General features: G+C 44.2%; 46 protein-coding genes and 2 pseudogenes (1 of these 48 running past the window's edge). 10 read left to right on the top strand and 38 right to left on the bottom strand.

Annotation, left to right across the window (positions count from 1 at the left end):
• The 5 genes from QZZ41_RS09635 to QZZ41_RS09615 form a co-directional block, all read left to right on the top strand.
• Window positions 1–224, top strand: partial view of a hypothetical protein gene (locus tag QZZ41_RS09635; protein ID WP_295071051.1) — the 3' portion only. Its footprint begins 139 nt before the window's first position; only the last 224 of its 363 coding nucleotides appear in the window; its start codon lies beyond the left edge, outside the window; the stop codon is at window positions 222–224.
• Window positions 225–341: 117 nt separating this feature from the next.
• Window positions 342–1,403 (top strand): hypothetical protein, encoded by a 1,062-nt coding sequence (locus QZZ41_RS09630; RefSeq protein ID WP_295071048.1) that lies wholly within the window; start codon window positions 342–344, stop codon window positions 1,401–1,403.
• An 11-nt stretch (window positions 1,404–1,414) separates the two neighbouring features.
• On the top strand, window positions 1,415–2,791 hold the full coding sequence (gene radA / locus QZZ41_RS09625) for a DNA repair protein RadA (RefSeq protein ID WP_295071045.1): 1,377 nt from the start codon (window positions 1,415–1,417) through the stop codon (window positions 2,789–2,791).
• A gap of 4 nt (window positions 2,792–2,795) precedes the next feature.
• Entirely contained in the window at window positions 2,796–3,269 is a 474-nt protein-coding gene (locus QZZ41_RS09620; protein WP_295071043.1) for a hypothetical protein, read from the top strand.
• A 9-nt stretch (window positions 3,270–3,278) separates the two neighbouring features.
• The gene (locus QZZ41_RS09615; RefSeq protein ID WP_295071040.1) at window positions 3,279–3,680 is read left to right on the top strand and encodes a VOC family protein; all 402 of its coding nucleotides are present in this window, start codon (window positions 3,279–3,281) and stop codon (window positions 3,678–3,680) included.
• A gap of 42 nt (window positions 3,681–3,722) precedes the next feature.
• Here QZZ41_RS09615 and QZZ41_RS09610 read toward each other — a convergent pair whose 3' ends face one another.
• Window positions 3,723–5,840, bottom strand: coding sequence for a glycosyl hydrolase (locus tag QZZ41_RS09610; protein ID WP_295071037.1), 2,118 nt, complete (start codon window positions 5,838–5,840; stop codon window positions 3,723–3,725).
• Between the two features lie 205 nt (window positions 5,841–6,045).
• The gene (locus QZZ41_RS09605) at window positions 6,046–9,453 is read right to left on the bottom strand and encodes a right-handed parallel beta-helix repeat-containing protein (RefSeq protein ID WP_295071035.1); all 3,408 of its coding nucleotides are present in this window, start codon (window positions 9,451–9,453) and stop codon (window positions 6,046–6,048) included.
• Between the two features lie 340 nt (window positions 9,454–9,793).
• Between QZZ41_RS09605 and QZZ41_RS09600 the strand changes: the two genes are divergently transcribed.
• Window positions 9,794–13,243 carry a hypothetical protein gene (locus tag QZZ41_RS09600; RefSeq protein ID WP_295071033.1) on the top strand — a complete coding sequence of 1,150 codons (3,450 nt, stop codon included), beginning with the start codon at window positions 9,794–9,796 and terminating at the stop codon, window positions 13,241–13,243.
• Between the two features lie 138 nt (window positions 13,244–13,381).
• Here QZZ41_RS09600 and QZZ41_RS09595 read toward each other — a convergent pair whose 3' ends face one another.
• The 35 genes and pseudogenes from QZZ41_RS09595 to QZZ41_RS09430 form a co-directional block, all read right to left on the bottom strand.
• Complete coding sequence (locus tag QZZ41_RS09595; RefSeq protein WP_295071030.1) at window positions 13,382–13,801, bottom strand: DUF6465 family protein; 420 nt, start codon at window positions 13,799–13,801, stop codon at window positions 13,382–13,384.
• 19 nt (window positions 13,802–13,820) lie between these two features.
• Complete coding sequence (locus tag QZZ41_RS09590; protein WP_028518446.1) at window positions 13,821–14,096, bottom strand: HU family DNA-binding protein; 276 nt, start codon at window positions 14,094–14,096, stop codon at window positions 13,821–13,823.
• Window positions 14,097–14,513: 417 nt separating this feature from the next.
• Window positions 14,514–17,111 carry an ATP-dependent chaperone ClpB gene (gene clpB / locus QZZ41_RS09585; protein WP_295071026.1) on the bottom strand — a complete coding sequence of 866 codons (2,598 nt, stop codon included), beginning with the start codon at window positions 17,109–17,111 and terminating at the stop codon, window positions 14,514–14,516.
• 51 nt (window positions 17,112–17,162) lie between these two features.
• Window positions 17,163–17,807 carry a hypothetical protein gene (locus QZZ41_RS09580; protein WP_295071024.1) on the bottom strand — a complete coding sequence of 215 codons (645 nt, stop codon included), beginning with the start codon at window positions 17,805–17,807 and terminating at the stop codon, window positions 17,163–17,165.
• A 496-nt stretch (window positions 17,808–18,303) separates the two neighbouring features.
• Complete coding sequence (locus QZZ41_RS09575) at window positions 18,304–19,812, bottom strand: carbohydrate-binding domain-containing protein (protein WP_295071021.1); 1,509 nt, start codon at window positions 19,810–19,812, stop codon at window positions 18,304–18,306.
• A 93-nt stretch (window positions 19,813–19,905) separates the two neighbouring features.
• Window positions 19,906–20,649 carry a DUF4956 domain-containing protein gene (locus QZZ41_RS09570; protein ID WP_295071018.1) on the bottom strand — a complete coding sequence of 248 codons (744 nt, stop codon included), beginning with the start codon at window positions 20,647–20,649 and terminating at the stop codon, window positions 19,906–19,908.
• Between the two features lie 3 nt (window positions 20,650–20,652).
• Window positions 20,653–21,459, bottom strand: coding sequence for a polyphosphate polymerase domain-containing protein (locus tag QZZ41_RS09565; RefSeq protein WP_295071015.1), 807 nt, complete (start codon window positions 21,457–21,459; stop codon window positions 20,653–20,655).
• A 439-nt stretch (window positions 21,460–21,898) separates the two neighbouring features.
• A complete protein-coding gene (locus QZZ41_RS09560; RefSeq protein ID WP_295071013.1) occupies window positions 21,899–22,711 on the bottom strand; it encodes an AraC family transcriptional regulator in 813 nt (270 codons plus the stop codon).
• Window positions 22,680–23,198, bottom strand: coding sequence for a DNA-3-methyladenine glycosylase (locus tag QZZ41_RS09555; protein ID WP_295071010.1), 519 nt, complete (start codon window positions 23,196–23,198; stop codon window positions 22,680–22,682). The genes QZZ41_RS09560 and QZZ41_RS09555 overlap by 32 nt, the downstream gene beginning before the upstream one ends.
• A gap of 2 nt (window positions 23,199–23,200) precedes the next feature.
• Window positions 23,201–24,952, bottom strand: coding sequence for an NFACT RNA binding domain-containing protein (locus QZZ41_RS09550; protein WP_295071007.1), 1,752 nt, complete (start codon window positions 24,950–24,952; stop codon window positions 23,201–23,203).
• Window positions 24,953–25,067: 115 nt separating this feature from the next.
• Window positions 25,068–25,886: a putative RNA methyltransferase gene (locus QZZ41_RS09545; RefSeq protein WP_295071004.1), complete on the bottom strand. Its 819-nt coding sequence runs from the start codon at window positions 25,884–25,886 to the stop codon at window positions 25,068–25,070.
• A 9-nt stretch (window positions 25,887–25,895) separates the two neighbouring features.
• Window positions 25,896–27,353: a Nif3-like dinuclear metal center hexameric protein gene (locus QZZ41_RS09540; RefSeq protein ID WP_295071001.1), complete on the bottom strand. Its 1,458-nt coding sequence runs from the start codon at window positions 27,351–27,353 to the stop codon at window positions 25,896–25,898.
• Window positions 27,354–27,451: 98 nt separating this feature from the next.
• Window positions 27,452–27,727, bottom strand: coding sequence for a zinc-ribbon domain containing protein (locus QZZ41_RS09535; protein WP_028518435.1), 276 nt, complete (start codon window positions 27,725–27,727; stop codon window positions 27,452–27,454).
• Between the two features lie 97 nt (window positions 27,728–27,824).
• Window positions 27,825–28,406: a sigma-70 family RNA polymerase sigma factor gene (locus QZZ41_RS09530; protein WP_295070997.1), complete on the bottom strand. Its 582-nt coding sequence runs from the start codon at window positions 28,404–28,406 to the stop codon at window positions 27,825–27,827.
• 100 nt (window positions 28,407–28,506) lie between these two features.
• Window positions 28,507–29,994, bottom strand: a complete 1,488-nt coding sequence (locus tag QZZ41_RS09525; protein WP_295070994.1) for a hypothetical protein — start codon at window positions 29,992–29,994, stop codon at window positions 28,507–28,509.
• A gap of 424 nt (window positions 29,995–30,418) precedes the next feature.
• Window positions 30,419–31,012: a helix-turn-helix domain-containing protein gene (locus tag QZZ41_RS09520; RefSeq protein WP_295070991.1), complete on the bottom strand. Its 594-nt coding sequence runs from the start codon at window positions 31,010–31,012 to the stop codon at window positions 30,419–30,421.
• 206 nt (window positions 31,013–31,218) lie between these two features.
• A complete protein-coding gene (gene ftsZ / locus QZZ41_RS09515; RefSeq protein ID WP_295070988.1) occupies window positions 31,219–32,352 on the bottom strand; it encodes a cell division protein FtsZ in 1,134 nt (377 codons plus the stop codon).
• A gap of 183 nt (window positions 32,353–32,535) precedes the next feature.
• The gene (locus QZZ41_RS09510; protein ID WP_295070986.1) at window positions 32,536–33,642 is read right to left on the bottom strand and encodes an FtsQ-type POTRA domain-containing protein; all 1,107 of its coding nucleotides are present in this window, start codon (window positions 33,640–33,642) and stop codon (window positions 32,536–32,538) included.
• Window positions 33,643–33,663: 21 nt separating this feature from the next.
• Window positions 33,664–34,923 carry a UDP-N-acetylglucosamine 1-carboxyvinyltransferase gene (murA, locus tag QZZ41_RS09505; RefSeq protein ID WP_295070983.1) on the bottom strand — a complete coding sequence of 420 codons (1,260 nt, stop codon included), beginning with the start codon at window positions 34,921–34,923 and terminating at the stop codon, window positions 33,664–33,666.
• 166 nt (window positions 34,924–35,089) lie between these two features.
• Window positions 35,090–35,962 carry an alpha/beta hydrolase gene (locus QZZ41_RS09500; RefSeq protein ID WP_295070980.1) on the bottom strand — a complete coding sequence of 291 codons (873 nt, stop codon included), beginning with the start codon at window positions 35,960–35,962 and terminating at the stop codon, window positions 35,090–35,092.
• Window positions 35,959–37,092, bottom strand: coding sequence for an undecaprenyldiphospho-muramoylpentapeptide beta-N-acetylglucosaminyltransferase (gene murG / locus QZZ41_RS09495; RefSeq protein ID WP_295070978.1), 1,134 nt, complete (start codon window positions 37,090–37,092; stop codon window positions 35,959–35,961). The genes QZZ41_RS09500 and murG overlap by 4 nt, the downstream gene beginning before the upstream one ends.
• A gap of 2 nt (window positions 37,093–37,094) precedes the next feature.
• On the bottom strand, window positions 37,095–38,372 hold the full coding sequence (locus QZZ41_RS09490; RefSeq protein ID WP_295070975.1) for an FtsW/RodA/SpoVE family cell cycle protein: 1,278 nt from the start codon (window positions 38,370–38,372) through the stop codon (window positions 37,095–37,097).
• A 33-nt stretch (window positions 38,373–38,405) separates the two neighbouring features.
• Window positions 38,406–39,446, bottom strand: a complete 1,041-nt coding sequence (mraY, locus tag QZZ41_RS09485; protein WP_295070972.1) for a phospho-N-acetylmuramoyl-pentapeptide-transferase — start codon at window positions 39,444–39,446, stop codon at window positions 38,406–38,408.
• A 23-nt stretch (window positions 39,447–39,469) separates the two neighbouring features.
• Window positions 39,470–40,909, bottom strand: coding sequence for a UDP-N-acetylmuramoyl-L-alanyl-D-glutamate--2,6-diaminopimelate ligase (locus QZZ41_RS09480; protein ID WP_295070968.1), 1,440 nt, complete (start codon window positions 40,907–40,909; stop codon window positions 39,470–39,472).
• A 34-nt stretch (window positions 40,910–40,943) separates the two neighbouring features.
• On the bottom strand, window positions 40,944–43,367 hold the full coding sequence (locus QZZ41_RS09475; RefSeq protein WP_295070964.1) for a penicillin-binding transpeptidase domain-containing protein: 2,424 nt from the start codon (window positions 43,365–43,367) through the stop codon (window positions 40,944–40,946).
• A 319-nt stretch (window positions 43,368–43,686) separates the two neighbouring features.
• The gene (locus tag QZZ41_RS09470; RefSeq protein ID WP_074714288.1) at window positions 43,687–44,190 is read right to left on the bottom strand and encodes a cell division protein FtsL; all 504 of its coding nucleotides are present in this window, start codon (window positions 44,188–44,190) and stop codon (window positions 43,687–43,689) included.
• A complete protein-coding gene (gene rsmH / locus QZZ41_RS09465) occupies window positions 44,183–45,124 on the bottom strand; it encodes a 16S rRNA (cytosine(1402)-N(4))-methyltransferase RsmH (RefSeq protein ID WP_295070957.1) in 942 nt (313 codons plus the stop codon). Before rsmH ends, QZZ41_RS09470 begins: the two co-directional genes overlap by 8 nt.
• Before the next feature lie 58 nt (window positions 45,125–45,182).
• Window positions 45,183–45,614, bottom strand: a complete 432-nt coding sequence (locus QZZ41_RS09460) for a division/cell wall cluster transcriptional repressor MraZ (protein ID WP_074714290.1) — start codon at window positions 45,612–45,614, stop codon at window positions 45,183–45,185.
• A 431-nt stretch (window positions 45,615–46,045) separates the two neighbouring features.
• Window positions 46,046–46,663 carry a SpoIID/LytB domain-containing protein gene (locus tag QZZ41_RS15435; RefSeq protein WP_367267475.1) on the bottom strand — a complete coding sequence of 206 codons (618 nt, stop codon included), beginning with the start codon at window positions 46,661–46,663 and terminating at the stop codon, window positions 46,046–46,048.
• Window positions 46,664–46,681: 18 nt separating this feature from the next.
• Window positions 46,682–46,786: pseudogene (locus QZZ41_RS15430) on the bottom strand (stage II sporulation protein D); the annotation flags it as partial.
• A 584-nt stretch (window positions 46,787–47,370) separates the two neighbouring features.
• Window positions 47,371–48,351, bottom strand: a complete 981-nt coding sequence (locus tag QZZ41_RS09450) for a class B sortase (protein ID WP_295070948.1) — start codon at window positions 48,349–48,351, stop codon at window positions 47,371–47,373.
• Between the two features lie 6 nt (window positions 48,352–48,357).
• Entirely contained in the window at window positions 48,358–50,121 is a 1,764-nt protein-coding gene (locus tag QZZ41_RS09445) for a class B sortase (protein WP_295070946.1), read from the bottom strand.
• Complete coding sequence (locus QZZ41_RS09440; RefSeq protein WP_295070944.1) at window positions 50,121–50,666, bottom strand: CinA family protein; 546 nt, start codon at window positions 50,664–50,666, stop codon at window positions 50,121–50,123. Before QZZ41_RS09440 ends, QZZ41_RS09445 begins: the two co-directional genes overlap by 1 nt.
• A 62-nt stretch (window positions 50,667–50,728) precedes the next feature.
• The gene (gene thiI, locus QZZ41_RS09435) at window positions 50,729–51,907 is read right to left on the bottom strand and encodes a tRNA uracil 4-sulfurtransferase ThiI (protein WP_295070941.1); all 1,179 of its coding nucleotides are present in this window, start codon (window positions 51,905–51,907) and stop codon (window positions 50,729–50,731) included.
• 237 nt (window positions 51,908–52,144) lie between these two features.
• A complete protein-coding gene (locus QZZ41_RS09430) occupies window positions 52,145–53,275 on the bottom strand; it encodes a cysteine desulfurase family protein (RefSeq protein ID WP_295070938.1) in 1,131 nt (376 codons plus the stop codon).
• 260 nt (window positions 53,276–53,535) lie between these two features.
• On the opposite strand from QZZ41_RS09430, the gene QZZ41_RS09425 reads away from it, so the two are divergent.
• Entirely contained in the window at window positions 53,536–54,714 is a 1,179-nt protein-coding gene (locus QZZ41_RS09425) for an RICIN domain-containing protein (protein WP_295070935.1), read from the top strand.
• A 133-nt stretch (window positions 54,715–54,847) separates the two neighbouring features.
• Window positions 54,848–55,384: an NUDIX domain-containing protein gene (locus QZZ41_RS09420; RefSeq protein WP_295070932.1), complete on the top strand. Its 537-nt coding sequence runs from the start codon at window positions 54,848–54,850 to the stop codon at window positions 55,382–55,384.
• Between the two features lie 41 nt (window positions 55,385–55,425).
• On the opposite strand, the gene spoVG is transcribed toward QZZ41_RS09420, so the two are convergent.
• On the bottom strand, window positions 55,426–55,734 hold the full coding sequence (gene spoVG / locus QZZ41_RS09415; RefSeq protein WP_295070930.1) for a septation regulator SpoVG: 309 nt from the start codon (window positions 55,732–55,734) through the stop codon (window positions 55,426–55,428).
• Between the two features lie 371 nt (window positions 55,735–56,105).
• Here spoVG and murC point away from each other — a divergent pair, with 371 nt between their 5' ends.
• Together murC and QZZ41_RS09405 are read left to right on the top strand one after the other, a co-directional pair.
• Window positions 56,106–57,524 (top strand): UDP-N-acetylmuramate--L-alanine ligase, encoded by a 1,419-nt coding sequence (murC, locus tag QZZ41_RS09410; RefSeq protein WP_295070927.1) that lies wholly within the window; start codon window positions 56,106–56,108, stop codon window positions 57,522–57,524.
• Between the two features lies 1 nt (window position 57,525).
• Window positions 57,526–57,671: pseudogene (locus tag QZZ41_RS09405) on the top strand (transcriptional repressor LexA); the annotation flags it as partial.

Genomic DNA, 57,671 nt, shown 5'->3' with positions numbered 1-57,671 from the left:
GCACCTTCCGCGATCACGACGTTTATATATCCGATGAACGTAAACAGGCTGAGGATAAGTCTCAGCTGCCGTCTCTTTGTCTGCTGAGCCTTGAAACTCCACGCTGCTGGCACTGGTCACTGTACTGCGAGGGTACTTTCTACGATCCCGAGCATGGTGTCCTTGATGATTTCCCCGAATGTAAACGGAAGTACTTCTGGGAGCTGAGGTATGACAGCTTTTAACATCGTAAAACCGTTGTTTTTCATAAAAAAATGCATTTTCAGCCTGTAATAATATTTATTGACAGAGTTCGTCAAAAGTGGTACAATAATTGTATATAAAATCAGGAGGCAACAACAGTGAATATAAAGAAAAACACTACTTTACTCATAATGGCAGCTGCACTTTCGGCTTTTACAGGCTGTAGTGAAACAAAAAAGGCAGTTGAACCGCCGCCGAGTCTGCTTGAAGTGAATTCTGCTCCGTCTGATGTGACCTTTGACTGGCAGCAGCCTTTCAAGGCAGTTATCGGCAGTTTCAAGAACTCGGACAGATGTTCCGACGACTCAATGTTCGATCTTTGCGACCTTACAGGCGATGATATCCCCGAGCTTGTGATCTCACCTTCTTCGGAAGCTGCTTCACAGTGCGATGTATATATGCTCATCGGCAGCAACGCCGATCTTATCGCCACTACAGGATCTTACGGCACTTTCCAGTACATACCGTCGCAGGCTGCTATCGGCTTCTCTTATGACGGAGAAAGCTTCTCAACAGGTGAATATCAGACCTTCAAGGAAGGCAGTTTCAGTAAGGAATTCGATTTCTTCAATAATTCGGGCAGTGCTTCTTCGGGCACTACCATACGCTATGAAATAAACGGCAATGAGGTAACTCTTGCAAAGTATGAGGAGTATCTCCACCTTTACCGCGATTTCGTAACAGCCGAGGTTGGCAGAAAATACACTATGGGCGACAATGCCGTTGACTACGCTCTGAATAATACCGAGTGCTGGAACACTGTTATGAAGGACGACCAGAAGGCAGTGTATAAGGAAAAGCTGTCATCGATACTTGCAGATCAGGATATAAAGGACGCTGCATTTGAGATCGTTGATCTTGATATAAACGGAGTCCCTGAGGTCGTTGTTTCAACAGGTATCCTTACCGACTCAAAGGTATGTGTATTCTATCTTGAAGAGGACGGTATAAAGGAACTTGATACCACCTGTGATACAGACGGCGGCATACATTTTGATATGACTTCAAAGATATTCTATGCTACTGATTTTGACGGAAAGGTACAGTGCTGGTCACTTGCAGGCTCTGATGTTTCAAACTTCAAGCCGTCTGACAGCACTATGCTCTGCGGAAGAAAATATCCGCTTACAGCTGAAAATATCGACAAAGCCTTTGCTTAATGAGGTAAAAAATGGCTAAATCAAAATATATATACACCTGTAATCAGTGCGGCTACGAAAGCACAAAATGGAACGGAAAATGTCCCTCCTGCGGAGCTTGGAACAGCTTCGAGGAGGACATCGCCGATACAGCTCCTGCGGGCATGCGTTCATCGGCATCAAGCGGAGCTGCTCCCGATCTTTCCGACAATATCCTCGAACTTGAGGATATCGGTGCAGACAGTGATGTGCGCTACGATACAGGTATCGGAGAGCTTAACAGAGTCCTCGGCGGAGGTCTTGTAAAAGGCTCTCTTGTTCTTCTCGGCGGTGAACCGGGTATCGGTAAGAGTACCATACTCCTGCAAATATGCCAGTTTCTCGGAGAGGAACATTCCGTACTCTACGTTTCGGGAGAAGAGTCCGCAAGGCAGATAAAGCTCCGCGCGCAGAGGCTCGGAGTCGATACGGAAAATCTTTACATACTCACAGCAACAGATGCTGAGGCAATATCTCAGACCATAGCTTCAAGTGCTCCCGATATCGCTATTATAGACTCCATACAGACTATGAGCATAAGCCATATCACATCAAGTCCAGGAAGTCTCACACAGGTAAGGGAATGTACCAACTTGTTCATGCATACTGCAAAAAATCAGGAGATACCTATAATCATCGTTGGTCACGTAAACAAGGACGGTGCTATTGCAGGTCCTAAGGTAATGGAGCATATCGTTGATGCTGTGCTGTATTTCGAGGGCGAAAGACATCAGAGCTACCGTATACTCCGCGCAGTTAAGAACCGTTTCGGCTCTACTAACGAGATAGGTGTATTCGAGATGCTTGACAAGGGACTGCGAGAGGTATCAAATCCGTCCCAGATGCTCCTTGAAGGTCGTCCACACAACGTATCGGGTACGTGTGTAGCCTGTGTTATGGAGGGCAGCCGCCCTATACTTGCAGAGGTGCAGGCACTTGCCGCAAAGACAAGCTATTCAGCTCCGCGCCGTATGGTAACGGGATTTGACTTCAACAGACTTAATATAATAATCGCCGTACTCGAAAAACGTCTCGGCATATTCATGGGCGGACTTGACGTTTACCTCAATATCGTCGGCGGCTTCAAGCTTGACGAGCCTGCAGGCGACCTGCCTGTAGCAATGGCTCTTTATTCGGGAGTCATGGATAAGCAGATAGACGAGCAGCTCATAGCCTTCGGTGAGATAGGTCTGGGCGGTGAGATACGCTCGGTATCACATATAGTCCAGCGTATACGCGAGGCTGAGCGAATGGGCTTTACCACCTGTGTAGTGCCGAAGCAGTCTATGTCGGCTATAGACCCAAAGGACTATAATATAAATATTATCCCTGCCAGTACGCTGAAACAGGCTTTTGCCGTTATAAAATAAGGCTATGAACGGAAATGATATCGTTTTTTCAGACAGCACCATTTTAGGATATTGCATAACTGCATTTATATATCTTGCTCTTCCTGTGGCTTCATTCTTTATTATGAGGAAATATAATTCCGCGAAGCTTCTGCCAATGATAGCAGGCATAATCACTTATTTCCTTGCCACAAGACTCGCTGACGGTGCTGCATATCTCATGCTTCCTGCTGCTCCCTTAGCGCAGAAAGCCGCCATATCCACCGAGATAGTATGTATCACCGAAAAGGTTGGACGCTGGCTGCTCAGAGCCGTACTGCTCCACTATCTTCTGAACGGAAGCGTATGGCTCGCTTCATTCAGCGGAATACCTGTTCTGTCAAAGCTCACAGGCATTATCGTTGGTACAGGCATTATCATCTATGTATTCAGACTCATAGACGGACGTTCATTCATTGATGATATAATTTATCCACAACTACAAAGCGATACTTTTTAGGAGGTTCTTATGAGACTTGACGGCTTCGGATTATTCGTTGAAGATATGGGTAAAATGATACGTTTTTACCGCGATGTACTTGGCTTTGAGATAAAAGAAGCTGAAGATACCTCAAACGTATATCTCATTAAGGACGGAACTCTTTTCCTGCTCTACGGACGAAGTGATTTTGAAAAAATGACCAGCCGCAAGTACGAATACATCAAAGGCATGAATGGTCATTCCGAAATAGCTCTGTACGTGGATACATTTGAGGAAGTGGATATGGAGTACAAAAAGGCTGTTGAAAAAGGTGCAGTGTCAGTATTAGAACCTACCACCGAGCCATGGGGACAGCGCACCTGCTATATTGCAGACCCCGAGGGCAATTTGATCGAAATTGGTTCATTCAACAGACCATTTGAACGATGAACATATAAAAAAACCGAAAGCAATGCTTTCGGTTTTTTATTATCACTTGTTTGACGGTGCAAGGTCTTTTACCTTGCCGAGAAGGAATTCCTGTATACGGAGTGCATCGTTGGAAGTGATGCCCTTGCTGCTCTTGTCAACATCGCCGTTTGCTTCACCCTGTGCTGTGATGTGGTTCTTGTCAGTACCCTTTATGCCGAACTTGTCAGGATTTGCAAGAGACTGCATGATGAGTACAACATCGGACATATCTATCTCGCCGTCACAGTTTACATCGCCGTACTTCTTAGCTGCTACAGCAGGTGTGGAAGAAGTTGTTACAGTAGTCGTAGTTGTTACAGGCTTTGCAGTAGTAGTTGTTGTGCTTGTTGAAGGCTCTGAACTGCCCTTGTAGAGGTCCTTTGGCAGCTCTGAAAGTGTGATACAGAAATCGCTCTTGTAAAGCTCCTTGAATGTATCGGGATCCTGATACTCCTTACCGCAGAGGAAGTGTGCCTGCTCAGAATCGTACCACGGGCAGAAGTACAGCCAGTAAGCGTGTTCTACCTGCATATTGTTAAGGCTCGGGCATGAATCGTTCTCAGGCATTGATACCATTTTATTGCCCTTGACGAATTTATTCAGAGTGTAGAATATACCAGCCTCAGCGTCCTCGTTAGGAGTTCCCTGCTGCTTGCCGTCGTGGCGGTTGTACTGGCAGTTGTACTTATCAAAGCCTACGATATCTACCTTGTCATCTCCTGAGTACCACTTTGCAGAGTTATCAGACCATGCATAGAGGTTCTGCTCCCAGATAAGGTTGTGGAGCCCGTACTCGTTTGTGAGAGTATCCTGCAAGAAGTTCCAGAGCTTGTTGTATACAACTGCTCCTTCCTTGGACCACCAGAACCACGCTCCCGAACCGTCGATAGGATCATCGGTATGGCTTGGGTTTCCCTCAGCTTCGTGGAAAGGACGGAATATTACAGGTACGCCTTCGTCCTGAAGCTTTTTAAGCTCAGCTGCAAGATTTTTCATACAGAGCTGGAAATAATCATACTCCATAGTGCCCTTTACCATGCAGTTTGCAGTTACAAAGTCAGTATTCTGAGTATAAGTCGTCTTTGCGAAATCAAGAGGCTCACCGAGAGTATAGTCAGCCTTTGTAGTAGGAACATTTACGTGCCATGAAGCTGTGCATATTCCGTTCTTCTTTGTAGCCCAGTCGATCATACGCTGTGCAACACCGTCGTCCCATGCATAACAAGGACAGTAGCTTCCGAAATCAAATCCGCGTATAGCAGGCTCTTCGCCTGTAAGCTCCTTGATGTATCTTACTTCATAGTTATAATCGTTATATGTGTAATTGCGGTTCTGAGTGCTGTAGGTATAGACCTGTCCGTCTGGACCTGTACAATGCCACGGGAACTTCTCTCCCTGCTCTGTCTTGTCCCAGCTCTCCTCGTCGATAACGTACTCAACACCGTCCTGATCGATGCACTTGTTTGCATTTGCATCATAGCGGATAGTAGTTTCAACAGCATGACCGCCGCCGTATATCTCCTGCTGTCCCGAAAGGATATGCTTACCGTAAACGCTCTTGAGATACTTCATAAGAGCCTTTGTCTCGGGAGTAGCCTTAGCGTCCACAGTAGTGCCGCTTGCCTTTGAAAGATCGGGGAACTGTGCATTATCCACCGTTACCTTATCAATAGCCATATAGCCGTATTCACTTATGAACTCGATAGTATTCACGCCCTTGTTCATACGCACCATTCCGAAATCATAGTCGATCCACTTGTCTGAATAAGCAGCCTGTGTAGTGTACTTAACTCCGTTGATCTTTACAGCCTGCTGTCTGCCGCCCTCATTGAGTATCTGTGCTCCGCGGACAACGATAGAGTACATACCGTCCTCGGGAACAGTTACCTCAAATGATGCAGGCTGAGCTGTGAGATAATAGAATCCTTCGCCTGAGTATCCCGGTATCTCTGTCTGATAGATAGATGTCCACAGGTCTGCTCCCTTCATCTTTTCGCCCTCGATAGTGTAAGGGAAAGCTGTAGCAGCAGTTGCCTCACCTGCTGCGATAGCATTGAAAAGACCTGTTGAACTGCACTGTACAGCTGCCATGACTCCCGCAGCAGCCAGTGCGATCGCTTTTCTTAACTTGCTTTTCATGTTATATATCCTCCTTTTATTGGAAAACTCCAATAATTCTTTAATCTTATTATACTTTCTTTTAAGCTCAATGTCAACACTTTATCTATCTTTAAATGTAAATAATCTGTTATAATTTAAGTATGCAGCTTAAATTATGAAAAAAGGAACCTGATGGGGGGAGGTTCCTTTTTCCATTGTATCATTTATTTGGAGCCCGATCATATTATGATTCGGGGAGAGTGGGTATGAGATGCAGGAGATACTTCTGGATAGCCAGTGCATCACCGTTGGTTATTCCGTTGCCTCTTTGGTTAACATCTGCATTTGCAAGGTTTTCGGGAGCTATCTGATACTTGTTCGGATTTGCAAGACTCTGCATGATAAGAACGATATCTGACATATCTATCTCGCTGTCGCCGTTTGCGTCACCTGCCACGCCGTTACCCTTGGGCAGTGTAGTCGATGTTGATGTAGTAGTTGTAGTTGTTGTGGTGGTAGTCGTTGTTGCGGAAGCTGTAGTCTGTACAGGATTAGATGTACCGTTTGCGTAAGGGTCGGGAGCTGCGACCTGATCAACTCCGCTGCTCATATGATAGCCGATGTTCTTATATGCGCTGCCTGATGCTGTTTCAGCAAAGCCGCCTGTCTTTGGTGAGCCGTCTGCATTTCTCCAAGCCTTGTGGAAATCAGTTCCCATAGCAGCAACGTTAAGTGTCATAAAGTCACTGTCAGCAGGAGTAATGATATCGCCCAGCTTTGCACCATTAGTCATAGCAGTATTTGACTTTGCAAAGTAGTACTTGCTGTTGTAGTAAATTGAGTTGGTCATATTTCCGACGAACTTATCATTTGAGACTTTAATGCCTGCCGCATTTGTCTTTGATACCTTGCCTGTATTGATGTACGACATCATACCATTGAAGGTCGCAGATGTATCGCAGCGGTATACCATGTAGTTAGCCTTGCCATTGCCGCCGATACCGTTGTTGTACGCGGTACAGTTCTTCATATCGCCGAATTTCGGGTTATTATTGTCCGTAAATCCGCAGTTGAGGTTCTCAAACGCAAGACAGTTCTCAACGATATGGCGTGTACCAACACCGCCGCCGCCAAGCTTGAAACCGTTGCCGTCACAGTCGCCGTAGCCCTTGCCGCTTTCTGTGAAGCCGTTTCGGAATGCGATACAGTTCTTTATTGTTACAACACCGATAGGACCTGTAGCTTCCTTAGCGTATAAGTCCCAGCCGTCATCTGAATTGTTGTAAGAGATACAGCCGTCAAATACATTGCCCTCACCGCAGGTAAGCTTTGCAGCAAAGCCGTCTGCATTCTCCATTGTGGCATCGTCGCAGTTATTGCGCGATGTGCAGTTCTTCACAAGGTTGTTGCTCGGCCACTGTGAAACGCTTGTATATGAGCTGTTATACCTTGATATCTGGAGTCCTGTATCCTGATTGCCGTCAAATATCATCATTTCGATGATATTGTTATCGCCTGAGAGGAGCATACCGTTATCTCCTGCGTTTGCTATCTCAAAGCCGTAGAAGTGCCAGTAGGAACCGTCAAGAACAAAGCCGCGGTTTGCACCGTCAACAGCCTGTCCTGTAAAGTCGAACTTTACCTCAGCACTGGGATAAGCGGCAATAGTCTTGTATGCGCCTGCCCTGCCTGAGTTGCTCTCCTCTATCATAATAGTTGAAGTATACTTATATGTACCTGCAAGGAGGTAAATAGTGCCGCCTGCGGGTACTGACTTTATAGCTGTAAGAACATCAGTAGGCGAATTTGCAGACTTTCCGTCACCGCCGCCGTTTGGTGAAGCGAAGATGATATTTCCGCCTGTTACGGGAGTTACCACAGGAGCAGATGTAGTAGTCGTTGAAGCTGCCTGTGAGACTGTGGTAGTGGTAGTAGTTATATCAGTAGCTACAGGCTGAGTAACAGTTGTAGTAGTTACTACAGGCGCAGTAGCATTGTCCTCCTTGAAGCCGCTTCCGATAGCTGTTACGCTGCCCTTGTATGCCACAAGTGCGGATTTAAGTCCCTGATTGACTGCATAACTCTCATCGTCCACAGCATTGTTGAACTGCCACTTGAAGTCTCCGCCGTCCACACGTCCTGCCTTTGATGTGACTATTGAAGGCACATCGCTGGCATTGTCGGGAGTATAGCTGTACATCACGCTTGACGTATCGAAATTGTTATATGAAGTTCCGCCGCTCTTTGCCTTTACATCGGAACCTATCTTCTCTGTTCTTGAAGAAGCCTCATATGCGTCGAAATCAGTATTATTCTGCTGATATGTGGTATAAGCCTTCTGACCTGTCATAACATTGCCGAAGGACTTTATAACGCCGCCTGCTTCACCTGAGAATGTACCGCCTGTGATATCGTCAGAGCCCTGCATGGAAATAAGCATAGGGTATTTGCAGTTTCTGAAATAGTTGTTCTCAACGAAGCATGAAGCTCCCATTGTTACACCTACACCGTACTTTGCATTGCCGTCAAAATAGTTGTTATAGCAATGTACAGAGCAGGTCCTTATTCTGGGGTGGCGTGAGTCTGAGTGATCATACCAGTTGTGGTGGTATGTGATATAATTATCCGTCGACTCAGACTTCATACCCTGCAAGTTGCACTTGCCGTTGTCCCAGAAGTGGTTATAGGAATGAGTTATATATGTAGATGTCTTGGTATCAAGTGCTCCGTCGCCCTTTACCTGATCTGCGTCAGAGCCTGCATCGCCATAGAAGAAATCGCAATTATGCACCCATACGTGGTTATTATTCTGCTGTAATCCGCAGTTGTCGCCCTCATTGCTGTTGCAGTTCATAAAGCCGAGGTTTCTCACCTCAACGTTTGAGCAGTTTTTCATCACGAGACCGAAGCCGTTAAGAGTTGCGTCGTTTCCTATTCCCTCAACGGTACAGCCTGCTGTGACCGTATCAAGCATGAGGTCGCCTTTAGTGAGAATCGAGGGATCTGTTATATTACCGATGAAACGTATATTCAGTGGTCTTGATTCTTTTCCTTTCTTATAGCCTGTAATGATGTTCTGAACGCCTGTAAGAGTCTCTGCTCCCTTACCTGTAGCATCAATACTTGCTGTAACACTGTCCTTGTTGGAGTCTGTAACATATACAACGATAGCATTGCTCTTGAGTGTGCCGTCTGCATTGTATGCACCGTTAGCACTGCCGCCTACGAAAGCAAAGCCGCTTCTGTCGTGTGCATATGCATTCACCTTAGTCTCGGCAGCCTTGGAACCGTCTTCCCTGCCACCTATAACAGGTACTATCTTAATAGTATGACTTCCTGCCTTGAGACCTACTGCATCGGCTCTCATGTAGCCGCTGTACTGCCTTATGAGCATACTGTCTATCTGAGTGCCGTCTACATAGACATTGTAGCCCGATGCGCCCGATACCGATGACCATGTGGCATAAACGCCCTCGCCGTAGCCTTTGCTGCTGAGCACCTTCACACTGCTCTCAGCCGCATACACGGTCATTACAGATGCATCTGCGCCAAAGTCAAATACATTGGCAGTTGTACCGACTGCTGCGGACACTGTCATAACAGCCGCAGCTGCTACAGATACCGCTCTCTTTCTAAGGTCAGCTTTTTTCATAGCAAATCCCTCCAGATTTTTAATATCCTCTGAACAGTATGCCTATCGCATACCTTTTTCTCACTGTCTATATTATATGCCTCCCATGTCACTATTTCAATGACATATAATACTTATTAGATGATATTTTGTGCTATAAGTATATATAGTCTCACACAATCCGTCAATTATTATCTCGAATAGTTATAATTTTGCTATTTATATCTTATATACAGTAATAAAAGTAGCATATCGCTTCACAAAAAGTTCATAATTTTTTTCTAAAAAAATGTGAGAGTTTATTTATCCTGTCCCGTCTAAGTAATAGAAAGCATGAAAATTTACAAAGGAGGTATTATTTATGCTATTCAAAAAAATATTATCCATCACACTTGCAGCTGCAATGTCAGCATCAATGATGTCTGCTGCACCCACGATCACAAACACATCAGTAGCTGTAGCCGCTGACTCAGCAGAACAAGCTGAAATGGCAAAGTGTATGCTCTGCCATAAGGAAGTCCCGAAAAGCGAAATACACGTTGCATCAAACGGCTGTTCCGCTTGTTACGACTGCTATCCCGCAGCTTCATGCTGCTTCCCCACACTATCCGCAAAAGTTCATGGTACGATCACTGCTATCGACAACGACTCAGTAACTTTCGACACAGCAGGAAAATTCTTCTTCAATGCTCCTCTTGAATTACAGCATCTCACCAACAAGCTCGGTCACGAGCCCAAAGTCGGCGAAGAGCTGTATTTAGAGTATAATTATCAGAATACACCTGATAATAAAAATAACCATTATATAGTATCTTTAAAAAGTATAAGCAACGAAAAACCTGATAAGAGTTTTTCAGACAGCTGTCAGATGTGCGGCAAGATCTTCGACATATATGATCTGGAAGAAACATCTTTTGATCATTATTTATATTACTGCCACGAATGTGCAGACGAAAGCTTCCCCGAAGAAGGCAAAGAAATATCCGTCAAGGACGAAGTGATCTGGGTAACAGGAAAATTCTTCTGCTTAAAGGACAACGGCATATTCAAGCTTGCAGACGGAGTATCATCAGATGCTTTCAAGGAAGGAAATGTAGTCGAGGCTACTTTTACTTATAAAAAGAACAAAACTCGTAAGATAACAAACATCAAAAAGGCAGCTGTTGTCGGTACTGCCGACACCGAAACAGGATATGAGATCAGAAAAAATGATATGAATTCTATATATGATACCATAGAGTACATTGATGACGATGTTATTATAGTAGATGACCTCGGACCTGTTTATTTAACAGGCGATTATACCGAGAAAGATCAGGAAATACTCTCATCTCTGAAAAAGGGCGATATCGCTGATATGCTGTTCAATTGCTTCTGGCATGAATCCAACATATTCCTGACAGGTATCGTTAAGGCCGATTACGCTGTAAAACGTCCTGTTTTCACTACAGCTCCCGATCCTTCGGTAACAACAACTACTACGACAGTTGTTACTTCACATACTGAGGATTATAATACAGTAATCACAGGCAACTTTGACCGCATTGAAGGAAAAAAGCTTTACATGAACAACGGTGAAGACGTATACACTCTCGAAAAGGAAAGCGACGTTTCATGGTTTGCAAATGTTCAGAAAGGCGATATGGTCACAATAAGTGTAGTTTCTACTTATATGACTTTCAACTATATCAGGTCTGTCAGAGCCCTTGTTGATCATTCCTTATACTCAGGAACTCACACTGTAAACCCTAATGCAAACGTAACTACCACAACGACCGCATACTGGAAAAAATATGGACTTTCTGTAGGTTCATATCCGACAAAAGTTGAATACAATATCGGTGAAGAGCTTGATCTCTCAGGCGGCATGGCTTATGGTACAGTATATGATTCACACGGAATGCACGGAGATACTTTCCAACAGCCATTTGACTCCAAGTATTTCAAAATAGATGATTCTGAATTCGACAACACAAAGCCCGGTATCTATACTATTTATATTACATACGGCGAAGGCGAAGGAATGGCTAAGGACTATTATCAGGTAAAAGTCAATGCTTCATCTTCTCAGCCTGTAACAACTACTATGATCACAACTACGTTAACTGCTCCGGTAACAAGTGTAAAAGAATATGACCGCACATCGTTCAGAGGTACTTTCGACAGCTATGCTGATTGTGGCAGCTATAAGGAGCTTTATCTCAGCGGCGGTATAAAATACACTTTAAGCTCTCTCCGCCTCGAAGACGGTCTTTCGGAAGAAAAAGTCACTGAAATACTAAAGAGCCTCAATAAGGGCGATAATATAATAGTAACTGCTAATCAAAGCTATATGGCTGTAAACTATCTCTATGATATTTTCAGCATTGATCTATATTCTGTTACAACTCACTATAACCCGAGCCCTACCACAACAGCTGCTGTATCTTACCCTTACGGCGGTACAAATAACGAAGTTCCCGACCATTCAACAACATATACAGAACCTGAAGTATGGATGTACGGTACAGGCGTTGACCATTTCAAGAGCATAAAGACTATCCCTACAAAGACTATCTACGACGAGGGCGAGTCACTTGACTTCAGCGGTCTTGTTATCAACGCTTACCACAGCGTAAACAGACATTCAAACAAGGGCAATTTCGATACACTTATTACTGACTACGTATGGAGTGTTACAAACATTTATCCTCAGTACATCAAGATAGAGTCACTTGACGGCAAGACTTCTGTTTCAGCCGATGAGTTCAGCAAACTCAAGGGCGGTGCTTATATCGTAAAGATAGGTACAGAGGGCTTCTTCAAGTGCCAGGTAAATGGCGAATCTTACGACAAAACTGTTTACGATACACAGGCTGTTGATTTTTCTGTAATGGTCTATATAAATTCAGCTAAAAAGCCTGCAAAGCAGGTAAAGATAAGCAACGCTGAGGTAACAAACTTCACTATCGGTTCAGAAAACGGATTTATTATAAGCAAGATCGGTTCTTACACTATTAACAACAGAGAAAGTATGCTCGGAAACAGCAGTGCTGACACAGATCTCCGCAAGGGCGATATAGTTTCAGGCGATATCTATGTTGATCCTGATACAAATACTATCATTCGCGGCGAACTTGAAGTAAGCAAATATACCGGTGATATCGGTGATGCCAATGTGGACAGCTCACTTGATATGGGCGACGTTGTTCTTATAATGCAGTCTCTTGCAAATCCTAACAAGTACGGCGTAAACGGTACTGATGAAAACCATATCACAAAGAGAGGATCTGCTCTCGGCGATATTAACGGCGGCGGTCTCTCAACTCAGGACGCACTTGCAATACAGCGCATACTCCTCGGTCTTGACCCAAAGCCAACATCAGGTAATAACGACAGCACAAATAATACTGAGCAGACTGTAGTTACATCAGTCACTACTGCTGCTGTCAAAGAGACTTCAACAACTACAACAACTGTACCAAATATGCACCCGACATATGAGTTCAAGGAAGTCAAATCCTATCCGACAAAGACAGTTTACAAGCAGGGGGAAGATCTTGATTTCGATGGTCTTGAATATATCGCAACATTAAAGTACGGTACAAACGAAGAAACATTTAAAGGATTATTTTATTCAAGTGAGTCGGGAAAACCTATATATACAGTAACTGACAGCAACGGAAAAGTGTATAGTGCAGATGATTTCAAGACACTTCCAGCAGGTGAATATACATTTAATTACAAAGGATGCACAGGTCATTATTATGCATATACTTTATGCAATAACGTAAGTATCTCCTTTAAGGTAACTATCGAAAGCGCAGTATAAGCTGATGACATAATAATTTACACAAGATCTGGGATAAAACAGAAAACATGATATAGTTAAAAGGCTCTCCGTATGGAGAGCCTTGTTTATGTCCTCAGGGCGCAAAAAAGCTCCGCATAAAGCGGAGCTTTTCAATTCTTAGAAAAGATCAAAATTGCCGAATATGTTATCGTCGATAACGTAATATACCTTGTTGATCTCAGGTCTTACGTATACAACAACGCTCTTAGCAGACTTTACTCCGGCAACAGCCTTTGCTTTATCAATGAGGTCTGTACCTGCAACTTCAGCACCATTGTACTGAATGAATACCTTTCTCTCCTCAGCTGTTTCCTTCTTTGCAGCAGGCTTCTTAGCAGCTGGAGCCTTCTTCTCAGCAGGCTTCTTAGCAGCAGCTTTCTTCTCAGCAGGCTTCTTAGCAGCTGGAGCCTTCTTCTCAGCAGGCTTCTTAGCAGCAGCCTTTTTCTCAGCTGGCTTCTTGGCAGCAACAGCCTTCTTCTCCTCTACAGGAGCAGCTGTCTCAACTACTTTTGTTTCTGCAGTCTTCTTCTCCGGCATGATAATATCCTCCTTAGAATTACTTGTTTACAGCGTTCTTGAATGCCTGACCAGCCTTGAAAGCAGGAGCCTTTGAAGCTGGAGCTGTCATCATCTTCTTTGTCTGAGGATTGATTACCTGCTTCTCCTTACGGTCACGTACTTCAAATGTTCCAAAGCCTACGATTGAAACCTTCTCTCCGCTTGCGAGAGCATCTGTAATTGTTGAGATGATAGCGTTTACAGCAGTCTCTGCATTCTTCTTTGTGAAGTCTGCCTTGTCGGCAACTGCACTGATTAATTCGGTCTTTGTCATAATTTTATCCTCCATAAATAAGATTTTACAATTGAATTATATACCCTTTGTGATTATTTGTCAAGTAATTCATAAAAAAATGACAAATCTACCTATATTTGGCTGTATACCGCCCCATTTTTATTCAATTCCGCCATAGAATTTGCCTATTTTCCGTTAAGAACTGCCTTGTTAAGCATTTATCATTTTACTTTTTGTATATTATATCTAAAATATTCCGAAATATACACTGAAATCAGCCCTTTGAAGGTAAAAAAATCAACGTTTTCAGCACTGACTTTCTAAACTTTTTGTGAACTCGCGCTAAAATACACGGTTTTCAACATATTTATAAGAATAAATTGAAGAAGCACCCCCGAAAAGAGCATAAAAATGCCATAGTATCTCTGCGGCTCAGAAATACTATGGCTTGTTATTTTAGTCTGCTGTAAGTTTTCCGTTTGCGTCGATATCGATGTCGATAACATCGCCTGCGGAAAGATTGCCGCCTATGATACGCTTTGCTGCAAGAGTCTCAACGTTGCGCTGGATAAATCTTCTCAGCGGTCTTGCACCGAAATTCGGGTCGTAACCACATTCAACGATGTAATTCTTAGCCGCATCGCTTACATTTATACGTATGTGCTTGTCGTCAAGACGCTTCTGAAGGTCTGCAAGCATAAGGTCAACTATCTTGATAATCTCTGTCTTAGCCAGCGGCTTGTAGAAGATTATCTCATCAAGACGGTTAAGGAACTCAGGTCTGAACTGTGTTTTCAGCAGTCCCTCCACCTGTGAACGAGCTTCGTCAGTTATCTCGCCGTTTTCGTCTATGCCCTCAAGGATATACGGTGAACCGAGGTTTGAAGTAAGTATGATTATGGTATTCTTGAAGTCAACTGTCCTGCCCTGTGAATCGGTGATACGTCCGTCATCAAGGACTTGCAGAAGAATATTGAATACATCAGGATGAGCCTTTTCTATCTCATCAAATAGTACAACGGAATATGGCTTTCTGCGGACTGCTTCCGTAAGCTGACCGCCCTCATCATAACCGACATAGCCTGGAGGCGCACCAATGAGTCTGCTTACGCTGAATTTCTCCATATATTCGCTCATGTCGATACGGATAATATTTCTCTCGTCGTCGAAGAGTATCTCGGAAAGTGCCTTTGCAAGCTCTGTCTTACCGACACCTGTAGGTCCGAGAAAGAGGAACGAGCCGATAGGTCTGTCGGGTGCCTGTATACCTGCACGAGAACGCAGGATAGCTTCACTTACCTTTGTAACTGCCTCGTCCTGTCCGATGACTCTCTTGTGGAGAAGTCCTTCAAGTCCAAGTATCTTTTCCTTTTCGCCCTCCATGAGCTTTGATACGGGGATACCTGTCCAGCGACATACGATCTTTGCTATCTCGTCCTCAGTTACCTTGTCACGGAGCAGTCTGCCGTTCTCGACATCATGTTCAGCCTGCTTTTCAAGCTCTTCAAGCTGTTTCTGGAGCTGCGGCAGCTTGCCGTATTTAAGCTCGGCAGCCTTGTTGAGGTCATATTCACGCTCTGCCTTGTCTATCTCACCGCCTGTCTTTTCGATCTCCTCACGGAGCTTCTGAACTGCGGAGATATCGTTCTTTTCGTTCTCCCACTTTGCTTTCATGCTGTTGAACTTCTCACGAAGCTCTGCAAGCTCTTTCTGTATCTCTTCAAGGTGTTCCTGAGAGATATTGTCACTTTCCTTTTTCAGTGCAGCTTCTTCAATTTCAAGCTGAACTATCTTACGTGAGATCACATCGAGCTCGGTTGGCATTGAGTCCATTTCCGTACGGATAGTTGCGCAGGCTTCGTCTATAAGGTCGATAGCCTTATCAGGCAGGAAACGGTCTGTAATATAACGATTTGAAAGCATAGCAGCAGATATAAGTGCATTATCGCTTATCTTAACGCCGTGGAATACCTCGTAACGCTCTTTGAGTCCACGAAGTATGGAGATAGTATCCTCAACGCTTGGCTCGTCCACCATAACAGGCTGGAAACGACGCTCCAGTGCAGGATCTTTCTCGATGTACTGGCGATATTCATTAAGTGTAGTAGCACCGATACAGTGGAGCTCACCTCTTGCAAGCATAGGCTTCAAAAGATTGCCTGCGTCCATAGCACCGTCTGTCTTACCTGCGCCGACGATAGTGTGAAGCTCATCAATAAAGAGCAGTATCTGTCCGTTGCTGTTCTTTATCTCGTTGAGGACAGCTTTCAGACGCTCTTCAAATTCGCCGCGGTACTTCGCTCCTGCGACGAGAGCTCCCATGTCAAGTGAGAACACCTTGCGGTCTTTAAGGCTGTCGGGCACATCGCCTGCCACGATACGCAGGGCAAGTCCCTCAGCAATGGCAGTTTTTCCGACACCAGGCTCACCAATGAGCACAGGGTTGTTTTTCGTCTTTCTTGAGAGTATGCGGATAACGTTTCGTATCTCGCTGTCACGTCCGATAACGGGGTCGAGCTTGTTTCTCCTCGCAAGTCCAACGAGCTCCTGACCGTATTTCGTAAGGACATCGTAGGTATCCTCAGGATTTTCACTGGTAACTCTCGTATTTCCTCTGACAGACATAAGTGCGCTGAGGAAGCTGTCACGGGTAATATTAAAGGTGCTGAGCAGCTGAGATACCTCTCTGTCCTTGCTGTCTATAAGTGCAAGCATGAGATGCTCAACAGACACAAATTCGTCCTTCATATTTGAAGCAATACCCTCAGCCGATGTGAGAACTCTGTCACACTCAGCCGAGATACCGATATTGCTGCTTCTGCCGCTTCCTGTTACCTTAGGAAGTGAATTTATCTTCTTTTCTACCTCAGAATCAAAGATATCCTCGTCAATATTCATCTTTTTGAGAAGCTGCGGTATGAGTCCGTTTTCCTGACGGACAAGTCCTGCAAGAAGATGAATTGGTTCGATAACCGAGTTTGAGAGCATTACAGCAATGCTCTGTGCCTTTCTCACAGCATCTATGGATTTCTGAGTCAATTTCTCTGCATTCATATTTATTCCTCCATTCACATTTTCTTTCTTATCAACAAATCATTTTCTTTACTAAATAATATACCTGCCCAGCAGTGCCCGATAATTCTTTTCAAGTATATGCGCACTTTCGCCGAATTCCGACGGAGATGCAAAATAGACTTTCACTGCATGGTCGAGATCCTTGATGTACTCGCCTATTGCCTCGCCCACCTGCTCTCCCGACAGCGTTCCTGTATTTATAAGCCGCCTTGAAAAGCTTCCGTCACCTATCTCGCAGCTGTACTTATTTATACCGAGCTGCTGCAAATATGAGTTTTCAAGCTTTGCACGGTACGCAAAAAAGCTGTGGAACATATCTATAAGCGCAGCACTCTGCGTCCTTATATTTACTCTCAGTGTACCGATGTACTCCTTTGGCGAACGTTCAAGCTCGACCTTATAGTTTATAGTTGGTCTGTACTTGTACTCCAAAGCCGTACGCACTGTCATAAGTGAAGGTGAACGCTGCTCCTGTATGCGGAAGTTGCTGCTCACAAGCTCTGCCACCTGTTCAAATATCTCCCTCATACGCATCTCGGGGGTAACACAGGACAAATGCTCGGCAAGTATCTGATTTATAAGATTTGAGCGGCTCGTTCCCAGTCGGTAAGCCTGTTCGTCCACGGCTTTTATAACATCGTCCATAAGAACGAGGCTGTATACACTTTTTTTCACGGGTACATCACTTCCCTTCTTCATTACATATATATTATCACGGATTATTGAATTTGTCAAGCAGATTATATAATCTTTCACGCAAGTTTCACAATGTAAAAAAAATCCGCTCAGAGGGAGCGGATATTCGACCCAAACGATTTCTCGTTTAGCACTGTGGGTCGAGCCATAGACGATAAGTTAAAACAAATTATTGAGAATAGAAAACATGAAAAAATTACAAATGAAAGGGGTTAGTTTTATTACTTGACAAAACTATTTCTATGGCGTGCAAGTGAACTAATACTCAATATCAAGCACATGAGAGGGGAGGGTACTTGATGTTGAATACCAATAATCTTCATTTGCTGTATTTATTATATTGCATTGTCACGTACTTTACAATATACATTTGTCTACAAAAATATAATAATGTGTACTTTTACTCATTTTTTCATATTTTTTCAAGTTAATTTTATGTAAATAAGTATATATTTATTACATATTTACAGTTGATTTATAATAATTCTTTATTTTTCGTAAATACATTAAGTGTATCATCTACGGTGTACACATCTGTACTTTCACCATTTATCAAAACGTAGAATGTACTGCCTATTGTTATTTCAGGAGCAAGCATTATAAGATTTTTAAACTCTGTAGGCGGAACAAATGTAGCCATCTGTACATCATTGAGAACCATTTCGACAGTGCTGCCGCCTTCAACAGGATCAACAAGATCCATGACAATATATGGTTTCTCCGAATATGAGGGAACAGCCATAACATTTCCTGACGCAAATAAATATCCGCCCGTATAATTGAATGGTCCAACTGAGTATATATAACGTTTTTCTTCTTTATATCCGCCTGATATCATTGTACAACCGCCGTTTATATTCACAGTACCCTTTGATTTGATACCATTTGTACCTGCTTTTATGTTAACTCTACCGCCGTTAACAGTTATGTCATCATGTACGTTGATTCCTGACTTGGCAGACATGATATTATATGTGCCGTTGTCAATTATAACATCGTCATCGCAGGATATGCCATGAGAATTATTTGAAGTTATATAAAGCTCGCCGTTACCTTTAAGTCTTAAAGTATCATTCGAGAAGATAGCTCCGTCGTATATCTTGTTATCGCCGCCGGAAGTAAGGAAATTCGCTGTACCGTCCTTCACCTTGATAGTACACTTTTTAGCCTCATCAATAAGTATAGCAGGTCCGTTTGAGTTTGCTATATCAACGCCGTTGAGCACTATTGTCACCTTATCTGTGGGAGACTCTGTATCAACACAGATATATCCGTTGGACAAGCTTCCTGTAAAGATATAATCGCCCTCAGATGTAATAGTTACTGCCGAGCCGTTAACCTTAACATTGCTGCCCTTTACATTTACCTCACTGCCGAGAGTTACCTCAGCAGTATATTTCATATTATCTTCAATGGTTGTTGGTTCAGAGGAATTATTAGTCGGTGCAGTTGGTGGCTGTGTAGCAGGCTGGGTACTCTGGGTTTGCTCATTTCCGTTGTTTTCACCGCTGCCCTGACCGCTGCCGCCTCCATTATTTCCGCCATTATAGCCGCTGAAACCGCCGCCGTAATAGTTGTTCTGGAAGCCGCCCCACGCATTATTGCCATTGGACTGTCCCCCGTTGTATGAACCGCCGTTATTTGGATTACTGTTACCCCAGAAGTTATTGTTATTCTGCGAATAATTATTTCCGCTCATTGGCGGTGCCGAATTACCGCCCTGAGGAGCATTGCCGTTGGGCATACCTCCCCCGTTATTGCCGTTCTGCGGCATATTCTGACCACCGTTACTCTGTTGCTGCTGTTTATTCTGCTGACTGTCGCCCCAGTCAAGCTTCTTTTGTGAGTTCTTGGTGGTAGTTTCAGTATATACAGTCGGTCTCTGATCTTTGTCCGACTCAGGTACTTCATCTTTTCCGCAGGATATAGTTGTTATCAGTGTTAAAAGTGCAGCAGCCGCTGCAATAAACCTTCTATATTTCATAGCTGTATCTCCTTTTCCAAATATGCAAAATTTGTCAGACCTATAATTAGAGCCTGACAAATTCGCTGGAGAGGGTTTTTAAATTTTTATATATCAGCCTTCGTAGATCTTGTCATCATACTTGAAGAATACGAGGTTGATTGTCATATTTCCGTTAAGAGCACGGAGCTCATCAACGAACTTTTTCTGGTCGATGTTATCAAGAACATCAACGCTGTAGATAAGCTCAAAGAGTGTACCGAAGTTTGTTGTCTTAACTCTTCTGAGCTTGTGGTATGTAGTGTATCTGCCGAGTACAGGCTCAAATACGCCCTGATAATCAAGGTTCTCGGGAATAGCGATCTTGAGAGTCATATGTCTCTTCTTGCAGCCGCCGAAGTCTGTCTCGCTGAGGATAAACATTACAATACCGAGGATAATGAAGAATACAATAGCAAAGCCGATGTATCCTATTCCGCAGGCTGTACCTGCTGCCATTGCGAAGAAGATGTACGCAATATCTTTCGGGTCACCCGCAACGCTTCTGAATCGTACAAGTGTGAATGCACCTGCAAGACTGAGTGCGCCTGCTGTTGTATTGATAAGTAAAAGGATAAGTGAAACGATAGTCGGAAGCATTATCATGGTCAGAACGTAGCTCTGAGAATAACCCTCTTTTCTATGAGTCAGAATGTAGATAAGGCTTATGAGGAAGCCTATTACTAACGCTGCGCCAACACAGAGGAAAAACTCCCCTGCCTTTATAGGACTAAGCACTACATCATTGCCGCCTAAAAACGAATCACTCGACTCATAGTACTTTGAAAGTACATTTCCGAAAAAACCGTGTTCAAACATAAATTATACGCTCCTGTTCATAATGACATTATTTTTGACCATTGAGATGCCTGAAATATAAATCCTTCTTCCTGTCGTCTGCTGAGCACCCTCGATCTGAGTCTTAACAAAATTCTGGTATGCTCTGCCGTACTTTGAGAAGCTGGTCTTGAATATGCCCAGTTCAGACATCTTGCCTACCAGCCAGTCAGGAATAGCGTTTGAGACCTTGACTTCCATAAGTCTCTGGTCTGCGCCGATTATATAATTGCCGTAGCTCTCATAGTTCAATCCAAGATCATAGCGACGCTCAGTTATCTTTCTGTCAAATGTAAGACGGAAATCGTGATCGTACTTTCCGAAGAAAGCCTCGCGCTGATAACTGATGTACTGCTTTGGTGCGATGGGGTAATTGTCAAGGAACACATCAAGCTCTCTGAAAACCTGCTCTGTTATGTACTTATCGAATGCAGGCTTTGTTCTGTCAGCAAAATAAGCATCTGAATCTGCAAGAGTCATTGATACTCTTCTCTTTGTAACAATACCGCCGATCTTTTTCTTTATTTCAAGGAAAACCTTGTCATCGGGCTTTGCAGGTGAATAGTAGCTGCGAAGTCTGATCTTTTCCTTGTAATAAGGCTTTGAGAGGGACTCTCTTATAAGATAATCGTCCGGAGTATCATAGTAGATATTGTAGATACCGTACTCCTTACCGCCTATACAGTAATCATCAGGATTCATATACTCTGATATGACCTCCATCAGTCCGTGATACTGATCCATATTAAGGAGAAATTTAATTTCTTTTCGAGCAAATGTATTGATTGCCATAACTGCCTCCATAACGGATATCTCCGCATGGAGTCTCACACTCCTTTCGTATCATTTGATTACATTATAGTAGCCGTTCCTTAAAATAGTCTTAAGTTTACCACTAATTCACCAAATCTTCATTTCTATTCCACAAAAGGAGAATAAAAGCTGTTTTTCGCCTGTAATACGTCCTTTGCGATTATCATATAATGATTTTTTATTTTGGTTATAAGAATTGCCTTGCAGCTAAATAACAATATTTTGCTTATTTTTGTTGAAATATACTATTATTTTGCCATAGGCATATTGCATTTTTAAGTTAGATCACCCCTTTTGTATATAAAAACAGCAACAATTGAACAATAGTCCGCAATAATTGACAAAAATGCCGTTATTTCGTTGTTTAGCTGCGCATTACTGTTAATAATCTTTGTTAATTGTGAACTATTTTTTAACATCAAAGCTGCTTTCTGTACTTCGTAGGAGTCACTCCAACAGTTTTCTTAAACTGTCTCATAAAGTGCTCTTCATTGTCATAGCCGCACATTGCTGCCACCTGTGATACGGTACAGCCTGTCTCGCTGAGTATCTCCTTGGCTTTTTCTATCTTTCCGCTGATAACATCGGCTATGCAGGACACACCGAAGGTTTCGCGGTAAAGGTGCTGGAAATAGGATCTTGACATATTTACATACGCTGCCATTGTATCAACGTTCCATTTCATCTGAGGATTGCGGTATATCTTTTCTCTCAGCTCTACGAGCAGCCCGTAATGGGGTTCGGTATTCTGTACAGTCGTATCCCTGTTAACTCCCGCATCGCTTATTTTTACGAGAAGTATCCTCATAAGACTGTCAAGCATTTTCAGCCTTCTTGCACCGATAGAATAATACTCCTCGGAAATATTTCTCATAAGTCCGCATATGAACTCTGTATCCGCAAACCTTACCGGACGGTCGACTTCAAGTTCAAGAGAGTCCAGAAAATCTTTCTCGTCCCCTGCGTCAAAGCATATCCAGTCGCATACCAAAGCACATTCATCTGCCGAGCACTCCACCTCGCGTTTACCGCTGCACAGAAAAATCGTATTTGCAGGAAGGTGCATCTCCGCTCCGTCAATAACTACACGGCTCCTGCTCCTTGTAAGCATGAGCATATACTCACTGTCAGCCTGCTTTTTCATCACAGTTCCGCTTTTATATATGGAGTTCCAGCCTGTACAGCGTATATTCACATTATCACTTCCCGTCAGCGATGAACCGCCATTCAATATCCTTCCAGTAGTCGCCTGCGTAATCTATGCCCACACGGGGCGCAGTCCTTATCTTGGGTCTGTAACCGTCATCCTCAAACCATACCTCTTCATTGCCTTTGAGCAGCACACCGTTGAAGCTGCCGTCTATTTGCATTTTTTTGGTAAGCTTTGCAGGTCCGTCAAAACGCTCCCCTGCACGAAGAAGCACGCCCTGCGGCTGATCCTTTTCGCCTGTTATGACATTCATGAGCCAGTGCATACCATAGCAGAGATAAACATAAATGACACCGCTCTCACCATACAGAAGTTCGGTACGCTTTGTACGCCCCTTTGCCGCATGGCAGCCCTTGTCCTCCTCGCCGCGGTAGGCTTCTGTCTCAGCGATACGCTCGCAGAGCTCAGTGCCGTCCGCAAGCCTGTGAACCAGTATCTTTCCCACAAGGTCGGGTGCTACATCAAGTGCATCGCGGTGAAAGAACTCCGCATCAAGTCTCTTGTTCATACTCATACCCTCAGACTCTGTTCAAGCTCCGCGTCAGGCTTCACAAAAGCGGTCTTGTAGTTGGTGAATATTACCTTTCCAGGCTTTGCACCAGCAGGCTTCTTCACGAACTTAGCCAGACAGTAGTCAACTGGAACAAGTCCCGAATTTCTGCCGCTGCTGTTTACTGCCGCTATTATGGCAGCCTCCTCAATTGTCTTGTCAGGAGGAGTTGCTCCGTCAGTGAGTATAAGCACATGAGAGCCTGTAATGAGCTGCGTATGCAGCCATATATCGGACTTTTCCGCAAATTTCAGACTGAGCTGGTCATTCTGCTTGTTATTGCGTCCCACAAGTATGGTAAAGCCGTCACTGGACTTGTATTCTATAGGCGGCAGAGCCTTTGGCGGCTTGGCTTTTCCGCCTGCATAGCGGACATAGCCCTGCTCGCGCAGCTCCAGTCTCAGCTGTATGATATCATTTTCAGAGGTTGCTCTTGTAAGTGAATCAAATACGCTTTCAAGGTACTGAAGCTCTTCCTCGCCCTTCTGTATCTGCACTGCCAGCTTTTCCTCGGCAGTAACTGATTTCTTGTATTCGTTGTAGTAATGCTGAGCGTTCTGTGCAGGTGTTTTCCTCACATCAAGCTCTATGGTCATCTGCGGACAGCTCTCGTCATAGAAATTCTCCACAGTTGCACTGCTGTCGCCCTTCTGAATACGATACATATTAGCCGAGATAAGGTCTCCGCAGAGCTTTGCGTGTTCCTTGTCGGCGCAGGCATCGAGTTCCTCGCGCTGTGCGGCAATACGCCTTGAAGTACGATCGGTAAGGTTCATCAGCAGCTTGAAAAGGTCATTTGCCCGCTGCTTGGTACGGGCTGCCCTGTCACGCTCGGAGTAGAAATAGTCCAGCAGCTCTGAGGCTGTGGGTATCTCCTTGGTGTACATAAGTGTTCCGAACTGTGAAAGGCGGATAAATGAGAAATCTTTCAGCTGTCCTTCCTTGTCGCTTGCAACGGAGAAACAACACTCGCTGTTTTCAAGCTGTCCCTTTGTACGCTTTATGACGAAAAGAAGCCTGTCCAGCTGGTCGCCGTCTATTGTATCGCTTTCAAGATGCGCTCCCCTGCCTGCAAAGAATGCCCACTCACGGGCGAGTATAGGCGAAATGCCCTCGAATATTCGGATAAGAGCCTTTGAAAGCTCCTTAGGCTCGGTACTCCGCAGCCGCGATACTATCTCCTCAGGCTCGGCTGTCAGAAAATTCAGCCTGTCATCGCGCGGCGGCATGGTGTATTTCATTCCCGGAAGCACAAGTCTCTCACGTGACATATCCTCGTCAACTCGCTTGATACTGTCGATGACCTTGCCCTCATGGCTGATGATGACAAGGTTTGAACAGCGTCCCATGATCTCGCAGGCAAGCGTCACCGTGACTACATCGCCAAGCTCGTTGACGCACTCAAAGTCAAGAAAGAGTATTCTTTCCAGTCCGTCCTGCCTTATATCAATGAGCTTACCGCTTCCGAGACGCTTCCTGAGAAGCATACAGAACATAGGCGGAGTCTGAGGATTATCCACGCTGTTTTCGGTGATATGTACCCTCGCACTTCCTGCATTTGAGGAAATATACAGCTTTTTGCTGCCGCTTCGGGTGCGTATGGAAATGATGACCTCCTCACGGGAAGGCTGATGTATCTTTTCTACTCTTCCGCCGATAAGGGGCAGAAGTTCGTTTCTGACTGCATATAAGAAAGCTCCGTCAAGAGCCATAAGATCATTCCTTTGCTATTTTTTATGTGCAGTTCTACTGCTTTCAACTGACTCAGCTATGAGCGTTGATAGTGTTTATATTAATTCAGCAGCATTTATTGCGAGCCATGAGCAATCAGATATTGCGATAGACAAGCAACTCAAAATCTGCTTTTGTTGTTAATTGGTTTATTTGTAACAGTCTCTCCTGCTGTTCACGTCCTGTCCTGTAGTAATAGGGAGTCATGGAAAACAGTGCGTTTATATCCTCCTGACTGTCAAGGTGCATCTCATAAGTCACACGCTTTTTGCTCACAAGCTCGAATCCTTCAAGCTCATAGGGCTTGACTTCGTTCTTATAAGGAGTATCATATATAGCCTGTTTAAGCTCCCAGAGATGATCTTCCGAAGGTATAGCCATTATCATTATACTGCCTTTTCTGAGGACTCTCTGAAACTCCTCACCGCAGTAGGGAGCAAATAATGTTACCAGCATATCACATGAGCTGTCTGCGACAGGTATGTGGAAAACGCTTGCAACAGCCAGTTCTGCCGATTTGATGCGCTTTGAACAGTACTCGACCGCGGTTTTTGAGATGTCTATACCGCAAACTAACGGTTCAGTACCATTATCTTTCAGCTTATCAATTATTGCTGCTGTGTAATATCCCTCACCGCAGCCTGCATCAATTATGACCGAGCCGCTGAGGTTATAGGATACAGCATCACACAGCGCGTCACAAAGGGGCGAATAGTAGCCTTTATTCAGAAAATCTCTCCTTGCCTGCACCATGAGCTTATTATCACCGTGAACAGTCTTGCCCATATGCTTCGAGAGTAGGAGATTAACGTAGCCGCTCCTTGCCCTGTCAAAGCTGTGTCCTTTTTCGCACACGTAGGAATTTCCTGATAAATCGAGCCTTTTTCCACATACGGGGCATATGAATATACTCATATTCTCACCTCAGACGTACTCGCAGGGATCGACAGAAGCTGCTGCGATCTCAATATCGAGCTGTGGGAATTTTTCTTCCAATACGCGGCGAAGCTCCCATAAAACGATATTTTCCGTGTGGAAGTGACCGCAGTCAAGCAGTGCGATACCGCTGTTGTTGGCATCTATCCACACATCATGCTTCACATCGCCTGTTATAAGTGCATCGCAGCCCTTTTCCAAAGCTTCTCCCAGCATAGAGCCACCCGAACCTGAGCAGAATGCGATGCGCTTGATTTTTCTGCCGCTATTATTCACACGAACATACTCGCAACCGAAAACGCTTTTGCATACCTCGGCAAGCTGCTTTGCAGATACTTCCTCATCAAGAGTCACTATCCAGCCAAGACTGTTCTCGCCGCCAAGCTCCTCAAATGGCTCAGGGTCACCCACAGTTCCGAATTTTTCGCTGAGCTTGCTCAGTATTACTCCATTAGTGCCGCCCTTTGCTATGTCAAGATTGGTATGCATACAAATAGCACCGATACCGTCAGTTATGAGTCTGTAAACAGGATCGCTTTTCATAAGACGCTTTCTCGGTTCAAAAATAACAGGGTGATGAGAGATAATAAGGTCTGCATTCTTTTTGAAGGCTTCGTCCACAACATCATTTGTAATATCCAGTGCAAGGAGTATCCTTCTGCACTCTTCAAGGGGACATTCCACAAGATAGCCTGAATTGTCCCATTTTTCCTGAATTCCGAAAGGATAGAGGCTGTCGAGAAATCCTATGATATCACTTACATTTTCAGTTCCGATGCCGTTTTTAAGCTTTGCAGAAATAGCTTCATAGTGTATCGCTTCACCTGTTTTGCCTGCTTTTCTGAGACTTTCGGCAACTCTGAGGCAGCGTTCCGCTTCACGGTCAAGATATTTACGCGAAACAGGCTCTTCTTCGTTAATATGACCAATAAGGCTCTCAGTTTCAGTAAATTCAAAGAGAATATTCGGGTCATACTCTGCTTTCATTACGTTGTAGAGCTTATCGCCCTCTTCAACGATGATATCGTCCCAGATGACAAAACCGATCTCATAAAGCTTTTTGCGGAGTATTTCGGGCTTGGTCATTGGCTGAATTATCCAGCTTGTCTCTTCATTTGCTCTTCCCGACCTGGCGACGCGCTCCATTATATCAGCGATAGTCTCTCCGCCCATGCCTGCAATAATGATATCGGACACACCGTTAAGTTCAACATTGTCAAGTCCGTCGGAGAGTACCAACTCTACGCTGTCCTTTACTCCGTACTTTTCTACAGTATTACGCGCAGCTTCAAGAGGACCTTCCTTAACATCGGAAGCAATGACCTTGCTGCACTTTCCGCTCTTTACCAGTTCAGCCGCGAGGTATGCGTGGTCTGTACCGACATCTACGGCGATTCCATCGCCGCTGACAAGCTCTGCAATTTTCTTCAGTCTGTTATCAAGCATTTCTGCACCTCATAAACTCAAAAATAGCGCACTGCACGGCAGTACGCATAAACAAAACCAAGCACAGCCGTTTCCGACTGTGCTTTCGGTCTTATCAATTATGCTTCGTTCATCTTTGCAAAGCACTCGCTGCAATAGACAGCTCTTCCTTCCTTTGGCTCAAAAGGAACTTTTGCTTCGCCGCCGCATGAAGCGCAAGTTGCTGTGTACATAACGCGCTCAGCCTTGCCTGCGTTCTTTCTTGCATCACGACATGATTTGCATCTCTGTGGCTCATTTACGAAGCCTTTCTCTGCGTAAAATTCCTGTTCACCTGCGGAGAAAATAAACTCCTGACCGCACTCTTTGCAAACTAATGTCTTGTCTTCGTACATCTTAAATACCTCGCTTAATTATTTCTTCGACCACGGTTGGACTTCCACCCACATCTTTGTAAAACAACGCTCTCTGGCTTGAGCTACACGGTCATATTCAATTTATGTCGTGCATGACAGCACGTATCTTTTTTCTTGCACGCTGCATGGCATTGTCAACAGCTTTTTCGGTAATACCGAGCTTTTCAGCTGCACTCTTATAGCTTAATCCCTGTACGCACAGAGTAAGAACATTAAGCTCTGTCAATGACAGCACCGAGCAGATGTTTTTCCAGAGCTCAGAAAAAAATTCTTTATAAAAATAAATGCTTTCGGGAGTTTCATCAACAGACAGTACATCTGCTGCCTCATCGTCATCAATGCGCTCTGCAAAAGAAGTATTCTTAACAGATCTCTTTGAAAGAGTCCTCATACGATTAACGATGCATACCTCAGCAAATGTCGAAAACTTTACTCCCTTTTTAGGATCAAATGCGTCGATAGCTTTAAGGAGACTCAGCATACCTTCCTGATGCAAGTCATCACTGTCAGTTTCGGCAGTAGCATATATCTCCGATTTAATAAAAATAAGTCTGGAATAGCGTGATATAAGGACAGCTGCTGCTGTTTTATCGGTCTTTCCGAGAACGGCAAGTTCCTCATCAGGTTTGCTGTTCAGTTCGTTTAAATTGAAATCCAAATCAAGCAAGATATCCACCCAACAATCTGCATTTTCCATACAAGTGTATATTGCCGACTCCCTTCGGATCACTCCGAAGGGAGGTCGGTAATTCGTCATATTAGTTCTCAGTATCCTTAGCAGCTTCCTCTTCAGCAGCCTTTAAAAGCTCTGCCATATCGAAGTTGAAGCTTGCGCTCTTATTGCCCTGTGCAGGCTTGTTCTGCTGCTGATTCTGAGCAGGTGCCTGTGCAGGCTTATTATTGTTGTTGTTGTTGAAGTTATTATTGTTATTATTCTTGTTATTGTTGTTATCCTTATTGAAGCCGCCTACATTAGCGAAAGGATCGCTCTTCTTATCGCCTGTCTTTGCAGAAGGAAGATCTGAAAGATCAGCTCTCGGAGCCTTTGAAGGTGAAAACTCAGCCTTAGGAGCTTCAGCCTTCTTTATAGTATTCTCATCAGCCTTTGCAGTATCAACAGTCTTGCGAGCTTCACCGATAAGGTTCTGAGCTTCGCCCATTCTGCTTGTGCACTGTCCTGTAAGGTTATTGAGTACAGACTTGATATCAGCAAACTTGCTGTTTACGCTCTCGATCTCTGTAAGGAGCATCTCGCGTACAGTCTTGGACATTGAATTTACCTTATCAGCGTGTGCATTAGCCTCATTGATTGTATTTCTTGCCTGATCATTAGCTTCCTTGATGCAGGTCTCAGCAGCAGCATTTGCAACTGCAACAGCCTTTTCAGCCTCGATATTTGCATCATCAAGTATCTGAGCAGCCTTGTCATTAGCTTCCTTAGTAACATTCTCAGCATCGATCTTAGCCTGATTCTGGATCTGGTTAACGTTCTTCTGAGCTTCTGCGAACATTGCCCCCATCATAGCGATAGGATTGCTTCCCTCTTCCTTGAGCTTTGTGATCTCATCATTGAGAGACTTGATCTCAGCGTCCTTCTTATCAAGTTCAGCAAGCTTTCCGTTTTTCTCTGAAAGCTCCTTGTTCTTAGCATTGATATCCTCAGAGAGCTTAGCGATCTCCTGCTTGAGCTTAGCTATCTCACCGTCAGCAGCAGCACCTGTTGCAACAGCTGCGCCTGTAGAAGCAGCCTTCTGCTCGGCAGCCTTGAGACGATTTCTGAGATCTTCTATTTCCTTCTTAGCAGCTTCAAGTGCAGCTGTTGTCTGTGCATTAGCCTGTGAAGCGTTTCCGCCTGCTGCAGCCTTCTGCTCAGCAGCCTTGAGCTGTCCCTTAAGTGTTTCTATTTCCTTCTTAGCAGCCTCGAGAGCAGCAACAGATGCCTGTCCGCCGCCGGCAGCCTTGAGTTCAGCTATAGTTTTCTGAAGCTCTTCGTTTTCTCTTTTAGCAGTTCTGAGAGCATTGTTGGAGGTATTGAGCTTCTCCTGAAGGTTCTCGACCTGAGATAAAGCCTTTTTCAGCTCGTCAGAATTGCTTGCAGGTCCATTCTCCTTTAAAGCTTTATTTTCTTCCTCAAGGGCAACTATCTTTGAATTGAGTTCGTCAAGATATGTAATAACGTCCTCTTTCACAAAGCCTTTTTGACCTATTTTGGTTTCTCTTAATACTGTTGGTGTTGGTTCGCTCATGGTACACTCCATTCCCCTCGTTAAGAACGAGGTTAAAAATTTAAGGAACAAAAACCCGCACTCTGACACAGTGAAGCTCTTCTCATTGGTGATATTGCATATAAATAAGCCTTCACAGTATAAGAATACAGGTTCTGCCGATTTATGCCTTATATAAATTATAACATATTGCCTATATTATTTCAACTATTGAAATGTAGAAATTTTGGATTGATTTTAGTGCACTTTACTATAAAAAGCACTCAAAATATACCATCTGTACATTTTACAGTCGCTCTTTTTAACTTTAAAGGTAATAAATATATATTTATTTACAATTAAAAAATATAAAATGATAAAGAAATACAATTTTGACATAAAATTAAGCTTCCGCCCTGAAAACGACATATCATTTCAGAGCAGAAGCCTATTATGCACTATGCTTTTACAGCAAATAATGACAGATAAGCGCAAGAATTGCTCCACTCAAAACATAGCTAAGCAAGAATATCAGTATCTTTTTCTTTTCAGCACCGCGCTTTTCAAGTTCTTTTGCCTTTTCAATATCGTCAAGCGACTCGCCTTTCATAAAAGCTATTACCTCGCGGTAAGTCTGAACATCGTTGTCCTTCTTTATTTGCTCCATTTTATGGAATGTCATAAATATGGCTGCCGTCAGTGCTCCTGCTAAGAAAAGTCCGATAAGCCGCCCAATCTCGCCTCCCCTGTCAACAAGCAGCGTCACACCGAACATCAACACGAGTAATTCGACAAGTGCCAGATATTCAAGTTTTTTCAGCTTTCTTCCGTCATTCTTTGTAATAGTCTCTTTCATAGTATCAACATCTCCTTTGATAAGCTCATCGAGCGAAACACCGAAGATATCTGCAAGGATTATGAGGCTGCGGACATCGGGATAGCATTTGCCAGTCTCCCAGTTGGATACAGTCTGACGGCTGACATACGCGCGTTCTGCCAGCATCTCCTGTGACCAGCCTTTTTCATTCCTCAGCTTTTTTATTCTCTCATGCAGTTCCATAACATTTCGCTCCTTCCACAAGGGTACTTCCCTTGTCCGAACTCATCATAGCACGATGCGTGATACATTTCAACCAAATCTGCTTTGCAGTAGCGTTTTTTCTCTGCAAAATCTGTTTGACATGGCTATATATCGAAATATTCACTATCTGTACTCAATAGCGTATATAACAAAAAAGCGGCCCATTCGGACCGCTTATATTTTTATTAGTTGCCAAGCATCTTGAAGATATCATCAAGATCGTAATCCTGACTTGATGAAGGCTGTGCAGGTCTCTGCTGCGGAGCACCATAGCCAAAGCCGTCAATAAGAGGATTGTCAATAGGAATGATCTCCTCCTCAGGAGCTTCCTCGATAGGAGCATCAGCAACAGGAGCTGAATCATCATCGAAGCCTGCTGCGATAACTGTAATAGTCATCTCATCCTGCATATCTTCCTTGAATGCTGTACCGAAGATGAACTCAACACCCTCAGCAGCTGTATCTGTGATCATCTTTGTAGCTGCATCAACATCAGATGAAAGGATATCTTCTGACATTGCGATATTGATAAGGAGTCTCTTAGCACCCGAGATAGATGTTTCAAGAAGCGGGCTGGAGATAACTGCGTTTGCTGCATCTCTTGCCTTGTCCTTGCCTGTACCGTGACCGATAGCCATGTGAGCATAGCCAGCGTCCTTCATGATAGTTGAAACGTCTGCAAAGTCGAGGTTGATGTATCCTTCCTCAACGATAAGATCAGAAATGCTCTTTACACCTGTCTTGAGAACGTCATCTGAAAGAGCGAAGCTCTGCATCATTGTAAGAGGCTTGTCAAGACCTACGAGAAGTCTCTCGTTAGGGATAACGATAAGAGAATCAACATACTTTCTAAGTTCTGCGATACCTCTTTCAGCCTGTGCCATTTTCTGCTCTCTCTCAAAGAGGAAAGGCTTTGTAACAACAGCAACAGTAAGGATATCCATTTCCTTAGCGATCTTAGCAACAACAGGAGCAGCACCTGTACCTGTTCCGCCGCCCATACCTGCTGTAATGAAGATCATATCAGCACCCTTGAGGTGTGTCTCGATCTCATCGCGGTTCTCCTCAGCACTGCGCTGACCGATCTCAGGCTTATTACCTGCGCCTCTGCCCTTTGTGAGCTTAGCACCGATCGGTATTCTTGTTGTAGCCTTTGACTTGTTGAGAGCCTTTGCGTCTGTATTGATAGCGATATATTCTATATTATTAACGCCCGAATCTACCATGCAGTTTACAGCGTTTCCGCCGCCGCCGCCTACACCTATGACCTTTATATTAACATCGGGTTCGAGTGTTTCCTCATAATTGAAATCTGACATTTGAACTCCTCCTACTATTTATTATCCTTATAAATCATCAAATTTATATATTAGCCTATAAATACACTTTATATTTTAGCATACTGAGTCTTTTTTTTCAAGAGTAAATAAAACATTTTTTAATTTCTGCGAATTTAACAATAACGAGCGGCATAATTTCAGCATTTTGTACATTTTTATTCCTTACCACTGCTGTGTTGCACCGTCATAATTGCCGTAATCTCCACTGTTATCACTGTATCCGCCACCATTATCGTAGCCGTTATCGTTCCGCCACTGACTTCCGTCATCATAGCCGCTGTTGTAGTCATAACCGTTATCCGTCCACTGGTTCTGTGCCTCTGTTTCGGGCTCGTGCTGAGTCGGCGCAGTTGTACTGTTGATGCGGTCAAAGTCGGCTTCCTGTTCGGGATTTCGCTCACCGCTTCCTATCTCGTCGATAGGGTTGCCATATTCATCTGTTTTAGGCTGTGTTGTCGGCTCGATGATACCAGGTGTCGAAGCAGGAGAATCGCTTGTTCTGAAGCTGCACTGGTTTGAGCCTATCATTGTAAGATAGCCTTTTTTACCCTTTACGGTATCGTCGTTCATTACATTCTTGGCAAGATTGAGCTTGTATTCAACATCGTTCCAGTTGCCCATTTTGAATATCATATCGTTCTTATACTGAACGATTATGGAATGTTCATCGCTCATATCAACTATGGATATATTGTCATCGCCCATTGATACCATTGTTTTTATAAGCTCGTGGAACGCCTCATTCTTATGCTCATTCTCCGAAACAACAGGCTTTCCCGGAGTCAGCTGTGACGGATCGAGTCCGCTTATCACAGGGAGTCCCTCCGTGATAAAATCGTTGCTGGCAAGTATCTTGCCTTTTTTGCTTACAATTAGCACTCCGCCTTCGTATTGCACATTGAATGCTGGTATACACCTTGTTACTGTTATTTCAAGTGATGATGGAAAGTCTCTTTTCACCTTTGCGGTCTCTACATAAAGAAGTTCATCAAGTATCCTCTGTTCACTCTTTTTCAGATCGAGTCTGAGAAGATTATCCCCCTCTTTTATACCCGATGCCACAACTATCTCCTCAGCGGAATACATATCGGATTCTCCCGAAACGCGTATCTCGCTGATGTTGAAAAGGAAAGTGTAGCTTATGGTTATTCCTGCGGTTATTGCCAGCAGAAGTCCCACAAGTCCGTAAACATTCATCATTCTTTTTCGCCGTCTGATACGTTTACGGCTGTTCTTTCTCTCGACACTTGTTTTCTCGACGTCTTTCATACTTTCTCCAGACTTTCCGCCTCAGACCCGACGCATATCTCCGCCGAGAAGTCTTACGGCTTCTTCAATTTTTTCATATCCTCTGTCAATATGACAGATCCGACTTATCTCGGAAGTCCCCATACCGCAAAGTGCAGCTATTATCATCGCTGCTCCTCCCCGAAGGTCGGTAGCCTGCACATTTGCACCGCGAAGCTTTTCAACTCCCTTTACAACTGCGACTTTGCCAAGCACCTGTATATCTGCTCCCATTTTTATAAGAGCATCTGTGTGACGATAGCGGCAGTCGAAGATATTCTCCTCGAAAATGCTCGTTCCGTCAGCAACAGCAAGCGCAGCCATGAGCACAGCCTGTGCATCTGTAGGAAATCCGGGATGAGGCATTGTCCTTATCCTTTCCTTTAAAGCACGCAGGCGCGAACCGCTGCGCAGGTATATTTTATTTTCTGATGTATATATGCTGCACCCCGTCTGCTCAAGCACCGAAAGGAACGGTTCTGTTTCAGGAACGCAGGCATTTGTAAGTATAAGCTCGCCATGTGTGGCTGCGACCATTGAAAGGTATGTCGCCGCAGCTATCCTGTCGGGCATTATTGTATATTCACAGCCGTGAAGCTGTTTTTTTCCTTTAATTATGATCCTGCTCTCGCCATCGCCCTTTATGTCGGCTCCGCAGTTTCTCAAAAATCCGCAGAGATCGCATATCTCAGGCTCACGGGCAGCATTGTTTATGACAGTCTCACCGTCGGCGGTAACTGCACAGAGGATAATATTCTCAGTTGCGCCCACCGAAGGAAAAGCAAGCGATATCTTTGCACCCTTTGCTCTGCCGCCAACAGCCTTGCAGATTATGCTGCCGCCGCTTTCGGTAATATCGACACCCATTTTTTTAAGTGCAGCAAGGTGCATATCAATAGGGCGCGGACCAAGCTCGCAGCCGCCGGGGACGCTTACAACACATTCCCCTGCTCTGCCAAGCATAGCACCCATGAATATTATTGAAGAGCGCATCTCGCGCATAAGCTCCTCGGATACATGAGTCTTATCTACTACCTGCGAATCGATCACCGCTGTTTTATCCGAGAATGTACACCGACATCCCACACAGTTCAGTATCCTTGAAGCTGCATAAACATCTGTAAGCTTAGGACAACTGTGCAGCGTACACTCGCCGCAGCAAAGCAGTGCAGCCGCCATTATGGGCAATGAACTGTTTTTGCTTCCCTGCAGTGCAAGCTCGCCGCGCAGGCTTTTGCCGCCCGTTATTATGAATTTCTGCATTAAACCACCTCACAGCATTTTCTGTATTGTATGCCTGTGAGGGATTTTTTGTTACAAATCAAAATCCAGCTTGCTGAATTTTGAGTTGAGCCGTTAGCAGTTAAGCCCATTGTAGGGGCGAGTTCCGCTCGCCCGACAATAAAGCGGCAAAGCCGCTTCCTAATTGCTAATTACAAAAGACTGAATGTAAGAATTTACTGAATGTATCCGACATTTCATCGGGTATGAAAGCGTACATCATGTGTCCTTTATCGGACAGATGTACATCTCCGCCGCATTTTTTTGCGTAGTCTATCCCGACCTGTCTCCACGACACATTTTTCGCCAGAGTTTTCATATCACTTATGTAAAAGCAGCACGGACATTTCAGAATACCTGTATTTTCGGCTTTCTGAGCATTTTCTGTCATGTGCATGGCTTCATCGGTAAATTCGGGATTAGCGATGTTCTTATAGAACATTTCCCTGTATATCTTCTTTTCCTCGTCGTTAAGCTCGCTGCCGCTGAGAAGTCCCGAAGCATTTTCAAGCTTGTTTTTAAACAGCTTTGTCAGAAGTCCGCCTTTAGCCACTTTTTGCAGCAGCTTCTGCTGCTTCTTTACCATGCCGCAGCGTTTTTCCTCGCTTACTTCCTTAGCCTGCAATACCGCCATAGTCGGTATGCCCATATCCATGCTCAGCACTGCTTTAACTTCATCGGGATAGGTATTTGCCCAGTATACAGCCTCAAATCCCGAATAGGAATGTGCTGCGAGAACATAAGGCGGCTCAATGCCTGCTTTGAGAAGTGCTTCTCTGTCCTCACTGACGAGGTTTTCGATAGTTCTCGGAGTTTTCGCACTGCCGCTGAAGCCGTAGCCTGCCTTTTCAATGACAGCTATGCGGTAATTCTTTGACATTCTGCGATATATAGGCTTATACTCAAGTACAGGACAGGTAACGCCATTGCCTGCCATAAAAACTATGGTAACATCGCCGCTTCCCTCGCTGTACACATTGAGCTTTACGCCGTTTACTTCAACTTTTTCACCTGTGTTCATTTTTTGCTCTTTTCAATAAGTTTATCTATTACTGCAAGTATTCTGTCATTTGTATCTGCAAGGTGGAGCTTTGCTGCACTTTCGGACATTGACTTTACCTTTGCGCTGTCGCCGTAGAGTTTTTCTATCTCGGCTATCATGCGCTCATTTGTAACGTCTTTCTGCTCAATGACTACTGCCGCACCTGCATTGCCGAGCACCATTGCATTGTGATACTGATGATTTCCTGCAACTATAGGTGAGGGAATAAGTATTGAAGCCTTTCCTGCCGCTTCAAGCTCAGCAAGTGTGGACGCACCCGAACGGCATATAACAAGGTCTGCCGCAGCAAGACATACGTCCATATCATTTATATACTCGGTGATGCGAAGTCTGTCATTTTTGAGAGGGATACCCGCGGCTTTCATAGCCTGTGGGAAAGTATCCTTTCCCATGCCTCCGTAGCCGTGGATATGGTTGATGTCAAGTCCCTTCCCAACGTGCCACTTGATGACCTCGGTCATAGTCTCATTTATACAGCCTGCACCGAGACTGCCGCCGAATGAAAGGATAGTGAAGCTGTCGTCCATGCCCAGCTTCTTACGTGCTTCCTCGCGGCTCATTGTATTTATATTGCTCCTTACGGGAAGTCCCGTAACGCTGTACTCAAATTTGCTCTTGTCCATGAACTTGAGTGCTTCCTTGACAGTGAGCATAACATAGTCCACTTCCTTTGAAAGAAGCTTGTTTGTTACGCCGGGGTAAGCATTCTGCTCATGGATAGCTGTAGGTATGCCCATTCTTGCAGCTTTCCTGATAACAGGACCTGCTGCATAACCGCCTGTACCTATGGCGATATCGGGCTTGAAGCCCTCTATTATCTGCTTTGCCCTCCTGCCCGAAGTGACAAGATAAGCTACAGCCTTTGCATTTCTTCCTATATTTTCGAGAGATATCTTTCTCTGAAATCCTGCGACCTTGATAGTCTCAAGTCTGTATCCTGCTTTCGGGACAAGCTTTGCTTCCATACCTTTCGGAGTTCCTGCAAACAGGAATTCCGTATCGGGATATTTCTTCTTTATTATATCAGCTATTGCAAGTCCCGGATTTATATGACCGCCTGTTCCGCCGCAGGCAATGAGTACTCTCATGTTCATGCTCCTTTTAGCTCAGCTTTTTCTTCTTTGACAGCTTTTTTCTTCTTTTTCGGTTTAGGCTTTTCATCGGGATAATACCTGTGCTGAGATATATTCAGCATTATTCCCATTTCCGCCAGCTGCATTATGAGGGCAGTACCGCCGTAGCTGAAGAACGGAAGGCTGATACCCGTATTAGGTATAAGATTGCTTACAACTGCTAAGTTAAGAACAGTCTGTATTCCTATCTGTGTGGTGATACCGACAGCTATGAGCATACCAAATCTGTCCTTGCAGCGTACTGCAATGGAAAAGCCTTCAATAATCAGAAGGAAAAATACTATTATAATCGCAAGTGCTCCTACGAAGCCAAGTTCTTCGCATACTATAGGGAAAACGAAGTCGTTTTTTGTCTCAGGGAGATAGAGGTACTTCTGACGTGAGTTTCCGAGACCAAGTCCGAAAAAACCGCCTGAACCTATAGCTATTATAGAGTTTGCATTCTGCCATGTGTCGCCGAGCTTATCGGCAAAGGGATCTCTCCAGGCTTTTATTCTGGTACTTACGTAACTGCCGGGTACTTGTGCCTGCCATGAGATATAAGCAATCGCAAGTCCGAGAGCAGCTGCTCCGAAAGCAAGAAAATGCTTTCTGTTTACACCGCCGCAAAGTATCATAGCTATAGCGATAGTGCTTATAAGAATGATACCTGAGATATGCTTTTCAGCGGCTATAAGAACTACATAAACTCCGAGAATAACAGCGTACTTTACTATACCTGTCTTGAGATCATTCATCTTATCACCGTCGCGCTCCATATTATAGGCAAAGAAGATGATAAGCGCAAGCTTCGCGACCTCGGACGGCTGCAAGTTGAGCGGACCGATGTCTATCCAACGTCTTGCACCCATTGAACCGCCTTCATCGTTACCGAAAATAAGCACGGCAACAAGAAGTATTATGCCCGCAAAATACAAAAGGCTTGCTATGTTGAATTTTTTCAGCACAGGGAGCTTTAAATTCTTTAAGTTATGATAATCCATCTTCATAAAGAAGATCATTGCGACAAAGCCAACTATGGCATTTTTTGCCTGTTTTTTTGCATAGTAAAGACCATCACCGCCGTGCTCGCTGTATGCCCACGCATAGCTTGCTGAGGACATCATTACGATACCGACAACAAGCAGTATCATAACGTATGCAAAGAACGAAAGGCTCAGGTCTCCTTTTCTTCCTCCCGAGAAAAAGTTCGGGATAGAAACGTGCTTTTTCTTTTCAGTTTTGCTTGCTGCCATTTTTCCTCCTTAAAGTGGTGACGATAGCTGACATTAGTTAAGTGCCAGCAGAGTAATTATGCCCAATACTCCGAAAATCATGCCGAAAAGCGAAAAAGATATCACTATCTTGTATTCACTGAATCCGCTCATTTCAAAGTGGTGGTGGATAGGAGTCATTTTGAATATACGTCTGCCCTCGCCGTATTTCTTCTTGGTGTATTTGAAGTAAGTCACCTGTATCATTACGGAAAGTGCTTCAAGGATATACACAAGAGCAACGAGGATAAGCAGCAGGTGCTTGTGGAGGATAAGTCCCACACCTGTTACGGCTGCACCGAGGAACATTGAGCCTGTATCGCCCATGAAGCATTTTGCAGGATTTAAGTTCCAGAGCAGAAATCCGAGACAGCCGCCTGCAAGTGCCATAGTGAAGCAGGTCATCTCATCCTTTTTGAGGATAGTGCAGCATACTGTGAATATGAGCATAGCTACAAATGTTACAGAACCGCAGAGTCCGTCAACACCGTCTGTGAGGTTTACCGCATTAGTGAGGTAGATTATCACAGCCAGCATAAGTATATAATAGAATATTTCCAGTGAAGGCGACTTCCAGAAACCGAGGTCTATACGTGTCTCGCCGTCACCGAAGAAGTGGATCACTGCAAGAAAACCTACAGAGAATAAAAGCTGTAAAGCTATTTTCTGCCACGGAGTAAGTCCGTCATTTTTCTTTCTGGCTACCTTTGTGTAGTCGTCGATAAAACCGATGATACCGAATGCTGCGGAGAAAAGTATACAGCCCAGCATAAGATAGAACGGATAAAAGCTCTTCTTATCGGTAGTATCTATGCCCACTTTCCACCTGTATATCCAATAGCCTGCAATAGCAGTTATGACAGTTGATATAATGAACATGAAACCGCCCATTGTGGGAGTTCCCTGCTTCTTCGCGTGCCACTTAGGTCCGTCAACAGTTTTTATGGGCTGACCGAATTTTATCTTATGCAGGAAAGGTACAAGGAATATACCCGAAACTCCTGCTATCACGAATGAAAGAAGTGCTGTGACAAGATTAATTATCCAGAAAGACATTTTAAAATAACAACTCCAGTTTTTTATTTATCGAGCAGTTTAAGACCTTCGGCAACCACTTCACGCTCGTCAAAGTGGATATGCTCCATGCCTGCAAGTATCTGATAATCCTCATGTCCCTTGCCGGCAAGTACTATTATATCACCTTTATCAGCAATTTTCAAGGCATGATATATAGCTTCTCGTCTGTCAGTAACTACATCATAATTCACAGGCATACCTTCGATACCTGTAAGTATATCCTTTATTATAGCCTCAGGCTCTTCATTTCGCGGATTATCCGATGTTATTATAAGCTTGTCGGCATATTTTGCAGCAGCCTTCGCCATTTTCGGACGCTTTGCCGCATCGCGGTTTCCGCCGCAGCCGAACAGGCATATAAGGTCGTTTTCAGTGTACTCCTTAACGCTTCTGAGTATATTCTCGATAGCGTCGGGAGTATGTGCGTAATCGCAGATAACTGTGAAGTCACGCCCTGTAGGTATTACCTCACATCGTCCCTTTACGCCGTTGTATTCCTCAACGGCAGGGATTATATTGTCAATGCCGAGACCAGCTTCAAGGCATACAGCTATAGCAGCTGTGATATTTGAAACATTGAAAAGTCCGGGCATTCTTGTCTTTATAAGATGCGACTTATCGCCGCGGCAGAACCAGAAGCTTGAACCTGTGGACTTTATCTTTATGCCGTCTGCATAGATGTCTGCATTTTCCTTTACGCTGAAGCTGAGCTTTCGGCAGTTTACTTCACCGAAAAGCCTCTTTCCGTAGTCATCATCTGCATTTATAACAGCTGTATCACAGATATCGAAGAGCATTTTCTTTGCCTGATAATAGTCCTCCATATCCTTGTGATAGTCAAGGTGATCCTGAGTAAGATTTGTGAACACCGCAGTTTCAAAGTGAGATGAACCTATCCTGTATTGACACAGACCGAATGAAGATACCTCCATTACAACATACTCACAGCCTGCATCAGCCATTTTGGCAAGCAGCTGCATGAAATCATATGCCATAGGTGTGGTATTGTCGGTATGAATGACTTCATCGCCTATCTCATTCTGTATTGTTCCCACAAGACCTGTCTTGTGTCCGTTTTTCATAAGGATATGCTTGATAACATTAGTTATGGTAGTCTTACCGTTAGTACCAGTAACGCCTATCATTTTCATTTTTCGCTCGGGGTGTCCGAACCATGCCGAACATATCTGACCGTAAAGCTTACGGGAATTTTCCGTGATTATCTGTCTGTCGCCAAGTCCCAGATCACGCTCGCACACAACAGCCGCTGCGCCCTTTTCCAGCATCTCCGCAGCTGCCGTATGACCGTCAAAACTTCCGCCCTTTACGCAGACAAAGAGGCTTCCCTCAGTTACCTTGCGCGTATCGTCGGTCACGGAACTTATTTCGGTATCGCCTATTGCAGTAACAGCGTTATTTTCAATAAGATCACATAATTTCATTTCGTCTGCCTCCTGTCTTTTTCTTTGGGCATCGTCAGTCGTTGAACGACTGTGCCTGGAATTCAAGTTCTATAGTAGTACCTTTAGCTACAACTGAATACGGATCTATGCTCTGACTCTTGACCGTTGCCCCCTCCTGCGTTGCAAGAGAGTTCTTCGCAACATAGTTAAGACCAAGTGCGCTTAATACCTCGTTTGCAAGCTCAGGACTATAATATGAAAGATCGGGCACCGTTACAGGTTCATAGGTATTTCCCTTTTCGGTATAAAGGTAGATACAGCCGTCCTTTGATATATATGTTCCTGTTATAGGAGACTGCTCAACTACTTCGATACCGTTGCCTATCTTTTCATATTTTACGCTGCCGCCGCCGAGTCCCTGGATAGTCTTTATTGCATCATCTATAGATGCGCCCTTGAGGAGCGGAACCTTTACATTAAGGTTTTTAAGCTCAGTCTCATCATACTCAGGGCTCTTGTCAAGATATCTGAGTACGTCTGTGAGGATATCCTGTGCGCACGGAACTGCACATTTGCTTCCGTAATACTGCTGATTGCTCTTATCAGGCATATCAGCAAGCACAAGGAGTATCAGTTCGGGATCATCGGAAGGAGTAAAGCATAAATACGAAGCACCGTATTCATTAAGATTTTCGTTTTCCTTGCCGTATTCCTGAGCAACATTCTGTTTTATGGCACTGAAACGCTGTGAAGTACCCGACTTGCCGCCAATTGCAAAGCCCATAATATCAACATTGCCTGCGGTATTGCCTATAACGACATTTCTCAGTGCATCTGCCATTGTTTTCGAGGACTCTTCCGATATTACCTGTCTTCTTACAGTTCTTTCGTTATTCAGAACTATGTTTCCGTCCTGATCGACTACCTTGTCAACTACATAAGGCTGAAGCAGATAGCCGCCGTTTACAACTGCACTGCAAGCGGTGATAAGCTCTATAGGTGTAACTGTTTCACACTGTCCGAATGATGCTTCGGCAAGGTCGATAGGGTTCATATCAGTCGGACCGTCACCCAGTTTTGGAAGATCACCGTTTGCCTCATAAGGAAGGTCAATGCCTGTTGGTTCTCTGAAACCGAAAGCATCGAAATAATACTGGAACTTTTCCATACCGAGAGCCTGACCCAAAGCCATAAAAGCAGGGTTGCAGGACTTTGTAAGTGCCTCCTGGAACGACACGGGTCCGTGTCCGCCTGTGTCTACACTATGACAGGCAATCGGAAGCTTACGGTCGCCGTCCTGAAAATACTCTACGCCGTTGCAAACATGAGACCATGTATCGACATCAACGGATTTTTCTTCAACTACAGAGGCAGCTGTTATTATCTTGAATACCGAACCCGGCTCGTAACGCTCACTGATACACTTGTTGTTCCACTGACGCTCACGGGCTTCGGGAGTACATTCTTCAATATCCTTTTCTGTAGGATTTTCTATCTCTTTATCATAGAATACTCTTTTGAGCAGCATATCGCTTGAAAGCTCGATAGGATCATTCAGGTCAAAGCTTGGATATGTAGCCATACCCAGTATAGCACCCGTTTTAGGGTTCATCATTATAGCACATGATCTGTTCTTTACATCGTGCTCCTCAGACATCTCTTTAAGATGCTTTTCAAGGATATACTGTATCTCTCTGTCTATAGTAAGGTATACATCATCGCCGTCCTTCGGCTCAAAGGTCTTGGAGTATCTGTAAGGAAGCTCCTTACCGTTAGAGTCCTTGGCAGAAACAGTTCTTCCGTCAACACCTGACAGATACTTATTATAAGATGATTCTATACCGTATGCTATGTCTCCTCTGGTAAAGCCTATTACAGAAGCAGCAAGATCATTCTGAGGATAGTAACGCTTTGTATCCTCGACGCTTCCTATAGAAACAAAGCCCATATCATAGAAATAATCCAGTATCTCGTCAGCAACAGCCTTTTCTGTCTGGACCTTGAGCTCAGAGTATCTGCCCTCTGCGTCCATAGCTTTTTTGACCTTCTCAGCTGTTACATTCAGTTTAAGCGCAATAAATGCAGCTGCTTTGTTCTTGAACTCCTCAGCTGACTCGGGAAGTACATTTATCTCCTGACCCTTCTCGTCATATTCGGGAGTATATGTACCGTTCGCTTTATCTTCATTTCTCTTGTTGATGCGCTTCTGAAGGCTTTCAAGGTCATCTTTAAAGGCAGCAGGATCAATGAAGATCTTGTATACAGTCGCACTCTTTGCGAGAGTTATGCCCTTTGAATCATATATAGTACCTCTGTGTGCAGAGATGCTTATCGAACCGAAATGCTGGTCATTTGCCATATCCTGATACTTCTTGTTGTTAAGAACGGATATTTTGAAGAAGTTGGCTGCAACAGCTCCGAAAAGCAGACTGAAAGCAGCTGTCATAACTATTTTCGACCTGAACCGCATCGAGTTCGACGGATTTGTATTTATCACAGCAGAATTCTTCCTTTCCGCGAAAAATCGACTATAAATAAATAAGGCAGGGTTTTTGTGTGCCCCGCCCGTGAACATCTTTATTTCTTTTTTGGGATGTCCTTTTGTTCTGATACGACGAAGGATTTATCGCTATTCAAGCGTGGGACTGCCGCTCCCGGGCTCTCTTTCTCTCTAAGAGCCCGAGAACTGCAATTCCGATATTCCGATCACCCGCTGTATCTCCGTGTTCTACATATAACTTCGGCTTTTTATATTTTTATCGCCGATAGTGCTCATTAATTATACAGGCAGTCCTTGTGTTATATTTATATTGGACTTACCCTCTGAAATATTCCACGCATTTATCGAAAAAGGATTTTATTTTCGCTATCACACCTTTTTCCTGCTCCGGAATAGTCACGACATCACCTGTCTGTATCTTGATATACTTTATCTGAGTAGAATCTATCTTCTGCATCTTCAGAACGTTTTCCGCATATTCTTCTATATTCTTAGCGGACATCTTACTATCAAGTTCAGACTGGAGTCTTACATTTTCGGCTTCGGCTTCATCGAGCTTCTCGTTCATAGCAGATACCTTGTTGTACATGGTGTTCCGCTTGTCAAGCGAATAGATGACCGAGCCAAGCAGTGCGGCAGCCAGCAGCGATACGAATATTATCATAAGAACCGAACCGCTTTGAGCTTCGTTCTTTCTGATCTGTATCTCAGGCTTCTGCTCAGTATCCATCTTTACTGCGTCGTCCATATCGGTTGTCTCGTCCGAGTCGGCATCGTCGTAGCTTTCGTCGTTATAATAGCGTACAGTGTTTTCAGCCATTGCTTTCCGCACTCCTTTCTATTATTCTGAGCTTTGCGCTTCTGCTTCTGTTGTTTCTTTCGAGTTCCTTTTCTTTAGCCTCTAACGGCTTTCTGTTTACAAGTTTTCCCTGCGGCTTGTGTCCGCATACACATTGTGGGAAGTCAGGTGGACAAATGCAACCTCTGCACCATTCCGCGAATTTCTTTTTTACTATTCTGTCTTCAAGGGAATGGAAGGTTATAACTGCGAGCCGTCCGCCCGGTCTCAGACTGTAGAATGCGTCCTCGAGTCCTTTTTCGAGGTGCTCGAATTCTCCGTTGACAGCTATTCTTATTGCCTGAAAGGTTTTTTTACAAGGGTTCTTTTCACGCCTTGCCTTCTGAGGAACGCTTTCTCTTATTATATCTGCAAGCTGTAATGTAGTCTCTATAGGAGCATTTTCTCTTGCTCTGATTATATTCGCAGCTATCTTTCGCGAGAATTTTTCTTCTCCGTACTCGAATATTATCCTTGCAAGCTCTGACTCGGAATAGGTATTGACAACATCTGCTGCACTCATCCCCTCCTTGCTCATTCGCATATCAAGCGGAGCATCAGAGTGATAAGAGAAGCCTCTGCTTCCCTCGTCCAGCTGAAATGACGAAACACCAAGGTCCATAAGGATACCGTCGGCATAGTCTATATCAAGTTCATCGAGGACCGCTCTTATCTCTGAGTAGTTCCTGTGGAACACTCTGGCATTGGTGAACACCGACAGTCTTTCCGTTGCAACAGCAACTGCGTCGGGATCTCTGTCAAGAGCGATAAGTCTGCCCTTTTCATTCAGTCGGGCAGCGATTGCAGAGGAGTGACCTGCACCGCCTGCGGTACCGTCTACATAGATACCGTCGGGACGAATGTCAAGTCCTTCGATACATTCCTCAAGCATAACAGGTATGTGGCTGAATTCCATTAAACAAAACTCTCCTTAATCCGACAAAGTTCGGAAAACGAATACAAAAACGTTCGTATCAAAGGACAAGATCAGCAAGAACGTTGTTGATCTCTTCCTGAGAGATATTATTGTTGAATTCTTCCCATTTGGACTTGTTCCAAATCTCGGCTCTTCTGTTTGCACCGATAACAACGACTTCATCGGTGATGCCTGCATGATCTCTGAGCTGCTGGGTGATAAAGATACGTCCCTGTTTATCGGGGACCTGTTTATCAGCACCTGCAAGGAGCTTACGTCTTATGTCAGCACCCTGCTTGCCCGGGATCGAGTTAAGAGTCTCACAATAGTCCTGAAATGCTTCCGGCGAATATACGGCGATATAGGAGTCATCATGTCCCTGACAGAGAAAAAACTCAGGTCCGAGGATCTCACGCAGCTTAGTCGGGAAGCTCATACGGCCCTTCTGATCTATACTTGGGTAATAGGTACCACATAACAGATCTGCCATTTGAACTTCGCCTCGCTTTCGTACAACCTCTTAGGATCAGATCACCCTAATTTGGAAAATTTCACATCCAATCACCTTTTTTCACCCTAAACATATTTTATCATTAATTGGGTAGAAATTCAAGATGGAATATCTCACAAGTATAAACCCTAAAATCGGCTATTTTTTGTCGATTTTGTTTAAAGTTTAACTTACGGTTGTTTTAAAACGAAACAAACGTTTTTATATTCGTTAAATATTTTGTTTTGTTTTCACCTTTTTTCACCTTTTTGAGTATTTTTAAGGATTTTTTTACCACTTGGCTTCACCTTTCATCACCCAAAAAGAAAGAGAATAAGTCTCCGAATATAAAATGCCGTGACACTTGGTATATCCAAAGACTTATTCCTTTTGTTCTTAATGTCCTTAATCAGGCTGTTTTACACCTTTTATCAATCATGTGTATATGTAAGATTGAATTTTGATGATTTAAGTCCCATCATCATTGAGAACGGATAGCCCTTTGCAGTAGTCTGTCCGTCGATATTTACATCTGTTACATAACCTGTCTCTTCCGAGTATACAGGCTGTATCCAGTTGTCGGGATCGTCGGAAAGTGTGATGTGGTAAGCTGTTTCCAGCTTCTTCTTCACTTCTGCCGCATCCATATATTTTACTGTACCCCAGTGCGGATCAAACGCAGCATCATACTCGCTCGGTACGCTTCTCAGGTACGGGTAGTCTGCATAGAATACTTCATAGCAGTTTGCTGAACAGCCTCCGCTTGAAGCAGAGAATACTGTAAGAGCATAATTATCATCATAGTAAAGAGCTTCGCCGAGAACTTCCTGGCAGGCGTCAATAACTACCTGCGGCGGATTTGGCTTACCTCTCAGGTCTCTTGAATCGTCACCGTTATACTTTAAATAAGTATATACTGCAACTGCCTGGGCCTTGATAGCTTCGTAAGAGAAGCTTCCGCCCACCTCGCGGTTTACTATCTCGGATACGACCTTCAGAGTATCACCTGCCGGTTCGTGAGCGATAGTAAGTTCTTCGTCATCTGTCATTCCTGTATTCATCAGGTATGTTCCGGGATAATAGTGGAACAGTATATCCTGATAAGTCCAGCCCGCATAAGCGGCATAGAAATTAGCACCATTCTGGCTCATGCCAACGCCGTGTCCCCAACCGTATGTAACGAATGCGAACTGTCCCGGCTGAGCGTCTATTGTAGGTCCCGGCTGAGAATCAGGGATATCACCAACGAATGCTCCCGAAGTTTTTATCTCGACAGCAGTCGGAGTTTTGCTCCTGCTCTTTGCAGAGTTCTTGGATAAGGTAGGAGTTCCCTTTTTAAGAGCACTCTTCTTCTTTTCCACTTCTTCCTCACGAGCCTTGCGCTCTTCCTCGGAAAGACCTGCATAAGGATCGACAGCTTCACCCACTTTAGCCATTTCAGGTGTTGCAAGCTCATAGCTTATAAGCGTGAGGCTTGAGTCATAATCGCTGATATCAGCTTTTTCCCAATCCTCAGGCATCTTCTGTTTTGGTTCTGCGATTTCCGCAGCTAATTCAGAAGCTGCTTCCGTAACAGCATCTACTGTATCACTTACCTCTTCGGCAGTCACCGAAGTTTTCACTTCAGTTTCCGCACTTTCAGCGGTAGTCATACTTGTTGTCCCCGCGAATACTATTACTCCCGAGGCTGCAGCTGCTGCTCGTTTAAGCATTTTCTGCATTTTCATAACAATCTCCTTTAAATTATAAAGTCAGTTCACTGAGACTTTTCTTCATTTGCTGCTTTTTCGGCTTCTTCCTTGGAAGCCTTTTCTGCTTCTTCTTTCTTTTTCTTCAAATACTCCTCAGTGTGCTGTATAGTTGTCATGTCTCCTGCGACTTCGCCGTCTCTGAGTCTTCTTGCCACAACTATGAAACGTGAGTTATCATAGTCAGCGTAACAAGTAGAAAGAGTCAGCAGCTTGTCGCCGTACTTAACATCAACACCTGTATCCAGAAGCTGTCCGCCACGGCAGTTGTCGATGTAGAACTTAAAGTCTTCTTCTGTATCAAAATCTTCCATATCCCAGTAATGGAAATCGGTAGCATTATAGCTTCCGCTTGTTATGAGATATGCAAAGACGACGTATTCGTATTCCTTATAGTTCGAGCTCACCTCTATAAAGGGGTGCTGCTCATAGAATTCGGGATCGGGACGATATTTTCTCAACGATCCCATCATAGTTCCGTCATACCAGTTATGTCCGTAGATCACAAGATTATCAGACTGCTGACTTTCATCGCCGCCGAAGTTGTTGCGGTAATCCGCATAGAATGTTCCGCGGTCGTAATACTGTCTGAATATATCCTTTTCAAGATAATAAGAATTAGGCACCCACTCATCAGGTCCGTAATACGGATCGTTTGCAGCTACCTCACCGGGGTCTCTCAAGAACGGGTAATCGACCTGAGTTCCATCGATCTTTACCCAGCCCATAATGTCCTTGTTGAGACGCATCAGTGACTTGGTTCTCTCGCACACACCGTTAAGAGACGGCACGTAATCATAATTGTCTGCCCAATCGGCTGAAAGCTTTTCGGCATTCGCCTCCGTTGCTGCTTCTGTCACAGCCTCGGGAACACTATCAACTGTCGGAACAGATTTTTTGTCCTTGTTCAAATATAATGCAAACGCACCAAGTCCAACAGCCGCAGCGCAGCTTACGCAGGCTGTTATTGTTTTAGCGTTCTTGTTCATTGCTTATCACTTTCCTCCCTTTGGACCATAGGGAACGAATTTGGCATCTGGATCATAATGTTCGTCCGGATGGATCGAATAATATAATGTAGGCCATTTTATGTTAGGATTTGCCTCGCTGTGTTCAGTTCCCTTTTTAGGATCTTCTCCCTCTCTTACACGCCTTGCAAGAATTATAAGACGTCCTCTTTCATCGGGGAAGAAGGTGCTGCAGGTAGAAAGTGTAAGGAGCTGATCTCCGTACTCAACATCTACGTCATTTGTGCGTATCGTCCTTCTCTTTGCTTCATTGACGAAATCGTAGAATTCCTTTTCGTCAGCAAAATCAAGAACGTTCCAGCAGTCAAACTTCGTATCTGTATCGTCATTGTTGTCGAGCATAAAAAATGCAAATATTTTATACTTGTATCTCTCATAATTGGAACTGAGATCAATTACGGGATGTGCTCCGTAATACTCCTCATTCCTGAGATAATATTTCAAAAAGCCAAACATCTGATCGTCCCACATATCATGTCCGTAGATGATCAGATTCTGCGAATTTTCATACCTTAAATATCCGTCCTCGCCTACATCATCGAAATGATTTCTGTAGTCCATGAATATCTCACCTGCAATATTTTCAGTGAGATCATATTTCTTGTCCAGATATTTTGAATTATCGTCTGCCTGTAAAACAGGATTGTTCAATGGTGTATCAGGTATACTGATAGTACCTACTATATCATGGTTGATGTCCCAGAGCTTTTTGGCTCCGTCGAGCATACCGCCATATTTTTTTCTTTTATCTCCCTCGGGAGTTGTTTCTTCTTCAATTTTCGGCTCACGGTCTTTATAGATATCGTATATATCCATTAATTCTGAAGTCTTGTGTTTACTCGACCAGAGATCGTAATAATAATCGCCCACAAGGTATCCGCAGACACATATAGCGATTATTGAGCCGAGAAAAACGATCTTTCTGACACATTCCAACACACTGTCGCCTTTTTCCGGGAACAGTCCGCGAAGTCTCTGCTTGAAAGTCTTTTTCTTCTTCTTTTTTTTCTTCTTTGCAGGCTTGACTGTCTCGTCAGGCACTGCAGTCTTCTGAAAGCTTTGCTCGTCAACGCTTTCGTTGGTATTTTTAAGCTGCTGTGCAGCCTCCTCCTCAGCCCGTTTTAGAGGAGCAAGCTGATCCTCAACAGTATCATGACCAACAGGAGTGAACACCATTGTTTCCTCGGTGTCATCAGCCTCAGCTTCTGTGAAAGTCTCAGCTATTTCTTCGACAGCCGCAGCAATTTCTTCCGTCTGTGATTCTTCTTCCGAACTTTCAGTCACAGTTTCAGTGAAGTCCTCAACCTCCGCTGCGATACCGGTATCCACCTCTGAAAAATCCTCGGTAATTTCATCAGCAATCTCGCTCAATTCCTCTTGTACGGGTGTTTCAAGCTCATTGATGATGTCCGAGATATCGGGAGAAGCATCAACTGCGGACTTTTCTGCCGCAGCCGCCGTTTCGGCAGCTAATCTCTCAGCTTCAGCCTTTTCAAAAGCTATAGCCTGATCCAGCTCATCAAGGATATCCTCAGCTGTTGAGCTGTGCTTTTCCTTGGCGCGCATTATACGATCAGATATAGTTTCCGAGCGTTCGCTTTCCGATGTTTTATTATTGTCATAAGTCGTAGGCGCAACTTCTGCTTCGCCATGTATCGACCTTCTGATAGCTTTTATCTTCTCAGCTCTGCGCTGAGCTTCTGAGCTTTCGTCGTTTAATCTATCGCTCATCAGTCTGTTTCCGCCTCCATCAGTACTTTTTCAATAGTGTCAAAGGCATAAGCCGCTGTACACTTTCTTATATGCTCTCTGCTCATGTCACTGAGCTTCCAAAGCTCGGGCAGCCGTACAAATTGTCTGCCGCAGATATCGAAGCCAACATATACCGTTCCCACAGGTGTTTCAGCAGTTCCGCCCGATGGACCTGCGATCCCCGTTACGGAAACACACACATCTGCACCCGAACTTTCTTTCAGTCCTCTGACCATGTAAAGTGCAGTCTGTTCACTTACGACTCCGAAATTTTTGATCACCTCAGCAGGAACGTTAAGAAATTCTGTCTTTATTCTCTCCGAATAAGTACAGATCCCCAGTTCAAAAACTGCCGACGCACCCGATACTGATGTTATAAGCTCCGAAAGGAGTCCGCCCGTACAGCTCTCCGCTGTAGCTATCTTCAGACCCTTCCGTTCTAATAATTTTACAACACTTTCAACTGTTTTGTCAAGTTTTTCGGTATTACATTCAGAAAATTTACTGCTTACCACTAAATTCACACGCTCTCTTTAGTCAACATTTCACAAAAATCAAGTGATTACTTTGTGAAAAACTTAAAAAATCAATCTCCAAAATTGAAGGTCTTCATCTCTGTATTTTCAACAGCCTTCTGTATGAGCGGCTCAAAATCAAAGCTGTTCTGAGCTTTTTCAATGTCAGAAAGCTGAGGTCTTACCTTAGGATGACGTGGGGTAAATACTGTACAGCAGTCCTCATAAGGCTGTACTGATGTATCAAATGTATCTATCTTGCGAGCTATCTCGATTATCTCAGTCTTATCCATTCCAACACATGGACGGAAAACAGGTATGCGGCATACAGCATCGGTGCAAACCATAGCTGCCATAGTCTGGCTTGCCACCTGTCCCACGCTCTCACCTGTGATAAGTGCAAGGCAGTTGTCCTTTGCTGCGATACGCTGAGCTATCTCCATCATAAGTCTTCTCATTATAATAGTAAAGAACTCCTCGGGACAGTGGTCCTTGATAGCCTCCTGAAGCTCTGTGAACGGCACGCAGTAGAATGCGATGCCTCCGCAGTAGTCCGTGAGCTTCTGGCAGAGCTGCTCGACTTTGAGCTGTGCTCGGTCGGAAGTATAGGGAGGGCTTACATAGTGTATAGCTGCGATGTGGATACCGCGCTTTGCCATCATATAGCCTGCAACTGGGCTGTCGATACCGCCCGAGAGGAGAAGCATAGCCTTGCCGCTGCTACCTACGGGAAGTCCGCCTGCTCCCTTGATGTTCTCGGCGTGAACGAAAGCGTTCTCGTCGCGTATCTCCACAGTTACCGTAACTTCTGGATTTTTAACGTCAACAGTGAGGTGCGGGAACTTATCAAGAAGTTTGCCGCCCAGCTCCATGCATATCTCAGGGGACTTCATAGGAAAAGCCTTGTCCGAACGCTTTGCATTGACCTTGAAAGTCTTTGCACAGCTGAGTACGTCCTCAAGGTACTCGTAGCTCTTGTTGCAGATGTCATCGAAGTCCTTCTCGCACACGCAGGCACGGCAATAAGTTGCGATACCGAATATCTTGCCCACTCTGTCGGCAACTTCGCTGAGGTCGATGTCCTCATCGAGTGGAGTAATGTATGTTGTGGACTGAGCACTGGTCATCTGGAAGTGACCGAGAGGCTTCAGTCTGCGCTTTATGTTCTTTATGAGCATATCCTCAAAGGTCTTTTTGTTGAGACCTTTCAGTGCCATTTCACCGTATTTTACAAGTATTAACTCTTTCATATTCTTCTCCTATACTATTTAATATAATAATACTTGAATTATGGAAGTATTATCTTAATTCACACTTATCATAAAACCAAGCCTTTAGCCTTTTGCTCTTAGCTTTTAGCCAATGTGTCGCCTTCGGCGAATAATTCAAATAATGTGAGCGTTAGCGAACTCTTTCGGCTAATGCCTAATGGCTAACGGCTAATGGCTGTATTACACATTTTTTTCCCTACTTCAATTTACAGTGTATCAGCCTCTTACCTTTTCCATACCCTCTTTGAGAGCCTCGCAGAAGATATCAAGCTGTTCCTCGGTAGTCTCGGCAGTCATGCTGATACGCAGCGCACTGTCCGCACGCTTGTCCCTTATGCCGAACTGTCCCAGAACTCCGCTCTGCTGTCCTTTTGAACAGGCAGAACCGCTTGAAACATATATCTCCTTGCTTTCAAGGTAGTGGAGCATTATCTCCGAACGCTTGCCTACTGCCGAGATATTCACCACATATGGCGAACCGTCCTCGGGAGAATTCACCGTAACTCCCTCAATTCCGCCGAGCTTATCCAGCAGATACGCTTTAAGTCCGCTTACTTTTTCATAACGCTCCGATATGGTTGGAACAAGCTTCTTCACAGCCGCACCGAATGCCGCAATTAGCGGAACACTTTCAGTACCCGAGCGTATGCCCTTTTCCTGCTTGCCGCCTGTAACAACGGGAATCACACGGACTCCCTTTTTTATGTATAACGCTCCCACACCCTTTGCACCATGTATCTTATGTCCGCTGAGGGATATGAGATCGGCACTGAGTGCATTTGCTTTAACAGGCAGCTTCATGTAAGCCTGTACACAGTCCGTATGAGTTATGATATCAGGAAATTTCCGCTTTACTGCGGAGAAAGTCTCCTTGACGGGCATAATATAGCCTGTTTCGTTATTGACGTACATCATGCTGATAAGGCAGGTGTCGTCATCACAAGCATTTACGAAATCAGCAGCGTAGTATCTTCCGTCCTCACGGGGCGAAACACGTACCACCTCAAAGCCCTTTTTCTCAAGGTCAGCAGCAGTCTCATCCACAGAAGCGTGTTCGACTGCGGATATAACTATCTTTTTGCGCTTTCTGCCGTAAGCAGCCGAAGCTCCGCGGAGTGCGAGATTGTTGCTCTCGGTAGCTCCCGAAGTAAAAATGATACAGCCGCTTTCAACGCCTATGGAGTCGGCAATTGTCTTTCTTGCGCCGTCCATGAGGAGCTGCGCATTGAGTCCCACACGGTGGAGCGACGACGGATTGCCGTAATTATCGTTCATAGCTCCCACAGCAGCCTCTATCGCTTCTGCACAGGGCTTGGTGGTAGCTGCATTGTCAAGGTAAACTTCCATTTCATGTTCCCTTCATTCGTTTATAGTAGCACTCTCTATTATAACATATAATTCAAGAAATAGCAACACTCGCGCGGAGCAATCTGCCGCTTTTCACTTTTTAGCGCAAAATCGAAAATATATTCGGTTTTCTGTTGACTTTTTCAATAAAATAATATATAATAAAAATGTTCTTATGGCCATTTGAACGATTCAAAATCAACTAATTATCAGATTAATTCGAATTACTGAACTTTTTATTGAAGGGAATCGATCAAACTATGAACATTAAAAAATTACTATCAGGCTTGCTTGCAACAACTGCTTGCATAACAAGCTTATCATTCACTACAATGACAAATCTTAACGCAAAAGCCGAAGCAGGAAGAAATATCAGTGACGGAATATATTATATACGCAACCTTAACAGTGGCAAATACATTGATGTTAAAGAGGCAAGAACAGCTAACGGAACAGAGATCATCCAGTATGATTTTACAGGTGGAAAAAATCAGCAGTTCCGTATAACTCGTGAATCTGACGGTTATTACACTATAAAACCAGTACATTATGAAGCAGCTTCATTAGATTTTCAAAATTCATATATGGCTAATACAAACGGAACAGATGCACAGCTCTACCACTACTATTCAAACAGCACTGAACAGAGATTCACAATTGAAAATGCAATTGGCGGCGGTTTTCAAATTGGTACTAAAAGCAGTAAAGGAAAAAAAGTTCTTGAAGTAACTAATTCTTCTAAATCAAACAATGCGATCATTCAGATTTGGGATTACAGTAATACAAGAATGAACGATAACTGGGCGTTTGAAAGGGTTTCTGATAGAGGTGCTTCATACATGGTACTTACACAACCAAGTGCTGAAAGTCAGAAATCTCTTAATTCTATAGTAAGTTCTTTACACAACTTAGGATATGACACTTACGGATATAATCCTGAATCCCCAACATCTCTCAATTCAAGAACATCAATGTTAAACTGTATTTCTACTTCAAACATAGTAGCTATTCAGGGAAATGGCACACCCGGTTGTATCCAGGTTGACAAAGACGTTGAGCAGACTTTGGATTCTAATGAATTTTTACAGATCAATCCTGAATTTGCATGGAAACACGTTTCACTTGTATATTTTGCGTGCAGCAGCAGCGCAACAGGAACTGTATATTTAAAAAGCTTAGCTCAGACAGCTTATGACGCAGGTGCAACTTGTGTAATCGGATTTAATTATTCTGTATCAGGTGCTGAAAAATTCTTTAAATATATGATGGATGCTGTTGAAGCAAATCCCAATACAACTGTAAGAGAAGCTGTAAATTATGCAAGAGAAAAATACACTATGGGTATTTTATCAAATTCTTCTCTTCCTTCAGATTCTCCAGCACGTATTGAAAATCTTCATATATTTGGCAATCCTGATGTCACACTTAATTTAAAATAAATATACTTTAAGCCAACAGGGGCTAAAGCTAAAGACATTATAGAAGTAAAACCTCCTATGGTAAAACATAAAGCATAGGAGGTTTTATTATAAAGGCAAAATCCTGCCAATAATAAATAATGGAGGCTTTGATATGCACTTACAGGAGAAAACTATATCAAGTGATGTTAAATACGAAGGGCCTATCTTCACTATCACTCACGACACCGCAGAGCTTGAAAACGGCAATACTGCTGTCAGAGACGTACTCCACCACCACGGCGGTGTATGCGTGATACCAATAACCGAAAACAACGAGATATTCCTTGTAAAGCAGTTTCGCTATCCTTTTCAGACAGTAACAAGAGAAGTTCCTGCGGGCAAGCTTGAAAAAGGCGAAGATCACGCCGTATGCGGCAGACGCGAACTCCTCGAGGAAACAGGCTACACCTGCTCGGAATATGTATACCTCGGCGAAATGCTGCCTACTCCTGCTTACAACAGTGAGGTAACATACATGTACCTTGCAAAGGGACTCACTTTCAGCAGCCAGAACCTTGATCCCGATGAATTTCTCGATGTGGAGCGCATACCTCTTTCGGAAGCTGTAAAGCAGGTAATGGACGGTACTATCCGTGACGGCAAAACTCAGGTCACTATACTCAAAGCCGCACGTCTACTGGGAATATAAAAAGACCCACCTCACGGTAGGTCTTTAAACAGTGCCATAGATCAAGCCTCTTCAGCTTCTTCAACATTTCCGTTTGCTTCCTCAGCTTCAAGGATAGCAAGCTGTCTTTCATATGCTTCGATAACGTTTTCCTCAAAAAGCTTTCTTGCGGAAGCAGAGATCGGATGAACGATATCACGGAACACTCCGTTTTCGTCCTTTCTGCTGGGCATTGCCACGAAGAGTCTTTCATCTCCCTGTACCACCTTGATATCATGCACTGCGAGCATATCGTCGATAGTTACCGAAACTACGGCTCTGAGCCTGCCCTCAGACATGATCTTTCTGACTTTTACATCTGTAATCTCCATAGATTTTCCTCCTTAAAATGTCTATGAACTCCTCGGTCTGACTGCTGATTTTCTTTTTTTCTCCCACATTACGCAGCAGTTAGTAAACCTATAAACTATTATAGCGTATATTTTGTAAAAATGCAAGCTAAATTTTGTTTTTATAAGGAAAAAATCTAATTATTTCAAGTGAAAGCGATGAAAAATACGTAAAAAGCACGTGACAGCGTTGTTTTGACCACTCTGTAAACATCATGAGATTACAAATACTGTTAACATTTTCCGCTTTTCAGCACAAGAAAATATCAGTTCATCAAAAATAATGGACTGTTTATATCTCCCGATCCTACTCGGGCATATACTATTATAATATATTAAGAAAGGTGATCATTTTGGATACCAATATTTTAAACGGTAAAAAGCACATTCATTTCATAGGCATAGGCGGTTCGGGTATGTACCCTCTCGCACAGATACTCCACTCTCAGGGCTACTACCTTACAGGCTCTGACAATAACGAGACCGAGACACTTGATGCTGTAAGAAAAATGGGTATTCCCGTTTTCATAGGTCAGAGAGCAGAGAATATCGAAGGAGCTGACCTTATCGTACACACTGCCGCTATAATGGCTGACAACCCCGAGCTCGTAGCCGCAAGAGCAAGCGGAGTCCCTGTGCTTGAACGTGCTGACCTTCTCGGTATCGTAACCAGCTGGTACAGCAACGCTATCTGCGTTTCGGGTACTCACGGCAAGACCTCGACCACCTCAATGATAACACAGATACTTTACACAGCAGGCATTGACCTCTCGGCATATATCGGCGGAAAGCTCCCCTGCATCGGCGGAAGCGGCATTGCAGGCAAAAGCGATATCATGGTATGCGAGTCATGCGAATTCGAGGATCACTTCCTTAAATTCTTCCCCGATATATCCGTAATACTCAACATCGACGCCGATCACCTCGATTATTTCGGAACTCTTGAAAATATCATCAGGTCCTTCCATAAATTCAGCGAGAACACCTCAAAGTGCATAATCGTCAACGGCTCGGACGCCAATTCCATGAAGTCCCTGGAGGGCATCACAGGCAAGGAGATAATCACTTTCGGCAGGGACAGCTCCTGCGACTACTATCCCGGGAACGTCAAGCACGAAAACGGTCTTCTCACCACCTACGACGCTATGTACAGAGGCGAAAAGCTTGGAACTATAACCCTCCATGTTGCAGGAATACACAATGTGCTCAATTCCCTTGCAGCCGTTGCTGCCTCACGCTATGTGGGAGTTGACTTCAGGTTCATACAGCAGGGCCTTGAGGACTTCCGCGGAGCAAAGCGCCGCTTCGAGAAGCTGGGCTTTGAAAAGGGCATAACCGTAGTTGACGACTACGCTCACCACCCCACGGAGCTTGAAGCTACGCTGAATGCAGCTATGGAAATGAACTTCAATAACGTATGGGCAGTATTCCAGCCCTTTACATTCTCCCGTACAAAGCTCCTCCTTGATGATTTTGCAAGAGTGCTGCAGATACCTGACCACGCCGTGCTCACCGATATCATGGGAAGCCGCGAGAAGAATACCTACGGTATATTCACCCGTCACCTTGCGGAAAAGATACCGGACTGCATATGGTTCCCGCAGGACGAGACCGCAGAATGGACAGACGAGCGCAAATACGCAAACTTTGAACAGATATGCGACTATATCTGCGAACACGCTCAGGAGGGCGACCTCGTTATCACTCTCGGCTGCGGCGACGCATACAAGATAGCAAAAATGGTACTGAAAAAGCTTTCGGAGGAAAAATAATATGCTGAAAGACAAGGAAATAGCTGTTTTCAACTATATAAAGTCCCGTCTCAGCGACGGAATGTCCCCATCGGTCAGGGAAATAATGGACGCAATGGGCTTCAAGTCCACGTCCACAGCCCACAGATACATCGAAACACTTGTCCG

The sequence above is a fragment of the Ruminococcus sp. genome, from assembly GCF_016283395.1.
This window is presented reverse-complemented; position numbering and strand designations above follow the sequence as displayed.

Excerpts from the sequence above, each read along its gene's own strand:
- QZZ41_RS09500 (WP_295070980.1), bottom strand. The coding sequence starts at position 35,962 with ATGAACACAGGTGAAAAAGTTGAAGTAAACGGCGTAAAGCTCAATGTG.
- QZZ41_RS09620 (WP_295071043.1), top strand. The coding sequence starts at position 2,796 with ATGAACGGAAATGATATCGTTTTTTCAGACAGCACCATTTTAGGATAT.
- QZZ41_RS09425 (WP_295070935.1), top strand. The coding sequence starts at position 53,536 with ATGAACATTAAAAAATTACTATCAGGCTTGCTTGCAACAACTGCTTGC.
- QZZ41_RS09510 (WP_295070986.1), bottom strand. The coding sequence starts at position 33,642 with ATGAAAGACGTCGAGAAAACAAGTGTCGAGAGAAAGAACAGCCGTAAA.
- QZZ41_RS09545 (WP_295071004.1), bottom strand. The coding sequence starts at position 25,886 with ATGAGTATATTCATATGCCCCGTATGTGGAAAAAGGCTCGATTTATCA.
- QZZ41_RS09590 (WP_028518446.1), bottom strand. The coding sequence starts at position 14,096 with ATGACAAAGACCGAATTAATCAGTGCAGTTGCCGACAAGGCAGACTTC.
- QZZ41_RS09570 (WP_295071018.1), bottom strand. The coding sequence starts at position 20,649 with ATGTTTGAACACGGTTTTTTCGGAAATGTACTTTCAAAGTACTATGAG.
- QZZ41_RS09460 (WP_074714290.1), bottom strand. The coding sequence starts at position 45,614 with ATGGCAGATCTGTTATGTGGTACCTATTACCCAAGTATAGATCAGAAG.
- QZZ41_RS09480 (WP_295070968.1), bottom strand. The coding sequence starts at position 40,909 with ATGAAATTATGTGATCTTATTGAAAATAACGCTGTTACTGCAATAGGC.
- QZZ41_RS09470 (WP_074714288.1), bottom strand. The coding sequence starts at position 44,190 with ATGGCTGAAAACACTGTACGCTATTATAACGACGAAAGCTACGACGAT.
- QZZ41_RS09430 (WP_295070938.1), bottom strand. The coding sequence starts at position 53,275 with ATGGAAGTTTACCTTGACAATGCAGCTACCACCAAGCCCTGTGCAGAA.
- QZZ41_RS09550 (WP_295071007.1), bottom strand. The coding sequence starts at position 24,952 with ATGGCTCTTGACGGAGCTTTCTTATATGCAGTCAGAAACGAACTTCTG.
- QZZ41_RS09565 (WP_295071015.1), bottom strand. The coding sequence starts at position 21,459 with ATGGCAATCAATACATTTGCTCGAAAAGAAATTAAATTTCTCCTTAAT.
- QZZ41_RS09575 (WP_295071021.1), bottom strand. The coding sequence starts at position 19,812 with ATGAAATATAGAAGGTTTATTGCAGCGGCTGCTGCACTTTTAACACTG.
- QZZ41_RS09420 (WP_295070932.1), top strand. The coding sequence starts at position 54,848 with ATGCACTTACAGGAGAAAACTATATCAAGTGATGTTAAATACGAAGGG.
- radA (WP_295071045.1), top strand. The coding sequence starts at position 1,415 with ATGGCTAAATCAAAATATATATACACCTGTAATCAGTGCGGCTACGAA.
- mraY (WP_295070972.1), bottom strand. The coding sequence starts at position 39,446 with ATGTCTTTCTGGATAATTAATCTTGTCACAGCACTTCTTTCATTCGTG.
- QZZ41_RS09520 (WP_295070991.1), bottom strand. The coding sequence starts at position 31,012 with ATGGAACTGCATGAGAGAATAAAAAAGCTGAGGAATGAAAAAGGCTGG.
- ftsZ (WP_295070988.1), bottom strand. The coding sequence starts at position 32,352 with ATGTCAGATTTCAATTATGAGGAAACACTCGAACCCGATGTTAATATA.
- QZZ41_RS09615 (WP_295071040.1), top strand. The coding sequence starts at position 3,279 with ATGAGACTTGACGGCTTCGGATTATTCGTTGAAGATATGGGTAAAATG.
- QZZ41_RS09600 (WP_295071033.1), top strand. The coding sequence starts at position 9,794 with ATGCTATTCAAAAAAATATTATCCATCACACTTGCAGCTGCAATGTCA.
- murA (WP_295070983.1), bottom strand. The coding sequence starts at position 34,923 with ATGCAGAAATTCATAATAACGGGCGGCAAAAGCCTGCGCGGCGAGCTT.
- QZZ41_RS15435 (WP_367267475.1), bottom strand. The coding sequence starts at position 46,663 with ATGACAGATGACGAAGAACTTACTATCGCTCACGAACCGGCAGGTGAT.
- QZZ41_RS09605 (WP_295071035.1), bottom strand. The coding sequence starts at position 9,453 with ATGAAAAAAGCTGACCTTAGAAAGAGAGCGGTATCTGTAGCAGCTGCG.
- QZZ41_RS09540 (WP_295071001.1), bottom strand. The coding sequence starts at position 27,353 with ATGCTTGATAACAGACTGAAGAAAATTGCAGAGCTTGTCAGCGGCGAT.
- spoVG (WP_295070930.1), bottom strand. The coding sequence starts at position 55,734 with ATGGAGATTACAGATGTAAAAGTCAGAAAGATCATGTCTGAGGGCAGG.
- QZZ41_RS09490 (WP_295070975.1), bottom strand. The coding sequence starts at position 38,372 with ATGGCAGCAAGCAAAACTGAAAAGAAAAAGCACGTTTCTATCCCGAAC.
- QZZ41_RS09445 (WP_295070946.1), bottom strand. The coding sequence starts at position 50,121 with ATGAGCGATAGATTAAACGACGAAAGCTCAGAAGCTCAGCGCAGAGCT.
- QZZ41_RS09450 (WP_295070948.1), bottom strand. The coding sequence starts at position 48,351 with ATGAACAAGAACGCTAAAACAATAACAGCCTGCGTAAGCTGCGCTGCG.
- clpB (WP_295071026.1), bottom strand. The coding sequence starts at position 17,111 with ATGAATGCAGAGAAATTGACTCAGAAATCCATAGATGCTGTGAGAAAG.
- murG (WP_295070978.1), bottom strand. The coding sequence starts at position 37,092 with ATGAGAGTACTCATTGCCTGCGGCGGAACAGGCGGTCATATAAATCCG.
- thiI (WP_295070941.1), bottom strand. The coding sequence starts at position 51,907 with ATGAAAGAGTTAATACTTGTAAAATACGGTGAAATGGCACTGAAAGGT.
- QZZ41_RS09555 (WP_295071010.1), bottom strand. The coding sequence starts at position 23,198 with ATGAACAAGAGACTTGATGCGGAGTTCTTTCACCGCGATGCACTTGAT.
- QZZ41_RS09525 (WP_295070994.1), bottom strand. The coding sequence starts at position 29,994 with ATGAGCGAACCAACACCAACAGTATTAAGAGAAACCAAAATAGGTCAA.
- rsmH (WP_295070957.1), bottom strand. The coding sequence starts at position 45,124 with ATGGAATTCAGCCACATACCTGTTATGCTTGAGGAATGTATCGAAGGA.
- QZZ41_RS09595 (WP_295071030.1), bottom strand. The coding sequence starts at position 13,801 with ATGCCGGAGAAGAAGACTGCAGAAACAAAAGTAGTTGAGACAGCTGCT.
- QZZ41_RS09610 (WP_295071037.1), bottom strand. The coding sequence starts at position 5,840 with ATGAAAAGCAAGTTAAGAAAAGCGATCGCACTGGCTGCTGCGGGAGTC.
- QZZ41_RS09535 (WP_028518435.1), bottom strand. The coding sequence starts at position 27,727 with ATGTACGAAGACAAGACATTAGTTTGCAAAGAGTGCGGTCAGGAGTTT.